This is a genomic window from Thermophilibacter sp. ZX-H3, from assembly GCF_052599055.1.
Map to the genome: position 1 here is coordinate 4,524 of NZ_JBQXES010000004.1, position 57,671 is coordinate 62,194.

At 68.1% G+C, this 57,671-nt stretch carries 47 protein-coding genes (1 of these 47 only partly in view); 19 read left to right on the forward strand and 28 right to left on the reverse strand.

Annotation, left to right across the window (positions count from 1 at the left end):
- Positions 1-135: 135 nt before the first annotated feature.
- The 13 genes from ACULPM_RS02575 to ACULPM_RS02635 all read right to left on the reverse strand — a co-directional run bounded on the left by ACULPM_RS02575 (position 136) and on the right by ACULPM_RS02635 (position 16,439).
- Positions 136-900 carry a mechanosensitive ion channel family protein gene (locus ACULPM_RS02575; RefSeq protein ID WP_445331786.1) on the reverse strand — a complete coding sequence of 255 codons (765 nt, stop codon included), beginning with the start codon at positions 898-900 and terminating at the stop codon, positions 136-138.
- Between the two features lie 20 nt (positions 901-920).
- Positions 921-2,216 (reverse strand): HipA domain-containing protein, encoded by a 1,296-nt coding sequence (locus ACULPM_RS02580; RefSeq protein WP_445331785.1) that lies wholly within the window; start codon positions 2,214-2,216, stop codon positions 921-923.
- Between the two features lies 1 nt (position 2,217).
- Positions 2,218-2,433: a helix-turn-helix domain-containing protein gene (locus ACULPM_RS02585; RefSeq protein ID WP_167929949.1), complete on the reverse strand. Its 216-nt coding sequence runs from the start codon at positions 2,431-2,433 to the stop codon at positions 2,218-2,220.
- Between the two features lie 133 nt (positions 2,434-2,566).
- The gene (locus ACULPM_RS02590) at positions 2,567-5,128 is read right to left on the reverse strand and encodes an ATP-dependent helicase (protein ID WP_167929950.1); all 2,562 of its coding nucleotides are present in this window, start codon (positions 5,126-5,128) and stop codon (positions 2,567-2,569) included.
- Between the two features lie 173 nt (positions 5,129-5,301).
- Positions 5,302-5,754, reverse strand: a complete 453-nt coding sequence (locus tag ACULPM_RS02595) for a MarR family winged helix-turn-helix transcriptional regulator (RefSeq protein WP_167929951.1) — start codon at positions 5,752-5,754, stop codon at positions 5,302-5,304.
- A 113-nt stretch (positions 5,755-5,867) separates the two neighbouring features.
- Positions 5,868-6,707, reverse strand: a complete 840-nt coding sequence (locus ACULPM_RS02600; RefSeq protein ID WP_445331784.1) for a Cof-type HAD-IIB family hydrolase — start codon at positions 6,705-6,707, stop codon at positions 5,868-5,870.
- Positions 6,691-8,466 carry a class I mannose-6-phosphate isomerase gene (locus ACULPM_RS02605; RefSeq protein ID WP_167929953.1) on the reverse strand — a complete coding sequence of 592 codons (1,776 nt, stop codon included), beginning with the start codon at positions 8,464-8,466 and terminating at the stop codon, positions 6,691-6,693. The genes ACULPM_RS02600 and ACULPM_RS02605 overlap by 17 nt, the downstream gene beginning before the upstream one ends.
- Positions 8,467-8,614: 148 nt before the next feature.
- Complete coding sequence (locus ACULPM_RS02610; protein ID WP_445331783.1) at positions 8,615-13,120, reverse strand: GH32 C-terminal domain-containing protein; 4,506 nt, start codon at positions 13,118-13,120, stop codon at positions 8,615-8,617.
- Between the two features lie 60 nt (positions 13,121-13,180).
- Positions 13,181-13,555, reverse strand: coding sequence for a hypothetical protein (locus tag ACULPM_RS02615; protein ID WP_167929955.1), 375 nt, complete (start codon positions 13,553-13,555; stop codon positions 13,181-13,183).
- Positions 13,556-13,655: 100 nt separating this feature from the next.
- A complete protein-coding gene (locus ACULPM_RS02620) occupies positions 13,656-14,504 on the reverse strand; it encodes a PTS system mannose/fructose/sorbose family transporter subunit IID (RefSeq protein ID WP_167929956.1) in 849 nt (282 codons plus the stop codon).
- On the reverse strand, positions 14,504-15,373 hold the full coding sequence (locus tag ACULPM_RS02625) for a PTS mannose/fructose/sorbose/N-acetylgalactosamine transporter subunit IIC (protein ID WP_167929957.1): 870 nt from the start codon (positions 15,371-15,373) through the stop codon (positions 14,504-14,506). The genes ACULPM_RS02620 and ACULPM_RS02625 overlap by 1 nt, the downstream gene beginning before the upstream one ends.
- A gap of 90 nt (positions 15,374-15,463) precedes the next feature.
- Positions 15,464-15,961 (reverse strand): PTS system mannose/fructose/N-acetylgalactosamine-transporter subunit IIB, encoded by a 498-nt coding sequence (locus ACULPM_RS02630; protein WP_167929958.1) that lies wholly within the window; start codon positions 15,959-15,961, stop codon positions 15,464-15,466.
- Between the two features lie 46 nt (positions 15,962-16,007).
- On the reverse strand, positions 16,008-16,439 hold the full coding sequence (locus ACULPM_RS02635; RefSeq protein ID WP_167929959.1) for a PTS sugar transporter subunit IIA: 432 nt from the start codon (positions 16,437-16,439) through the stop codon (positions 16,008-16,010).
- A 266-nt stretch (positions 16,440-16,705) separates the two neighbouring features.
- Between ACULPM_RS02635 and ACULPM_RS02640 the strand changes: the two genes are divergently transcribed.
- A complete protein-coding gene (locus tag ACULPM_RS02640; protein WP_167929960.1) occupies positions 16,706-17,848 on the forward strand; it encodes an SLC13 family permease in 1,143 nt (380 codons plus the stop codon).
- A gap of 207 nt (positions 17,849-18,055) precedes the next feature.
- On the opposite strand, the gene ACULPM_RS02645 is transcribed toward ACULPM_RS02640, so the two are convergent.
- The 4 genes from ACULPM_RS02645 to ACULPM_RS02660 form a co-directional block, all read right to left on the reverse strand.
- Positions 18,056-19,069 (reverse strand): alpha/beta hydrolase, encoded by a 1,014-nt coding sequence (locus tag ACULPM_RS02645; protein ID WP_445331782.1) that lies wholly within the window; start codon positions 19,067-19,069, stop codon positions 18,056-18,058.
- Positions 19,070-19,236: 167 nt separating this feature from the next.
- Positions 19,237-19,683, reverse strand: a complete 447-nt coding sequence (locus ACULPM_RS02650; RefSeq protein WP_445331781.1) for a low molecular weight protein-tyrosine-phosphatase — start codon at positions 19,681-19,683, stop codon at positions 19,237-19,239.
- 16 nt (positions 19,684-19,699) lie between these two features.
- On the reverse strand, positions 19,700-21,196 hold the full coding sequence (locus tag ACULPM_RS02655) for a D-alanyl-D-alanine carboxypeptidase family protein (RefSeq protein ID WP_445331780.1): 1,497 nt from the start codon (positions 21,194-21,196) through the stop codon (positions 19,700-19,702).
- An 8-nt stretch (positions 21,197-21,204) separates the two neighbouring features.
- On the reverse strand, positions 21,205-22,134 hold the full coding sequence (locus ACULPM_RS02660) for an undecaprenyl-diphosphate phosphatase (RefSeq protein WP_445331779.1): 930 nt from the start codon (positions 22,132-22,134) through the stop codon (positions 21,205-21,207).
- Between the two features lie 186 nt (positions 22,135-22,320).
- Here ACULPM_RS02660 and ACULPM_RS02665 point away from each other — a divergent pair, with 186 nt between their 5' ends.
- Entirely contained in the window at positions 22,321-22,785 is a 465-nt protein-coding gene (locus tag ACULPM_RS02665; RefSeq protein ID WP_075278767.1) for a universal stress protein, read from the forward strand.
- 226 nt (positions 22,786-23,011) lie between these two features.
- Positions 23,012-24,145 carry a coiled-coil domain-containing protein gene (locus tag ACULPM_RS02670; protein WP_445331778.1) on the forward strand — a complete coding sequence of 378 codons (1,134 nt, stop codon included), beginning with the start codon at positions 23,012-23,014 and terminating at the stop codon, positions 24,143-24,145.
- 128 nt (positions 24,146-24,273) lie between these two features.
- Here ACULPM_RS02670 and ACULPM_RS02675 read toward each other — a convergent pair whose 3' ends face one another.
- A complete protein-coding gene (locus tag ACULPM_RS02675) occupies positions 24,274-25,197 on the reverse strand; it encodes a DMT family transporter (RefSeq protein WP_445331777.1) in 924 nt (307 codons plus the stop codon).
- Between the two features lie 333 nt (positions 25,198-25,530).
- Here ACULPM_RS02675 and ACULPM_RS02680 point away from each other — a divergent pair, with 333 nt between their 5' ends.
- From ACULPM_RS02680 to ACULPM_RS02710, 7 genes are all read left to right on the forward strand, one after another.
- A complete protein-coding gene (locus ACULPM_RS02680) occupies positions 25,531-28,458 on the forward strand; it encodes an insulinase family protein (protein WP_445331776.1) in 2,928 nt (975 codons plus the stop codon).
- Between the two features lie 5 nt (positions 28,459-28,463).
- Positions 28,464-29,972: a sensor histidine kinase gene (locus tag ACULPM_RS02685; protein WP_445331775.1), complete on the forward strand. Its 1,509-nt coding sequence runs from the start codon at positions 28,464-28,466 to the stop codon at positions 29,970-29,972.
- Entirely contained in the window at positions 29,965-30,675 is a 711-nt protein-coding gene (locus tag ACULPM_RS02690; RefSeq protein WP_445331774.1) for a response regulator transcription factor, read from the forward strand. The genes ACULPM_RS02685 and ACULPM_RS02690 overlap by 8 nt, the downstream gene beginning before the upstream one ends.
- 192 nt (positions 30,676-30,867) lie before the next feature.
- Positions 30,868-33,702 (forward strand): cation-translocating P-type ATPase, encoded by a 2,835-nt coding sequence (locus tag ACULPM_RS02695; protein WP_445331773.1) that lies wholly within the window; start codon positions 30,868-30,870, stop codon positions 33,700-33,702.
- Between the two features lie 4 nt (positions 33,703-33,706).
- Positions 33,707-34,360: a potassium channel family protein gene (locus tag ACULPM_RS02700; RefSeq protein WP_445331772.1), complete on the forward strand. Its 654-nt coding sequence runs from the start codon at positions 33,707-33,709 to the stop codon at positions 34,358-34,360.
- 9 nt (positions 34,361-34,369) lie between these two features.
- Positions 34,370-35,029, forward strand: a complete 660-nt coding sequence (locus tag ACULPM_RS02705) for a potassium channel family protein (RefSeq protein ID WP_445331771.1) — start codon at positions 34,370-34,372, stop codon at positions 35,027-35,029.
- Positions 35,030-35,137: 108 nt separating this feature from the next.
- Complete coding sequence (locus ACULPM_RS02710) at positions 35,138-35,749, forward strand: helix-turn-helix domain-containing protein (RefSeq protein WP_445331770.1); 612 nt, start codon at positions 35,138-35,140, stop codon at positions 35,747-35,749.
- A 312-nt stretch (positions 35,750-36,061) separates the two neighbouring features.
- Here ACULPM_RS02710 and ACULPM_RS02715 read toward each other — a convergent pair whose 3' ends face one another.
- The 3 genes from ACULPM_RS02715 to ACULPM_RS02725 form a co-directional block, all read right to left on the reverse strand.
- Positions 36,062-36,664 carry a nitroreductase family protein gene (locus ACULPM_RS02715; RefSeq protein ID WP_167929973.1) on the reverse strand — a complete coding sequence of 201 codons (603 nt, stop codon included), beginning with the start codon at positions 36,662-36,664 and terminating at the stop codon, positions 36,062-36,064.
- A 99-nt stretch (positions 36,665-36,763) separates the two neighbouring features.
- Positions 36,764-37,591, reverse strand: coding sequence for a Cof-type HAD-IIB family hydrolase (locus ACULPM_RS02720; protein WP_445331769.1), 828 nt, complete (start codon positions 37,589-37,591; stop codon positions 36,764-36,766).
- Between the two features lie 5 nt (positions 37,592-37,596).
- Positions 37,597-38,757, reverse strand: a complete 1,161-nt coding sequence (locus ACULPM_RS02725) for a pyridoxal phosphate-dependent aminotransferase (RefSeq protein WP_445331768.1) — start codon at positions 38,755-38,757, stop codon at positions 37,597-37,599.
- Positions 38,758-39,088: 331 nt separating this feature from the next.
- Here ACULPM_RS02725 and nrdD point away from each other — a divergent pair, with 331 nt between their 5' ends.
- The 8 genes from nrdD to ACULPM_RS02765 all read left to right on the forward strand — a co-directional run bounded on the left by nrdD (position 39,089) and on the right by ACULPM_RS02765 (position 48,732).
- Entirely contained in the window at positions 39,089-41,311 is a 2,223-nt protein-coding gene (gene nrdD, locus ACULPM_RS02730) for an anaerobic ribonucleoside-triphosphate reductase (protein ID WP_445331767.1), read from the forward strand.
- A gap of 252 nt (positions 41,312-41,563) precedes the next feature.
- Positions 41,564-42,688 carry a nuclear transport factor 2 family protein gene (locus ACULPM_RS02735; RefSeq protein WP_445331766.1) on the forward strand — a complete coding sequence of 375 codons (1,125 nt, stop codon included), beginning with the start codon at positions 41,564-41,566 and terminating at the stop codon, positions 42,686-42,688.
- The gene (nrdG, locus tag ACULPM_RS02740) at positions 42,685-43,242 is read left to right on the forward strand and encodes an anaerobic ribonucleoside-triphosphate reductase activating protein (protein WP_445331765.1); all 558 of its coding nucleotides are present in this window, start codon (positions 42,685-42,687) and stop codon (positions 43,240-43,242) included. The genes ACULPM_RS02735 and nrdG overlap by 4 nt, the downstream gene beginning before the upstream one ends.
- A gap of 377 nt (positions 43,243-43,619) precedes the next feature.
- Complete coding sequence (gene mgtA, locus ACULPM_RS02745) at positions 43,620-46,352, forward strand: magnesium-translocating P-type ATPase (RefSeq protein ID WP_445331764.1); 2,733 nt, start codon at positions 43,620-43,622, stop codon at positions 46,350-46,352.
- A 209-nt stretch (positions 46,353-46,561) separates the two neighbouring features.
- Positions 46,562-47,185, forward strand: coding sequence for a GNAT family N-acetyltransferase (locus ACULPM_RS02750; RefSeq protein ID WP_445331763.1), 624 nt, complete (start codon positions 46,562-46,564; stop codon positions 47,183-47,185).
- 145 nt (positions 47,186-47,330) lie between these two features.
- Positions 47,331-48,029: a hypothetical protein gene (locus tag ACULPM_RS02755; protein WP_445331762.1), complete on the forward strand. Its 699-nt coding sequence runs from the start codon at positions 47,331-47,333 to the stop codon at positions 48,027-48,029.
- 10 nt (positions 48,030-48,039) lie between these two features.
- Positions 48,040-48,387, forward strand: coding sequence for a hypothetical protein (locus ACULPM_RS02760; protein ID WP_206109001.1), 348 nt, complete (start codon positions 48,040-48,042; stop codon positions 48,385-48,387).
- A 3-nt stretch (positions 48,388-48,390) separates the two neighbouring features.
- Positions 48,391-48,732: a hypothetical protein gene (locus ACULPM_RS02765; RefSeq protein WP_167929981.1), complete on the forward strand. Its 342-nt coding sequence runs from the start codon at positions 48,391-48,393 to the stop codon at positions 48,730-48,732.
- Positions 48,733-48,770: 38 nt separating this feature from the next.
- Here the strand turns inward: ACULPM_RS02765 and ACULPM_RS02770 are convergent, their stop codons facing one another.
- Complete coding sequence (locus tag ACULPM_RS02770; RefSeq protein WP_445331761.1) at positions 48,771-49,973, reverse strand: MalY/PatB family protein; 1,203 nt, start codon at positions 49,971-49,973, stop codon at positions 48,771-48,773.
- Between the two features lie 72 nt (positions 49,974-50,045).
- On the opposite strand from ACULPM_RS02770, the gene ACULPM_RS02775 reads away from it, so the two are divergent.
- Complete coding sequence (locus tag ACULPM_RS02775) at positions 50,046-50,429, forward strand: VOC family protein (protein WP_445331760.1); 384 nt, start codon at positions 50,046-50,048, stop codon at positions 50,427-50,429.
- Positions 50,430-50,613: 184 nt separating this feature from the next.
- On the opposite strand, the gene ACULPM_RS02780 is transcribed toward ACULPM_RS02775, so the two are convergent.
- The 6 genes from ACULPM_RS02780 to ACULPM_RS02805 all read right to left on the reverse strand — a co-directional run.
- Positions 50,614-51,867 (reverse strand): IS256 family transposase, encoded by a 1,254-nt coding sequence (locus ACULPM_RS02780; RefSeq protein WP_167931235.1) that lies wholly within the window; start codon positions 51,865-51,867, stop codon positions 50,614-50,616.
- A 595-nt stretch (positions 51,868-52,462) separates the two neighbouring features.
- Entirely contained in the window at positions 52,463-53,593 is a 1,131-nt protein-coding gene (gene leuB, locus ACULPM_RS02785; RefSeq protein ID WP_167929985.1) for a 3-isopropylmalate dehydrogenase, read from the reverse strand.
- A 1-nt stretch (position 53,594) separates the two neighbouring features.
- A complete protein-coding gene (locus tag ACULPM_RS02790; protein ID WP_167929986.1) occupies positions 53,595-54,101 on the reverse strand; it encodes a 3-isopropylmalate dehydratase small subunit in 507 nt (168 codons plus the stop codon).
- Positions 54,102-54,729: 628 nt separating this feature from the next.
- The gene (gene leuC / locus ACULPM_RS02795; protein ID WP_167929987.1) at positions 54,730-55,992 is read right to left on the reverse strand and encodes a 3-isopropylmalate dehydratase large subunit; all 1,263 of its coding nucleotides are present in this window, start codon (positions 55,990-55,992) and stop codon (positions 54,730-54,732) included.
- A complete protein-coding gene (locus tag ACULPM_RS02800) occupies positions 55,993-57,528 on the reverse strand; it encodes a 2-isopropylmalate synthase (RefSeq protein ID WP_445331759.1) in 1,536 nt (511 codons plus the stop codon).
- Between the two features lie 123 nt (positions 57,529-57,651).
- A protein-coding gene (locus tag ACULPM_RS02805) for a hypothetical protein (RefSeq protein WP_286163279.1) crosses the window boundary here: on the reverse strand, positions 57,652-57,671 show its final stretch. The gene runs 103 nt beyond the window's last position; the window shows 20 of its 123 coding nt (coding positions 104-123); its start codon lies beyond the right edge, outside the window; the stop codon is at positions 57,652-57,654.

Here is a 57,671-nt window from a genome sequence, read left to right on the forward strand (position 1 = left end):
CCTCCTTCACCGGGGGGATGGGCCGTGTGAGGAAAAGACAACGCTTGGGCGAGAAGAACCGTCGCCAATCCCCCGCACGACCGGTCCGCGGGGGTTTGGCGACGCTTTCCGGGGGCGGCGGTCCCGCCGCGCGCCCTACACCGCGCTCGCGAGCCAGGGCCGCCCGGAGAGCGCGCGGGCCAGGCGGTCCTGCGCCGTGGAGAAGACCACGTCGGTCTTGACGTGCAGCCTGACCTCGCCCTGCGTGCCGTAGGCGGTGAAGGCCGAGAAGATCACGTCGGTCTCGAAGGCGGGGTCGAGCAGGTCCGCGAGCTCGCTCGCCGCCACGCGGCAGCACTCGTCCGCCACGGCATTGAGGTCCGCTCCCGGCACCACGGCGATGGGCACCCCGCAGTAGCCCACGCTCCAGGGCGTGATGCGCGTGAGCGCGGTCTTGGAGAGCACCGAGTTGGGGATGACCTCCTGGGCGCCGCCGCGCATCATGACGGTGGTGCTGCGCCACGTGACGTCGGTGACCTCGCCGGTCACGTCCCCCACGGAGATGTAGTCGCCGGGCTGGACCGCCTTGCTCAGCATGAGGCTGATGCCGCCGATGATGTTGGAGATCGTGTCCTGCATGCCGAGCGAGACCGCGATGGACACGACGCCGAGCGCCGCGACGAAGCCCGCCGGATCCACGCCGAAGACCGGCCTCATGACGCTGAGGAGCGCGAGCACCCAGATGAGGGCGCGCCCGATGTTGATGAAGAGCGAGGCGCTCGGCAGGTCCGAGGCGTCGAGCAGCTTGTGCATGAGCCGCATGACCACCCGCTCGACCAGCCAGGCGATCATCACGGCGGCAACCAGGGTCACGCCCTTGTCGAGCCACCCGCCCGCGTCGAGGCCCAGTAGGTGCTCCATCGTGTCTCCCCCTCAGTCCGTCATGCCCTTCTTCCCGAACAATACTCGCTCAGCACCCCCACGCGGGGCATCATGTTTTCGATAAGGTCATCCGCAACGTAGGGGGTCGACTCGAGCACATCGCCAAACTCCCCCTCCCCGGCACGTCGGACGCCCTCGACAAGCCCTTCGACGAGAGGGCTCGCCAGACGTCTGAGCGCGGAGTCCCTGATGCCCAAATCGGCGGCGAGCGCGCGGAAGCTGTCGGCGGTCACCTCGTCAACCGTCCGCGCATCCCCGATTCGCATGGCAAGCCTTCTGGGGTGATGGGGAAAGAACGTGGTGCTCACGACATCATATGCGGGCGCGAGGCTAACGATCGCCCCTCCATCGCGCGCCGGCCCGTCATGCGTGATTGAGTAGTTCTTCAGATGCGCGTCGCAGTTGCCGACCAGAAACGTGAGGCAGACCATCTGGGCCAGGGACGCCACGTCGCGAGCGGGCCTGACGCTGCGCATCCGAAGCAGGTCCGCCATGGCATGAACGCTTCCCCCCTCAAGCTCGGCATACTTTGAGCCGCCCGTGACTCCGACCGCCTGTGCCACGTCCTCCTGATGAAGCCTGTCCACCACGAGCCCGCCTTCCACGACCAAGGTGCGCCGGTCAAACCTCTCGATGGCAAGCACCGGATTGCCAACGTCGAGCAGGGCAGTTTGGGAAACCGTCATCCCACAGAACGCCGCGGCGGACATACAGAGGTACTCAACCTCGGGGAGGCCGCGCAGATGGCTTGTCTTGAGGATGTGCGTGCTCGCCGAGAGGCCAACGGGACGCAGCCATCCGGTGCCGATGGGAGATCCGGGCATGTGCGCCAGGGCCGTCTTGGACTGGGTGCCGGCAAGGGAGAGGCGCGTCGTGACGTTCTCCCGCGCGGTCTCCGCGTCGCTCAGGAACATCTCCCTCAGCTCGCCCGCGTCAAGCGGGACGTATCCATCTCCGCTCTCCCCTGGCAGACGGGCGGAATCACAGATGAGGACGTCGCCGATGCACTCCCTCCCACAGGCAACAAGGAGGCCCAGCCAGTCCTCCTCGGCAAGCCCGAGCTGGGCGGCAAGGGCAACCCGCGTCTGCCCCTCAGCGAGAAGGCCCTCGAAATAGGGTCGGATCTCGACGAGGCCAAACTTCCCCTCCCCGAGGGGGAGTGAGAGCGAGAGCGGCCTGGCATCGGCCCGAGCGAGGTAGCCAGAATCATACGAGAAGGCGTCTCCCAGCTCTCCAAGGGTGCCCACAAGAACCGGAGACCTCTGCTCCAGCCTGTAGACGGAATAGCCCGACATGCTACCCCCTCGGCTCTGCCACAAGATCTATTCCCAGCATCGTCAACACGCTCAGGACCTTTCCCACCTCGGCGCTCTCCTTACCGTTCTCGAGCTGGGAGAGAAACGTGACACCGACGCCCGAAAGTCCCGCAAGTTCAGCCTGCGTAATCCCCTGCCTCCTCCGCTCAAAACGAATCAGGGAAGCGAGCTCCCCGACGTTTGCCAACCGAGTCATAGCCACCTCAACTTATGCGTACACGTAAATATCCGCCAATTGAAGGCTAATATATGCGTTCGCATAAATCAACAGCAGATGCCGCAGAATTTATGCGAACGCATGCGTGACGCGAAGGGGATGCCCCTACGCGTCACCCCTCGATCTTGACGAGCGGGGCGAAGCCCTTGAGGAGCTTCTTGGTCTTGCCGGTGCGCGTGAACTTGACCTCGATCGTGTCTCCGGAGACGGAGAGCACCGTACCGGGGCCGAAGGTCTTGTGGGAGACCTTGTCGCCTGCCGAGAAGGACGTGGAGGGCGCGGGGCGCGCCGGCGCGGCGGCGCGGGGGGCCGAGAAGGACGACGCCTTGGGGGCCACGCCCGTGGAGCGCGTGCGCGAGCCGAAGACGTTGCCGCCGTAGACCGAGGAGCCGCGCCCGCTGCCGAAGGTGCCATGACGGTCCCCGCGCTTCTCCCAGCCCACGCCGGTGAAGCCCGAGGAGCCCACGCCCGTCCGCTCGATGTCGGCGGCGGGGATCTCGTTCAGGAAGCGGCTCGGCGGGTTGGCCTGCACGGAGCCGTACGTGCGGCGCGTGGCGGCGTGCGTGAGGTAGAGCTTCTTGCGGGCGCGCGTGATGGCCACGTAGGCCAGGCGCCGCTCCTCCTCCACGGCCGCGGGGTCGCCCTCGTAGGAGGTGTGCGGGAAGATGCCCTCCTCCATGCCGGCGACGAAGACCACGGGGAACTCCAGGCCCTTGGCCGAGTGAATGGTCATCATGGTGATGGCATGCGTCTGGCCGGCGAGGGAGTCGAGGTCGGAGCGCAGGGCCAGCCACTCTATCAGGGCCGGGAGCTTCTCGGAGGCGACGGGGGGCCTCGCTGCGGCCGCCCCGCCCGCCTCCGGCTCACGCTGCGCGAAGTCGCCCACGGCGGGCGGGGCGGCCGCAGCGAGGCCTTCGGATCCGGAGGACTCCCTGCCCGCGGGCTGGCCCTGCGCGCCGACCTCGACCGCGCCGGCAGCCGCCGCGCTGGCAGGAAGGTCTTGGTCGAGGGCGCCCGCGGCCCGCAGCTGGGCCAGGGACTCGAGCGTTTCCACCGTGTCGTGCGTCTCGTCGAACTCGGCGGCGACGCCCATGAACTCGCGGATGTTCTCTATGCGGCCGTCCGCCTCCACGGAGTGCTCCGCCTCGAGGGCGCGGATGAGGCCGGAGCGGTCCACGATCGCGTCAACCACGTCGGCGAGCTCGCCCGTGAAGTGGCGACCCGCCTCGATGACGCCCGTGAACTCCGCAAGCGCCGAGCGCACCTTCGCGCCCAGAAGGCCCGTCTCGGCGATCGCCAGCTCGCAGGCCGAGAAGAACGAGATGCCCTCGTCGGCGGCGAGCTCGCGAATCTTGTTGATGGAAGTGGTGCCGATGCCGCGCCGCGGCGTGTTGACCACGCGAAGCGCCGCCACGTCGTCGTCCGGGTTCACGACGAGCTTGAGGTAGGCCATGACGTCGCGGACCTCGGCGCGGTCGAAGAAGCGCGTGCCGCCCACGATCTTGTACGGTACGCCCGCGCGCAGGAACATGTCCTCGAGGATGCGCGACTGGGCATTGGTTCGGTAGAAGACGGCCATGTCGTCGTAGCTCGTGCCGCCGTCGTGGAGCTTCTCGATCTCGGAGCCGATCCAGCGGCCCTCGTCGCGCTCGTCGGAGGCCTGGAACACGCGGATCTTCTCGCCGTCCCCCGCGTCGGTGAAGAGGCGCTTGGGCTTGCGGCGGGAGTTGTTGGCCACCACGGCGTTGGCCGCCGCCAGGATGTGGCCCGTGGAGCGGTAGTTCTGCTCGAGGCGCACCACGTGGGCGTCCGGGTAGTCCTTCTCGAAGTCCAGGATGTTCTGGATGTCCGCGCCACGCCAGGAGTAGATGGACTGGTCGTCGTCGCCCACGACCATGAGGTTGCGATAGCGCGCGGCCAAAAGGTTGGTGATCGCGTACTGGACGTGGTTGGTGTCCTGGTACTCGTCCACGCTGATCTGGCGGAAGCGGTCCTGGTAGCGCTCCAGGACCTCCGGGCGCTTGGAGAGCAGCTCGAAGGTCTTGACCAGCAGGTCGTCGAAGTCCATCGCGTTGGCCTTGGCGAGGCGGTGGTCCAGCTCGCGGTACACGCGCGCGGCGGCGCGGTCCGCCGGGTTGGAGGAGCTCGCCATCTCGTCCGGCCCCACCATCGCGTTCTTGGCGGAGGAGATCTTGGCGCGGATTGAGTTCATCGGGAACTGCTTCTGGTCGATGTCCAGGTCCGCCATGATGGTCTTGACCAGGCGGCGCGAGTCGTCGTCATCGTAGATGGTGAAGTTGGGGCGATACCCGATGAGCTCCGGGTCCTCGCGCAGCATCCGCACGCACATGGCGTGGAAGGTGCAGACCCACATGCCGCGCGTGCCGTACGGGAGCAGGGCCTCCAGGCGCTCGCGCATCTCGGCGGCGGCCTTGTTGGTGAACGTGATGGCCAGGACCTGCCAGGGCCTCACGCCCTCGTCCGCGATCATGTGCGCGATGCGCACCGTGAGCACGCGCGTCTTGCCCGAGCCCGCGCCCGCGAGCACGAGCAGCGGGCCGCGCGTGCACTCAACCGCCTCGCGCTGGGCCGGGTTGAGGCCGTTGAGGTCGATGACGGGTGCCGAGGCCGGGGCGGGCATCGGCGAAAAGAGGGTCTGCTGGTTCTGGGTCATGAAGCCCCCACGTTCTTCTCGGTGACTGCGTGCCCTACGAGTGTAGCGGCATGACCGGACGGCAATTGCCGGGATCTGGCTACCCGACAAATGCCGACAAAGGCGTCAGGGCAGTTTGTCATGAAAAACATGACAAACTGCCCTGACGCCTTTGTCAGCATCCGCCAGGTCGGCTACTTGTGCTTCTTGACGCCGCCGAGGATGTCGTCCTTGTCGTAGGTGAGGCTGTAGGCGATCTCGAGGCCGCGCAGCAGCTCGCGGGCATCGTGCTCCCCCATCTTGCTCAGCGTGGCGGCAAGGCTCGATACACCATCGGAGCTGTGGTCGTGGGCGTGGCGGCGGCCCTCGTCGGTGCAGTAGACGAGCACGCGGCGCCGGTCCTCCTTGTCCTGCTCGCGGACCACGTAGCCCTTCTCCTCGAGCGAGTCGATGATGCGGGTCATGCGCGGCCGCGTGTACCCGAGCGTCTTGGCAAGCTCGGAGGGCGTCATCGCCTCGTCCTGGCGCGAGACGTACTCGAGCACCGGGTCCTCACCCATCGACATGCCGTATGCCGTCCCGATGGAGCCCTTGGCGACCCCCCGGGAGTACATGATGAGCTTCTTTGCAGCGTCCTCGTAGTCCATCTGCCTGCAGCGGGCCCCTTCATCGAAGCGCGGCGCTACGGCCACGCCAAACACATCCTCTGACTGATTAATAGTAGCAACTTTCCCCGCGCCCCGCATTCTATTCACCTCTTTCAAATAAGTGAGAAGATTGTCTCGGCGAGGCCGTCGTGGTCGTTGTCGAGCGCCGTCACCCGCGACGCTGCGTCGCGCACCTCGGCGGGCGCGTTTGCCATGGCCCAGCTCTCCCCCACCGCGCGCAGCATGTCGATGTCATTGCGGCCGTCGCCAAAGGCGTCCGCGTCCGCGGCGCTCACCCCCAGATGCCGGCAGACGGCCTCGACCCCCTCGGCCTTGCTCACGCGGCCGTCCATTACCTCGCAGAGGATGGGTGACGAGCGCACCACGGCGAGGTTGGGGAACGCCGCGCCCAGCTCGCGCTCCGCCCGCTCCACCGAGGCCGGCTCCCCCACGAGGAGGAACTTGTGGAGGCCCCGCTCCGAGAAGTGCTCCTCGAGCGTCCCCTCGACGGACTCCACGCCCACGATGCGCTCCTCGCGCGCCACGCGCGGGTCCGAGCGGTCCGACGTCACCCACGTGTGATAGCCATACGCCATACAGCAGACGTCCGGCAGGGCGCAGACCACGTAGTCACGCACCTCGAGCGCGCACCCGAGCGCGATGGGCCTGCTCAGGAGCTCCGCCCCGGCGGCATCGAGCACGTAGGCGCCCCCATAGCACACGACGGGCCCCACGTTGCCGAGCTCGCGGCGAATCTGGTCGAGCGCCTCGGGCATGCGCGCGGAGACGAGCACGAGCGGGATTCCGCGCGCCTCAAGCTCCCTCGCCGCCGCGGCCGTCCGAGGGCTCACGCGATGCGACGCGTCGAGCAGCGTCCCGTCAACGTCGCTGAACACGGCGGCGGGCAGGCTGCGCCCTCGCTCTTCTCGCCCGTCATCAGGCCTCTTCGTCATTGTGACCACCTTCCGTCCCCCGCACGCTCGCGCGCACGAACATGATTGGACCCTCGCAGCCGTCTGCGGGCCGAACCTCATAGGCGCCCACCGAGGCCGGAACGATGAAGGTCTCTGCATGGTGCACCCTCAGGGGCTCGAAGGCGCCCTCGGGACTCCTGACCAGCGCCTCCGCGCCCGCCACCAGGTTGAGCACGTTGAGCGTCTCCCGCGTGTCCAGAAGTGCCGAGCCGCCGGGCGCCACCGTGTAGCGCCGGCACAGGATGGGCTCTAGCTCATGCAGGCCCGTCACCTCCACGCGGTCGGCGCCGCTGGGCTCGTCGACGTCATGTGCGCGGTTGACGAGGTTCTTCTCCACCCACCCGGTCGTGCGGTCCCAGCGGATGACCTTGCCCCCATGAGCCAGGTGCACCGGGCGGGGACGCCCGTCAAGGCCGAGCCGGCCCCAGTCCCAGAGCTTGAAGGTGAAGAGGTACGGCGTGGCGCTGATCTCCAGCACCATCGTCCTCGCACCCGAGCAGTGGACCGTGCCCGCCGGGATGAGGAAGTGGTCGTGCGGCCGTGCCGGGATGCGGTTGACGTAGCGCTCAGCATCGAAGGGGGCTCCTCCGGCGTTGGCGTCCTCGAGCGCGGCCATCATCTCCCCCGGGTCCACCCCCTCGTGAAGGCCCAGGTAGACACACGCCCCCTCCTCCGCGTCCAGGATGTAGTAGCTCTCGTCCTGCGTGTAGGCCATGCCGAACTCCCGGCGGATGTAGTCCGTCGTGGGGTGGACCTGCAGGCTCAGGTTCTGCCCGCCCATGGTGTCGAGCAGGTCAAAGCGAATGGGGAACTCCGCCCCATAGCGCGCGTAGACGCCCTCGCCAAGAAGGGCGCGCGGGCGCAGGAGCGTGAGGTCCATGGCGGGCAGGCGCACGACGCCGCCGTCCAGCTCGAAGGCGAGCGCGTTCTCCTCCGGCACGCCGTCGAAGGACCAGGCGTAGTTGGGCGCGTCCGCGGGCAGCCCAAAGTGCTCGCGCATCCACTGGCCGCCCCAGACGCCCGGGTCGAAGTAGGGCTCGGTCCTGAAGGGGCGGCTGGACGCCACGTCGAGGGCGGCTCGGAAGGCCTCCCCGTCCATGGCGCGCGGCAGGTCACGCTCATCGGTCCCCACCACATAGTCCGCCCGCTCGAGCAGGCGCGCCTTGTGCCGGTCCGCGAGGCGCCACTCCACGAAGTAGCCGCGCTTGACCTTGCGCAGCACGTCCTCATCCCCGTTGTCGCAGCCGTAGTTGGGCATGCCGGCTCGATAGCGCAGCTGAATCTCCCAGCGTGTCACGTCCAGGTAGACGAGCACGTCACCGGGGTGCACGAGCGCCGCCCCGAAGCCGCAGACGAGCACGAGGCCGCTCACGCCCTCGACGCACCAGCGCGCGGCGAGAAGGGCGCGGGCGTCCATGAACTCCTCGAGCTCGCCGAAGCACATGCGACCGAAGACCCGGTCGTCCGTCAGGAAGGGCACCATGCGGCGCGTGAGTTCGGCGGGCTCGGGAAAGAGCGTCCGCGTGTCCACCATCACGTCCGGGTGCAGGCGCGACATCTGCGAGATGACCTCGTCGTCCCGAACGCCGGGATAGGAGTCGCACACCAGGACGCAACGCCCGCCGTTCCGAGAGCGGACCCTCTCCACGCGCGCGGAGAGCTCGACGAGAAGGTCGTCGTAGCCCACGATCGCCCGGTGCCCGGGCACGCGGATGGTCGGATGCCTGTCGTATGCCATGATCTCCTCCTTGCCGTGGTGCCCTTCGGCCATGCTCGCGTCCGGGCGCCGCATGGGCCCCCAGGCGCGGGCCGGCCGCGGCGCGCGGGCATCAGTCCCGCGCGCCAGCCGGCAAGCCGGGGCGCCCCAGAAGGACGCCCCGACCTCGCTACTTCCTCTTGGACCTGCCGAGAAGGACGCCCGCGCCCGCGGTCACGGCACCGAGCGCCGCGATGCCGCCCACGGCGACCGTGGCGTCACCGGTGTCGGGGACCCTGCCGGAGCCGCCAGACGCCTGATGGGTGCCGCCCTTGTCCTCGGAGCCCGTGCCGCCAGGCCGCTGGCCCTCATCGCCGCCGGGCCGCTGGTCGCCGCCGGGCAGCTGGTCGTCGCCGGGCTGCTGGTCGTCGTCGCCGGGCTTCTGGTCGTCGCCGGGCTCCTCACCCGTGTCGGCCCGCTCCAGCGCCGCGAAGGCATCCCTGACGGACTGTGCCGCCGCTGCCATGTCCGCGGAGGTCGCGTTCTTGTCCGCCAGCAGAGCCCGGGCCTCCTCCAGCGCATTCTGGAGCGCCGCCCACGATTCTGCGGTGTAGTCGGAGGCGTCGAGCCCCTCGACCTTCTCGCTCACCTCGTCGATGGCGCCCTGAAGGTCCTGAGTGGGTCCCTCGGTTGCCGAGCCGCCCACGTAGAAGTTCTCGAAGGTGGTCTGGTCGGAGTCCCACATGCCGATGGCAACGTAGCCCTCGGTATCGGTGTAGTCGGGATCGCCTTCCTGGAGGGTGTAATCAAGGTACTGCTTACCGTTGATCTCGACCTTGATGGTCTTGCCCTCCACCGAGATCTTCACGTGGTAGTTGCCCTCGGGGTCAACCTCAACCGCGTGGTCGTCCTGGTAGAGCGTCTTGTCGCCCTTGAAATCGAACAGGCGAATCTTGCCCGCGCCGTCGAGCTGGATGGCATAGCAGCCCTGGTAGGCATCCTGCACCTGGCTGCCGAAGATGAGGTTCTCCAGGCCGGTCTTGTGGTGGACGTCAATCTCGTACGTCAGGCCGTCCACCGGGTACTTCTCGCTCGAGAACAGGAAGCTGTTAGCGCCCATGCCGTTCACGTGGAGCACCGAGCCGTCGACGTAGAATGCGCCCGTCGGTCGAGAAACGCCTGCGACGTTGGTCCGGAGCTCGCCCTCGTACACGCTCACCGTGATATCGCGGCTCACGTTCGGGTCGCTCTTGCTCGCCACGGTGATCGTGGCGGTACCGCGGGCGTTGCACGTCACGCGCAGCCCGCCCTCGGTCTGCTCGGCAGATGCGACGGAAGGATCGCTCGAGGTGATCGTCAGGTCCTGCGGAGCAGCGGCGGGAGACACCCACGCGCTGATGTCCGCCGTGGTGCCCGCGTAGCCCGTCACCGTGTCGCGAGAAAGACCGATGCTCTGGGCAGAGGAGCTCGGGTTGCCCGTCTGCTCGTCGCCCCAGATGGTCTCGAGCGGATACACCGTCGCATCGAGCGTGGCGGTGCCGTTCTCGCTGAACGCCTGCAGCCCGTCAGCAAGCGGCGACGGGAAGATCTGGTTGGCTCCGGCGGCAACGTAGTCGCCGGTGAACACCTCGATGCTCATGCGGTCCACATACACGTGCAGGGTCACGGATCCGTCCTCGTTGTGGTCGACGTTTGCCTGCGAACGCGGCTGGGCGAACGCATCGTTCAGGATGGAGCCGGACTCGCTGCGGTCGAGCGTGATGGTGTCCGTGGCAAAGTCGTAGGAAACGCGCGTCTTCTGACCTGCGCCCACACGCACGTCAAAGCCCACGGTAGGCTGCTCGCCCTTCCCGGGCGTGAACGTAGCCTCGATCTCGTAGGAGGTTCCGTTGAAATCGATCGGGGTCACCGCATCGTCTTCGCCGAGCTTCAGCCCGTCAACGGTCACCTTGCCGCTCTCGTCGCGCAGGTCATCGAGGCTGTCGACCGGATCCTGCGTGAGCCGGTACGCGTCGTCTGAGTCCTGGGTGAGGCCCAGCTTGACGGGAAGGTTGTAGGTACCGTTGAAGCGCCAGTTGCCGGTATTCTGAACGAGCTTGTTGTAGTCCCAGGTGTTCATCCAGTTCATGGCAACAAGCTCCGGACATTTAACGCTGCCCGACGTGCCGAAGTCGCTGCCCGCGTTGAAGTAGGTCATGGCGGCGTAGGCGTCGCGCCCGAAGTTCATCGTGTAGTCGGGCGTACCCTCGTCCTGCACGAAGGCGTACTGGCCGCCCTCGACGTTGGTGGAGACCACATTCTTGAACTCGCCGACCTTGTAGCTCGTACCGCCGCGGGAGAGAATCCACTTGACGGTGCCGTCCTCGGCCTTAACAGGGTAGAGATCGGGGCACTCGGTGTACACGTGGTTCTCGGTCCCCGGCTCGTTGAGATAGCTCTCGCCCTTCCAGTGAACGAGGTCGTCGGAGGAGTAGAAGCGCACGGGGCCGCCGGCCACGATAAGGAACCACTTGTTGTCGAAGCGGAAGACCTTGGGGTCGCGGAAGGCGCCGTCGGCGGGCGTGATGATGTCGTCGGTGCTGTAGTCGAGAAGAACGTCGTCGTACTTCTGGTAAGCGCCCATGGTCTGGGTACTCCGGTCGTAGGTGGCATAGGCGAGCGTCAGGCGCTGCTTGCCGTCCTGCCCCGCCCGTCCGTTGGCCGTGACGATGAAGACCATGCCCTCCTCGCCCTCGGCAAAGATCTCAGGCGCCGTGGAGTGGTCGGCGTACACGCCGCAGCCGGAGAACTGCGCGCCGTACTCGTCCGGGTAGAGGGCGATCGGCTGCTCCTCCCAGTGCACGAGGTCGGTGCTCGTAGCGTAACCCCAGTGCATGGGACCCCAGTCGGTGTCGGTATAGGCCTGGTAGTAGAAGTGGTACACGCCGTCGGAGGTCCTCACAAGGCCGCACGGGTCATTGCCCCAGCCGTTCTTGACGCTGTAGTGGAACTGGTCGCGCTGGTCCTCGTAGTAATACGTGTCGTCCGGCCCCTCGCAGAAGACGCGCAGCTGGTAGACGGCAACGGCGCCCGTCTCGGAATCCTCGACGGTGAGGGTGTACTGGTTGAGGCCCTCGTTGCGCGCATCGGTCCCGCGGTCGGTCACGGGAACACTCACGATCCCGCCCTCAGGCTCGTAAACGTTTCCCGCCTCGTCGGCCACGCTCACGCGCGCATCCGCGTTGGTCGTCTCATACGCGATGTTCACGCTATCGGCCGAGTTCCGCACGTATCCCACGTACACGTAAGCCGTGTCCTGGAACGCAAAGGGCATGTCAACCGCATCGCCCGTGATGTTGAGGCTCGTGAGCTGCGGGGTGTTGCCCTCGGTGAGCGGCGTGGCCGTCACGTTCTGATAGGTTACGGCAGCGTTGAACGAGAGCAGGCCGCAGTACCCCTCGCGCAGGGCGGTGTTCTGCCCATAATGCGCGTAGACCTCTTCGTTGTTGGCCTCGGTGCCCAGGGTGTAGTCCGCCGTGCTCGCCGTCTTGGTAACGGCGTTGCCCTCGGCGTCCTCGTAGGACACCGAGAAGACCATGTGCTTGCCGATGGTCGTGACGCTCAGGTGGAAGGCGTCAGAGACGCTCGCGCCAAGCTGGATGGGGGACAGCATGTCGTATGCGATGCGCCCCTCGTTGGCGGTCTGCTCGAACTTGAACAGGCGGCACTCGCCCGTCTTGGGGTTGATGTTGGCCACGTAGGACTGCATGGCACCGAGGTCGCCCTCGTCGCTGTGAAGCACGAGCGACGCGGCGCCGTCCACGTCGGCGCTCTCGAAGGACACGTCCGCTGAGTAGACCATGTCACCAAGGGATGCCGCCTCGTCCTGCCAGCGAACCATGTAGTCGCCACCCGAGGATGCGACCCACAGCCCATCCGCCGTCTCGACCGTCTGGCCGTTGCCGAACATCGTGTAGTCACCCGAGAGACTGGTCTCAAAGCCGTCTCCCTCCTCGGGGACATCCGGGTCGGGCAGCTCGAGCCCGGCGTCCTCGCTGATGGTCACGTTGGAGAACGTCGCCGCGGAATTGAAGGTGAGAAGCCCCACGCAGCCTCCCTGCCAGCCCTGGATGGTGGCCGATCCGCTGACCTCGTGGCCCGCGGCATCGGATGCCGTCACCCTGCAGAGGCCCGTCTCGTCAATCTGGACCCTCAGGTGGACCGTGCCCGTCGTGTCAAGACCCGCGGAATCAACCTGATTCTGTGGGAACGTTATCAGGTCCATGCTATCATTCACGCGGAAGAGGCGTACGCGCTGGTCGGCGCTCTCGTTGTTGAAGTTGAAGCCGTACCACGTGCCGCTTCCCGGCTCCGCCGCGTTTGTCGCCCCCACGACGAGCGCGGCGGATATGCCGTCGGTCACCTGCACGTCGGCCTGGTAGTCCAGGCTTTGGTAGGCCTTTCCGCCCTCGAGCATGGCAAAGTGGTCGCCGTCGCGACGCGAGACGTCCACCGTCCCGTCCTCGCAGGTGACCGTGCCCCCGCTTGCGCTCACGAACTGCGTGAGCGTCGTCAAGTCGGACGCCCCGGCATCCTGCCGCGCAACGACGGGAGCCGGCGACTCCGCCGCAAGGGCGATCGCCGGTGCGCCGGCGCCTAGGGCACAGACCGTCCCCAGAATCACCGCCAACCGTGCGGGCCGCATTGCTGAATCCATGTCAAGCATCTCCTTTCCAGTGTTTCGCCAAATTAGTGGGCCAGGCAGCAACCGCCGTGGTTACCTGGCCTTTCCGCCGTTCTTCTCGCCTTTCGCGTTCTTCTCGCCGCCCTTGCTCCTCCCGTGCTCGCGCGCCCACTCGTCGAGGTCCACGCCGGCAGCCGCAAGGATGTTCCTCACGTTCTTCTTGGCGTTGGTCGTCCCCACCTTGAGGACCACCGAGACGAGCGCCCCCACGACGAGAAGGGCAACGCCCAGCACGCCGAAGCCCGTCCCTCCTCCGCCATAGAAGCCCCAGTAGCCGACGATGAAGCCGGCGGCGACGAGCGAGTAGCCGATGCGCAGCCACACGTTCAGGCGCTGGATGGCGTCGGTCTGGAGCCTGGCCTCGCGGATGAGGTCGTCGCGGGTCCAGTTGGAGGTGTCGAGTGCCATGAGGGTTCCTCATCTCTAGAGACGCGCCCGGGCCGCAGGGGAGATTCCGCGGCCCGGGCTTTGAAGGAGGGTATCGAGCTTGCGTGCGGTCGCGCGGGCCTTACGCGGCCGTGGCAATCGTGGCGGCGCCGAAGAAGCCGACGCAGGCGCCGACGAAGGCGATGGCAAGCAGGATCAGCATCGTGATGATGGGGCTGACCTTCTTCTTGGCCATGAGCCACCAGCAGAACACGGTGAAGATCAGGGGCAGCAGCTTGGGATAGATGCCGTCGAACGTGCCCTGGAGCGTGCCGCCGCCGGGGAGCTGGAGCGCCGTGGAGATGGAGACCCACGTGGCCGCAACGGCGCCGATGACCATGGTGCCCACGAGGACGATGGCCTCGCGCAGGGCCGTCGCGTCGGGGCCGACGAGGGCCTCGACCGCGTCGCCGCCGAGCTTGTAGCCGCGGAAGTACGCGAAGCGCATGCCGAAGTAGGCGAGCAGGTTCCAGACCACGATGTAGAAGATCGGGCCGAGCGGGTTGCCGCCCTCGGCGAGGCCCATGGCGATGCCGAGCAGGATCGGGATGAGCGTGCCGACGATGAGGGAGTCGCCGATGCCGGCGAGCGGGCCCATGAGGCCGGCGCGGATGCCGTTGATGGTGTCGTCGTCGATGGGCTGGCCGTTGGCGCGGGCCTCCTCGAGGCCGACGGTCACGCCGACGATCATGGAGCCGATCTGGGGCTCGGTGTTGAAGAACGCGGAGTAGGTCTGGAGGGCCTGGGTCTGGTCGTCCTTGTTGTCGTAGAGATCCTCCACGATCGGCAGCATGGAGACCAGGTAGCCGAAGGTCTGCATGTGCTCCTGCGAGAAGCAGGTGAGGTTGCCGTAGTACCAGTTGTGGAAGGACTTGGTGAGGGCCTTCTTGGAGACCTTGCGGCCCTGGGCCGCGGTGGTGTTGTCAGCCATTAGATATCCTCCTCATCCTCGTCGTCGACGGAAGCGGTGATGGCGCCCGCGGTGCCCACCTTGTCGAGCCTGGACTCGATCTTGGAGAGCTCGAACTTGATGAGCGCGAAGAAGCAGGCGATGGCGGAGCAGGCGATGAGGTTGGCGCCCATGACCGCCGCGAGCGTGAAGCCGAAGAAGAACGGCAGGAAGTCAGTGGCCTTGGTGATGACCTGCTTGAGCAGGATGGCGATACCGACGCAGGGAAGCAGCGAGCCCACGGCGAAGAGGGTCTTCATGGGGATGCCGTCCATGGGGAGGCTGTTGAGCAGCGTGGTCACCATGTCGCCGCCGAAGTAGACGATCACGAAGGTGGGGATGAACGAGCAGATGATGTGGGAGATCCAGGGCAGGACCATGTCCACGAGATAGAGCTTGTGGGTGTCGCCCTTCTCGAGCCACTTCCAGCCCATGGCCTGCCAGGCGAGGTTGACCGTCGCGGTGCCGTAGAAGAGGATGGCGCCGAGGGTGCCGCAGGTGGCGCCGAGGGTCGTGGCGAGGGCCGCCGCGTCGGCACCGGAGGGGTCGGCGGCGAGCGCCGGGTTGCCCTTGATGGCGATCATGGCCAGCGGGATGCCGATGTAGCAGGCCGCGCGGACGTCAGCGGAGACGGTGCCGCCCGGGGTGACGAGGGCGATGTAGACGACCTGAATGGCCATGCCCACGATGATGCCGAGCGTGATGTCGCCCAGGATGATGCCGACCACCAGGCCGGCCACGAGCGGACGTCCGAGCGTGTAGTTGCCGATGGACGTGCCGCCGAGGCCGGGCATCGATGCCAGGCAGGCGAACAGTCCCAGCAGAGCCGCCTGGAACACGTTGATTTCCATATGAACCACCTTTCCCGTGCTATGCCCCTCTCGGGGCGATTGCTATTCTCGCGGCGGACCCCCGGACGGCCCGCCACGCAGTGCAACGAGCTAGAAGCCGAACTGCCCGCGGAACTTGTCCCAGGTGCCGATGCCCTTGTCGGGGATCAGGCGGAAGTCGACGGTGTAGCCTGCCTTGGAGATGCTCTCGAAGGCCTGCGCCTCCTCCTGCGTGATGGACTGGTTGTTGCCCAGCTTGGTGGTGCCGGGGCGATCGTTGCAGGGTCCCACGATGACGGTCTTGACGTCTCCCGGCACAAATCCGAAGTTCACGAGGATCTCGGCCATGTCGAGCGGGTTCTTGGTGATGAGGAAGTAGCGCGTCTTGCTGTCGAGGACGGTCTGGGCCTTCTCCTTGAAGTGCTCCATCGTCCAGACGAAGGTCTTCTTGTCGGGCGCGGCGCTCTTGTAGGCGCTCTTGAGCACCGGGTTGGACGCCGCGGCGTCGTTGACGGCGATGATGCCGTCGCAGGGGTACTCAACCGCCCAGCGCGTGACGGTCTGACCGTGGATCATGCGGTCGTCGATGCGAACGAACGAAACTGCCATGTTCTTCTCCTTCTCTCAGGCGACGGATGGCCCGCCGCGCTTCTCGCTAGAGTTCCTCGTCCTCGTCATCCCCGCCGAGGTCGAGCTCGACCTCGCGCATGGCCGCCAGGCCCTCGGAGAGCGCGGAGGCGCAAAGGTCGGTCGGGTCATCGGACTGGAGGTCAAAGGCCGCGGTGAGCGCCATCGGCAGGCTCACGCCGCCGAAGGCGCGCGTGTGGGCGAGAAGCCCGCGGCCGGCGAGCACGTTGAGGGCATTGGTGAGGGGGGACCCGCCGATGATGTCGCCCATGACGATGACCTCGTCGCCCTCGCCGATCGGCGCAACGACCTTCTCCAGCTCGGCGACGTACTCGTCTGCGCCCTCGCCGTCGCGCAGGCTGCAGCTCAGGATGTCCTCGCGCTTGCCCACCAGCATGTCGAGCACGCTGTGCAGCCCCGGCGCGAACGTCCCGTGGCTTACCAGAAGCAGATACCTCATAGCAGCTCCCTCTCTCCTCGATTTGACGTCCTAGGCGTCCTGCCTACGCCCTTTCGACGATTTTGATTGTCGTTATTAACTATTAAGGGGGCAATCAGATAGTTGTCAGCGGTAACTATCCGTCGGTTAACGGTAGCAACTATTCCTGAACGCAACTATTCCAGGGCGAAACTTCTTTGTCTCAGGGTGCGACGGGCGCCGCCGCCCCCGTCAGGCCACATCGCTTACACTATCTCGGGCATTTTCGAAAGAAGGAGCGTCACCCCATGTCACAGGTCTTGGAACTCGTACGCCGCGACCCGGTGCTCGCGGCGGCGGCCGTGCTCGCCGTCGCGTCCTGCGCGCTCGTGCCGCCCGATGCCGGCTACCTCGAGTACGTGGACTTCCGGACCCTCGGCCTGCTCTTCTGCCTCATGACCACGATGGCCGGCCTCTCCCGGGCCGGGGTCTTCCAGGCGGCGGGGCGGGCGCTCGTGGCGCGGCTGAGCTCGGGCACCGGCGTCGTGATGGGGCTCGTCCTTCTCCCCTTCCTCGCGAGCATGCTCGTCACCAACGACGTCTCCCTCATCGCCTTCGTGCCGTTTGGCCTGCTCGTCCTGCGCATGCTCGGGATTGCCGACGCCTCAGTCTTCACCGTGGTCATGATGACCATCGCGGCGAACCTCGGCAGCATGCTCACGCCGATCGGCAACCCGCAGAACCTCTACCTCTACTCCGCCTCCGGGATGGGCGTCGGCGAGTTCGTGGGCCTCATGCTCCCCTACGCGCTGCTCTCCGCCGTGCTGCTCGTCGCCTGCGTCCTCGCCTACGGCGCATATCGCCACGGCCTGCCCGTCAGGGGCGGCGACCACGCCCTCCCTGCGGCGCGGGAGCTCGCGGCGGGTCGCGTGCGCAGGCGCTCCGTCGCCCCGTGGGCGGCGCTCTTCGCGCTGAGCCTGCTCGCCGTCGCGCGCGTGCTCCCCGTGCCGGCGCTTCTCGCCATCGTGGTGGCCGTGACGCTGGTCGCCGACCGGGATGCCCTGCGCGAGGTCGACTACGGGCTGCTTCTCACCTTTGTTGCGTTCTTCGTCTTCGTGGGCAACGTCGGGCGCGTGGGCGCGGTGGACAGCCTGCTCTCGTCGCTCGTCTCCGGAAACGAGCTGATCGCCTCCGTCGCGGCGAGCCAGGTGGTCTCCAACGTCCCGGCGGCGCTCCTGCTCTCCGGCTTCAGCTCCGCCTGGCCCGCCCTCATCGTGGGCACCAACATCGGCGGCCTGGGCACGCTCATCGCGTCGATGGCGAGCCTCATCTCCTACAAGCAGGTCATCGCCGAGGGGGCGGGCACCGCGGGCGCGTACCTGCTGCGGTTCACGATCATGAACGTGGCGTTCCTCGCAGCGCTCGTGGGGCTGGCGCTCCTTCTCGGCTAAGCGCCCCGGCAATGGGGCCGGATATCCCATCGGCAGGACGCCCTATTGGAGTTTGCACGAGCAAACGTGGCGAGAAAACCGGACTCTGAGGCAGCCAGTTCTGAGTTTCAGCAGGTCAGAGGGTACTCGAGTCCCACGACCCCCACGACTCAACCCGAGTTTGCACGAGCAAACGCGGCAGAGTCGCCCGCGGGGCCGCCGACGCAGCTACATCCAGCGCCCGAGGAACCCGAGTACGCAGCCCCAGTAGCGCTCCGGGTCGGCAAAGACCGCACAGCAGTGACCCGCTCCGGGGAAGAGCTCCAGCTGGTGGCCGTCGCCCGACGCGGCGAGCTCGCGGGCCATGTACGCGGGCACCACGCGGTCGGCCTCGCCGTGGATTATCAGGACCGGCACCCTCGTGCGGGCCAGGGCGTCCATCGGTCGCGCGAGCTGAAGATCATAGCCGCCACGCGCCCTCATGAGCCGACGCCGCGCCACGTCAACGAGCGGGTGAGCCGCGGCAGGCGGCGTGCCGAGCGAGCCCGTCTCCACGACGTTTTCCGCCGTGCGCCAGAAGTCCGTGTAGCCGGAGTCCGCCACGCAGGCGCGGACCTGGGGCGGCAGGTCCTTCTCGCCGCAGGCCATGAGGCACGAGGCGGCACCCATCGAGATGCCGGCGAGCGCCACGCGCGCGCCCTCCCCCGCCCGGGCCACCACCCAGCGGCACCACGCCATGAGGTCGCGGCGGTCGAGCCAGCCGGCGCCCACCCAGTCGCCGCCGGACTCCCCATGCGCGCGCAGGTCCACGAAGAGCAGGTTGAAGCCCGCCTCCGCATAGCGGCGCGCATAGGTGAGCCCGGTGCGCCAGTTGTCGTGGTAGCCGTGGACGAAGAGCAGCCACCGCGCGGAGCCAGGGTGGCACGCGAGCGCATGTCCCACGAGGCGCGTGCCGTCGTCCGAGGCGGCCTCCACGCGCTCGAAGCCCTGCGGCTGCGCCTGGAGCCAGCGCCACGTGCGGTTGGCCTCCTCGGCGCGGTCCCATTCGAGCACCTCGCCCTCGTGGGCGCTCACGCCGGGGGACATCTCACGCACGCGCGCGTCTCCCCCGCCGCCCAGGTATGGGCCCAGCTCCTCGTGGCCCGCATCGGGCTGATGGCCCAGGACGGCCGGCAGCAGCCTCGACACGAGCACCGAGGCGGCAAGGCCGCGCACCACGGACAGGCCCCGACATCCCGCCATTGCGTCACCCTCCCGTCGCTTTTCACGAGTCGCCGCACGGCCCCTGCAGGCGACTGCATCCCAACTCATAGAATCGCAAGGTCGCATAACCTGACAAATTTGCGAGAAAACCGGCAAAAATGTCGGGTTATGCGGCATCAGGATTCCGCCTACGCGCCCCTCATCCCCTACAACGCGGCCAGCAGGGCCTCGCAGCCCTCCAGGACGTCCCGATACGTGGCGTCAAAGTCCCCAGTGTACCAGGGGTCGGCCACGTCGCCGGGCCGTGAGGTCCAGTCGAGCAGGCGGCTCACCTTGCCGTCCGGGTCCCCGCCGAGAATGCGCGAGAGCCCCCGGGCGTTCTCCGCATCCATATAGACGATGTGGTCCCAGTCGGGGTACTCGTCGCGGGTCACGCGCCGGGCGCGGTGGCGACCTACGGGCACGCCCTCCGCGCGCAGCTTGGCCACCGTGCCGTGGTGCGGCGGGTTCCCCAGCTCCTCCGAGCTCGTCGCGGCGGAGTCAACGAGAAACTCGTCCCCTCGCCCGGCGAGCCTGACGAGCTCCTCCATCACGAACTGCGCCATCGTCGAGCGGCAGATGTTGCCGTGGCAGACGAAGAGTATGCGGGTCATGGCTCCTCCTGCCCCGTCACTTGAAGTGCTTGCCGCTCTTTGCCGAGGGCGGCTTCAGGCGCTGGCCGCCCGGGCCGGGAGCGATGGTGCGCCGCTCGCCCACCGCGATGGTGAACTGGTCGCGCCGGCGGCGCCTCCTGCCCGCCGCGGCCGAGACAAGCCCGATCACCACGAAGACCGCCACGACGACGCCCGCCACGATGCCCATGTGGACGGGGTCGGAGCTGACCCACCAGATGGCGTAGTCCACGAGCGAGAGCTCCATCGCGCTCTCCGCGGAGACGCGAACCGTCCCGAGCGTGCGACCGTCGAGCGAGATGGCGGCCTCCCCGAGCGAGTCCCCCTTCTCGATGGGGGCCTGGAACGCCCCCTCCCACGAGGGCTCGACGGTGAGGTCGGCGATCGTCGTCCCGCGCGGGAACGTGGTGACGATCGCGTCGTCAGAGCGCGCGCCCACCTCGTCGCCGTCGGAGGAGAGCGTCACCTCCGCGGAGGCGACCACGTCCCCCGCGGACACGACCTCGCCCGTCTCCCACGCGCCGAAGCCCCACTCGAGCAGGGAGCGCATGTCGTAGTAGTTGGGGGTCACGCCGTCGGCGTCCTCCTCGTCCGACCCGCCGAGGACGACGGCGGCCAGACGCATGCCGTCCTTCTCGGCGGCCACGATGAGGCACTTGCCGGCGTCATACGTGAAGCCCGTCTTGCCCGCCACGACGACGTCGCCCATGTAGACGGGGCTCTCGGGGTCGAGCAGCAGGTCCGTGGTCGTGATCGTGCGCGTCGGGTTCTCCCCCGTCGCGGGCATCTCCCAGGTGGTGCTCCCCGCGATCTCCTGGAACGCGGGGTAGGCCATCACGGCCTCGAAGATGGTCACGAGGTCGCGCGCGGTGGTGTAGTGGTTGTCCTCGGCCAGGCCGCACGGGTCCGAGAAGTGCGTCGAGGTGCAGCCGAGCGACGTCGCCTTCTCGTTCATCATCCCCACGAAGGTCTGCCAGTCGCCGCCCACCGCGCGGGCGAGCACGTACGCGGCGTCGTTGCCGGACGGCAGGAGGAGCCCCGCGAGAAGGTCTCGCACCGTGAGGACGTCCCCCGCCTTGAGCCCCGCCGTCGTGCTCTCGGCGGTCACGTGCTCGAAGTCGCCCTCCTCGACGGTCACCACGTCGTCGAGGCTCGCGTTCTCGAGCACCACGAGGGCCGTGAGGATCTTGGTGATCGACGCCGGGGTGCGCTGCTCGTCGGCCCCCTGCTCAAAGAGCACGTAGCCGGTGTCGCGGTCCACGAGCAGCGCCACCGGGGACGAGAGCGCGGGCGGCTCGTCGGCCGAGTAGGCCGGGGCCTCGGCGGCGGGCGTGTCGGTGGCCGGGGCCTCGGCGGCCGGGGCCTCCTCGACCACGGCGACGGGCTCGGCGTCGTCCTGCGCCCGCGCGACGCGGGGCACGCCGGCGGCGGCCAGCGCGAGCGCCAGCGCCAGCGCCGAGGCGAGCGTCCTTCTCGCCATGCGACTCCCCCTCACGCCGCCTCCTATCCCACGAGCGCGAACCATGCGATCACGGCCGCGCCGAGCACGATGCGATACCAGCCGAAGGGCTTGAAGTCGTGCCGGCGCACGAAGCCCATGAGGAAGCGGATGACCGCGATGGAGACCACGAAGGCCACGGCGCAGCCCACGCCGAGGACCGCCGCCTCGGTGCCGGAGAACATGTTGCCGGCGAGGAAGTACTTCACGAGGCGCAGCGCGCTCGCGCCGAACATCACGGGGATGGCGAGGAAGAACGTGAACTCCGCCACCGCGGTGCGCGAGCAGCCGAGCAGGAGGCCTCCGATGATCGTGGAGCCGGAGCGCGAGGTGCCGGGCACGATCGAGAGCACCTGGAAGAGGCCGATGCCGATGGCGGTCTTCCAGTCGATGTCGTCGACGGTCTGGATGCGCGCCTCGGCGTCCGCGAGGGCCGGCGCGCCGGCGCCCTCGGGCAGCTCGGGCGCGGCGAAGTGCCTTCCTCCGCGCGGGCCCTGCGCGGCGAGCTCGGAGGCGCGGCGCTCGCGCACGGTCTCGATCACGATGAACGTGATGCCGTACACGATGAGCGCGGCCGCGATCACGAACGGGCTCCCCAGGTTGGCCTCCATCCAGTCGTCGATGGGGATGCCGATGACGGCGGCCGGCACGCACGCCACGACCGTCTTGGCCCAGAGCGTCCAGGTGGCGCGACGCTCGAAGACGTCCTTCTTCCGGGAGAACGGGTTCAGCTTCCCGAAGAAGACCACGCAGACGGCAAGGATGGCGCCGAGCTGGATGACCACGAGGAACATGTTCCAGAAGTCCTCGGAGACGTCCAGCGTGAGGAACTGGTTGAGCAGCAGCATGTGACCGGTCGAGGAGATGGGCAGCCACTCGGTCACGCCCTCCACGAAGCCGAAGACCGCCGCCTTGACGAGCTCGATAAGATCCACGGTTTAACCTTCCCACTCGATTTGGACCGGACCTATTTTCGCCCGAGGGCGCCCGGAGGGGCGGGGCAACGCGGCCGCCACCGAAAAACTACGCCGTTTGGCGAGAAGAACCTCACGCCTGCGGAACAACGGGCATAAGAGAGGCAACCCGCAGCACAGAGCCCGCGGAAGAGGAAAGGAGCCACCATGGCCGACACCGCAGCCCAAACCTATGAAGACCTCGGCTACGACAGGATCTTCGTCTCCCTGGACGGCTCCGACCAGCAGGACAAGGTGCTCGACCGCGCCATCCTGCTCGCGGCGAACGACAACGCGGAGCTCTACATCGGCCACGTCATCGACTCGACGGCGCTCGAGGCCGCTGGCACCTTCCCGGTGGACGTCGTGCCCTCGCTCGAGAAGGCGTTCCGCGAGTCCATCGACGCCAAGGTGCGCGCCGCCGAGGCCAACCCGAGCATCAAGAAGGTCGAGGTCATCGTCCGCGCCGGCAGGATCCGCGAGACCATCAAGGACGAGATGCTCGACGTCATCAACCCCGACCTCGTGATCTGCGGGGCGCGCGGCCTCTCCTCGATCAAGTACGCGATCCTCGGCTCCATCTCCACCTTCCTCACGCGCAACACCGAGTGCGACACCCTCGTCATCAAGTAGTCACGCCGCCGCGTCCGCACCCCCCCGGGCGCGGCGCGCCCACGAGCCTCCCTCGCCCCGCAGGCCCCCGACCTGCGGGGCGAGCCATGTCACGGGGTGCCGCGCGCCGGCCCAAACCCTCAACCAAGTGATGAAGGTTCGGTGATACGCGGCGCCAGACCGTAAAATAAGAACGTTGTGATCGTGAAGCCCGCCGCGCGGGACCCTACTGAGGGGGTTTCTGCCCTTGTCGTCCGAGACACGCACCCGACAGCACGTCCGCACCGCCCTCGTCGCCGGCGCGCTGAGCGCCGCCCTCGCCATCCCGCTCGCCGCCTGGCCCGCCGTGGCCCGCGCCGACGCGACCAGCGAGCTCCAGAGCGTCCAGCAGCAGATCCAGGAGGGCAACCAGGCCTACGACGAGGCCACGGCGCGCGTCGAGGAGCTCCGGGCCCAGATCGGCGAGAACGAGGCCCGCGTCGCGGAGCTCGAGGCCGAGCTGCCCGCGCAGCAGGAGCGCGCGGAGGACTCCCTGCGCGCCCTCTACAAGATGCAGCAGGGCTCCGGCAGCCTGATCGACCTGCTGCTCTCCGCGGACGACTTCTACCAGCTGCTCTCCACCATCCAGTACCTCGACGTCATCCAGTCCAACAACAACGACGCCATAGAGGAGCTCCAGGCCTCCATGAAGGAGCTCGACCAGGCGCGCTTCTCGCTCAACTCCCAGATGGAGGAGGCCGAGCAGGAGCAGCAGCGCGCCGAGGAGGCGCTCGAGCAGGCCAACGCCGCCCGCGCCGAGCTCGAGGCTGAGATCGCCGCACAGGCCGCCGCCGAGGAGGCCCAGCGCCGCGCCGCGATCGAGGCCGCGCAGCGCGCCGCCGCGGAGGCCGCCGCGCAGGCCGCGGCAGCCGCCGATGCCGAGGGCGAGCAGGACGTGACCTTCACCACCGAGTCCGGCACCCAGGCGCCCGTCGAGGTGCCCTCCTCCCCCGACGCGGGCAACGTCGACTGGAGCAGCGACAAGGCCGCCTTCGTCGCCGAGTGGTCCGCCCGCATCGACGCCTACCTCGCGGGCTCCCCGCTCGCCGGGCAGGGCACGACCTTCGCCGAGGCCGCCTGGGAGTACGGCGTCGACCCGCGCTTCTCGCCCGCCATCTCGATGATCGAGAGCACCCAGGGCCGCTACTGCTTCCTCCCCCACAACGCCTGGGGCTGGGGCAGCTCGAGCTGGAACAGCTGGGAGGAGGCCATCTGGGACCACGTGGCCGGCCTCGCCGCGGGCTACGGCGGCCAGCTCACCTATGCCGGAGCGCAGAAGTACTGCCCGCCCAACGCCGACTACTGGTACGCGGGCGTCCTCGCCAACATGGAGCGGATCTAGCGACCCGCCCGTTCTTCTCGCCATACGCGGAACGGCTCAGCATGCCCCCGCGCACGGAACCCGCCCCTCGGGCCTCGAATCCGTGCGCGGGGGCATGCTCGTCAACATGAACGAGGCGCGGGTGCCCGCTAGGCCGTGAGGTACACCATCGCGATGATAAGGCCGAAGCCCACGATCTCCGCGGGCGAGAAGGACGTGCCCAGCCACGCGACCGTGGCCACCGTCGCCGTGACCGGCTCGATGGTCCCGAGCAGGCTCGCGCGCATGGAGCCGGCGTCGTGCACCCCCTGCAGGTAGAGGGCATACGCCCCGAAGGTTCCCACCACGACGCAGCCCACGAGCACCGCCACCGCAAGCGCGTCGAGCTCTGGCATGTGCTCCCAGGGCCGATAGGCCGCGGAGAGGATGAGCCCCGAGGCGAGAAACGCGAGCCCGTTGACCGTGAAGTTCCCCCACCGCGCCATCGGGCGCGCCGGCAGGATGGAGAGGCACGCCGCCGCCCCCGCGCAGGCGAGCCCCCAGAAGAGCCCCTCGGGCGGCAGGCTCAGCGACCCGGGGTTGCCGCCCGTCGCCACGAGGTAGGTCCCCACCAGGGCAAGGACCACCCCGAGCGCCTCGCGGCGGCGGGGCCGGCGGCGCGTGCTCACGCACACGAACGCGAGCACGAGCACCATGCCCAGGCTCTGCATGATCGTGGCGGTGGCGGAGTTGGTCCAGTCGATGGCCTCGAGGTAGGCCACCTGCGAGAAGAGGATGGCCCCCAGGCTCACGCCCAGGATGGCGGCGAGGTCGCGCGGGTGGCGCCACACGCCCGCGAGCTGCTCCCGCCCGCGGGAAGTGGCGGCCGCGGCCGCGAGGAAGAGCCAGCATGCGGAGAGCTCGCGCACGCAGACGAGCCAGAGCGGGTCGATGGCGTAGGCGTCCATGAGCCACTTGGAGACGGTGCCGTTGAGGCCCCAGAAGGTCCCTCCCACGAGCGTCGCCACGATGCCGCGGCGCACGCGACGGCGGCGCTCGAGGTCTCTCTCAGACAGCTGGTTCTTCTCGGCCACGTGCCCTCCCCTGCTCGTTACGGCCCGCGATAGCCTACCATCTTCCGGGCCTTTCCCGCCCATCAAATCTCTCCGCGGATTTCTGGCACTTTCAAGGGTCTCAGAGGGCCCCAAAGTGCCAGAAATCCGCGGAGAGATTTGATGCGTTCCGCTGGCGTCAGGTTTGTTTGGCGCGCCGCCATGCCACTGGCGTCAGGTTTGTTTGGCGCGCCGATAGCGGCGTGCCAAACAAACCTGACGCCAGTGGCATGGCGGCGCGCCAAACAAACCTGACGCAAGCGGAACGGCCTCCTGCGCTATGCTCAGCTGAGAGAAAACGACAAGGGAGGAACCATGAGCGAGAAGGACTTTCTCGCGGCGGACCCCGCGCTCGCCGTCGGCACGCGTCACGCGGGGTTCACCGTCACCGGCGTCGAGCGCCTGCCCGAGATCTCCGGCCACGCCTACCTCATGCGCCACGACGCCACCGGCGCGCGGGTGCTCTGGCTTGCCTGCGCGGACGTGAACCGCGCCTTTGCCATCGGCTTCAGGACGCCCCCGGCCGACGACACGGGCGTCTTCCACATCATCGAGCACTCGGTGCTCTGCGGGTCGGACCGCTACCCGGTCAAGGAGCCCTTCGTCAACCTGCTCAAGACGAGCATGCAGACCTTCCTCAACGCCATGACCTTCCCCGACAAGACGGTCTACCCCGTGGCCTCCACCAACGTGGCCGACCTCGAGAACCTCATGGGCGTCTACCTGGACGCGGTGCTGCACCCGGCCATCTACCGGCGCCCGCGGATCTTCGAGCAGGAGGGCTGGCACCTCGAGGTGGCTGACGACGGCTCGCTCAGCTACAACGGCGTGGTGTTCAACGAGATGAAGGGCGCGCTCTCCGACCCTGACGATACCCTCTACCAGGCCGTCGGCCGCGCGCTCTTCCCCGACACCTGCTACGGGCACGAGTCCGGCGGCAACCCGCGCGCCATCCCGTCGCTCACCTACGAGGCCTTCCTCGACGCTCACGCGCGCCACTACTCCCTGCCCAACAGCTACACGGTGCTCTACGGCGACCTCGACATCGACCGCGAGCTCGCCTTCATCGACGAGCGCTTCCGCGGGGCCGCGCGGCGCGGGGCCGGCGCGCCCAACCCGCTCGAGCTCCAGGCGCCGGTGCGCGCCGAGCGCACGACCCTCGAGATGGCGACCGCCCCCTCCAACTCCTCGGTCGGGCTCGCCTACGTCGTGGGCACCGCGGCGGAGCGCACGCGCGTCCTCGGAGCGGACATCCTGCTCGACGCGCTCTGCGGCTCCAACGAGGCGCCGCTCAAGCGCCGGGTGCTCGACGCCGGGCTCGCCGACGACTTCTCCGCCATCCTCGTGGACGGCGTGCTCCAGCCGCACGCGCTCCTCATCCTGCGGGGCCTGCGCGAGGGCGCGGGCGAGAGGTTCCGCGCGCTCGTGGAGGAGACGTGCGCCGAGCTCGTCGAGGGCGGCATCCCGCGCGACAAGCTCGAGGCCTCGCTCGCCCAGGCGGAGTTCAACCTGCGCGAGGGCGACTTCGGGGGCTACCCCGACGGCGTGGCGCTCTCCATAGCCGCGCTCTCCGGCTGGCTCTACGACGACGATCGCGCCCTCGACTACCTGCGCTACGAGGACGCGCTCGCCGAGCTCAAGCGCGGGCTCGACGAGGGCTACTTCGAGCGGCTCCTGCGCGAGCTCGTCTGCGAGAGCGGGCACGCCGCCGAGGTCGAGCTCGTCCCGGTTGAGGAGGGCGACGACGCGGAGGAGGCCGCGGAGCTCGCGCGCCTGCGCGCGGGGATGGGCGAGAAGGACCTGGAGGCCGTGCGCGCGGAGGTCGCGGCGCTGCGCGCCGAGCAGGAGGCGCCGGACGCGCCCGAGGCGCTCGCCACGCTCCCGCAGCTCACGCCCGCCGACATCGAGCCGCCCGCGCCCGAGCCCGCCCCGCTCGAGGTGGAGGCGCCCCTGCCCTGCGTGGCCCACGAGCTGGACACCCACGGCATCGACTACGTCTACCACTACTTTGACCTGCGCCGCCTCCCCCTGGAGGAGCTCTCCTGGGCGGGCGTGCTCACCGACCTCCTGGGCCGGCTCGACACGGCACGCCACACGGCCTCCGACCTCGACACCCTCGTTGAGACGAACCTCGGGAGCCTCGACTTCTTCTGCGAGACCGCCACGCGCGACGACGACCTCTCCTTCGCCGCCCCGCGCCTCGTGGTGGGCGCCTCGGCGCTCTCCGAGAAGGTGGGGTCGCTCGCCACGCTCCCCTCGGAGGTCTGGGGCGAGACGAGCTTCGAGGACCTCGGGCGCATCCGAGACATCCTCACGCAGCGCAAGGTGGCCCTCGAGCAGTACTTCGTGGGCTCGGGGCACGCGGCGGCGAGCCAGCGCGCCAACACGTACTTCTCGGCGGCCGCCGTGGCGTCGAGCCGGATGGGCGGCCTGGACTACTACCTCTTCCTGCGCGACCTCCTCGCACGCTGGGACGAGCTCTCGCCCGAGCTCCCGGGGCGCCTCTCGGCGCTGGCGGCGCGCGTCTTCACCGCCGACGAGGTGACCGTGAGCTTCACGGGCTCCGCCGACGACCGCGCGCGCTTCTGGGAGGCGGGCGGGACGCTCGGCCTCGCCCGCGCGGGCGAGGTGGCGCACGCCCTTGCGATCCCGACTCCCGAGCCGAGGAACGAGGGCTTCGTCATCCCGTCGCCCGTATGCTACGTGACGCGGGCGTCCGGGCGCTCCGCCGCGGACGCCGGAGCCCCGGGCCAGTGGGCCGTCGCCGCGCGCGCCCTCTCCTACGACTACCTCTGGAACGAGGTCCGCGTGAAGGGCGGGGCCTACGGCTGCGGGTTCAAGCGCTCGACGGAGGGCCTCACGCTCTTCTGGTCGTTCCGCGACCCGTCCGTGGACGCCACGCTCGCCCGCTACGACGCCGCCGCCGCATGGCTCGCCGGCTGGGAGCCGACCCCCGAGGAGCTGGACGGCTACGTGGTGGCCACCGTCGCGGCGCACGACGCCCCCCTGAAGCCGCGCCAGCTCGCGCGGCGCCAGGACGCGGCGCGCTTCGACGGGCGCCCGGCCGGCTGGCGCGACGCCGTGCGCGAGCAGGAGCTCTCGGCCACGGCCGAGGGCCTGCGCGGGCTCGCCGCCGCCCTCGCGGACGAGGGCGCGCCGCGCGGCGTCTGCGTCTTCGGCGGGCGCGAGGCCCTCGAGGCGAGCGGGCTCGACCTCCAGATCACCGAGCTCGTGAGCGAGTGATCCCGGTGCTGCGGAGGGACGGCCCCCTCGCGTCGCTCCTCGTGACCGCGGGCCTGCTCGCGGGCGCCACGCTGCTCGGGGCGGCGTGGCGCGCGGCGGGCCTCCAGGAGGCCACGGTCGTGGTGACCTACGTGCTCGCCGTCATCGGCGTGGCGCTCGCCACGCCGGGCGGGCCGTGGTGCCTCGCCGCCTCCGCGCTGTCCGTCCTCGCCTTCAACTTCTTCTTCGCCGCGCCGACGCTCTCCCTCGCGGCGCTCGACCCCGCCATGCCCGGGACCTTCGCGGTGATGTTCGTCGTGGCGCTCGTGGCGGGGCACCTCGCCGCCCGCCTGCGCCTCCAGGCCCGCGCGGCGGAGGCGGCCCGCGAGCGCACCCAGGCCCTGCTCGACCTCTCCCAGCGCCTCCAGGACTGCACCGCGGGGGCGGACGTCATCGCCGCCATGGCCACGGCCGCCACGGGGACGCTGGGCCGCTCGCTCGCCTGGTACCCGACCGCCGGCGACGGGCGCGGGCTCGGCGAGCCCACGTTCTTCTCGGCAGACGGCTCGTCGGTCGTGGAGGAGGGCGCGGTCGCGCTGCGCGCGCTCGCAAACGGCGCCCCCGCCGGGGCCGGGACGCCGGCCTTTGGCTCGGCATCCGGGCTCTACCGGCCCGTCGGCCCCGCGACGTGCCCGCACGGCGTGGCGGGGGTCGTCCCCGCAGCCGGCCTCTCGGCGGAGGAGCGCGACCTCTGGGGCTCCGTCTGCGGGCTCGTGGCCCTTGCGCTCGACCGCGTGGACGCCCTCGAGCAGCGCGAGGAGGAGGCGGTGCGCGCCCGCGACCAGAGGACCCGAGCCGACCTCCTGCGCTCCATCTCGCACGACCTGCGCACGCCGCTCACCTCGATCGCGGGCACCGCGGACGTCCTTCTCGAGGCGGGGCCGTCGCTCGACGACGCGGCGCGCGGCCGCCTGCTCGCCGGGATCCGGGACGACGCCCGCTGGCTGCGCGACACCGTGGAGAACCTCCTCACGGTCACGCGCCTCGAGGAGGGAGGGGTGCGCCCGCTCGCGGACGTGGAGCTCGTGGACGACCTCGTCGAGGAGGCCCTGCGACACGCCGCGGCCGACCCCGCGCACCCCGTGCGCTTCGAGCCGCCCGAGGGGCCCCTGCTCGTGCGCGCCGACCCGTCGCTCGTGGTGCAGGCGCTCGTGAACCTGGTCAACAACGCCGTGGCCCACACGCCGGCCGGCTGCGCCGTCACGGTCTTCGCCGCGCGCTCGGGCGCGAGCGTCGAGCTCTGCGTGGCCGACGACGGCCCGGGCATCCCGGATTCCGAGAAGGACCGCATCTTCGAGGCCTTCCACAGCGGCTCGGGCACGCTGCCCGACGGCACCCGCAGCGCGGGCCTCGGCCTCTCCGTCTGCCGGGCCGTCGCGCGGGCCCACGGGGGCGGCATCCGCGTCCGCGACCGGAGGCCCCACGGCTCCGTCTTCGTCCTCTCCCTTCCCGCCGAGGAGGTTCCCGATGTCTGACGCCCCACGCGAATCCGCGCTCGTGCTCGTCGTGGAGGACGACCCCGCGATCGCAAACCTCGTCCGCACCGCGCTCGAGTCGCACGGGGCCCAGGTGGCCGTGGCCGGGACGGCGCAGGAGGCCATCTCATGCGCGGCCGAGCTCTCGCCCCGGGTCATCCTGCTCGACCTGGGCCTCCCGGACGCGGACGGCATCGAGGTCGTCAGGCGGGTGCGCACCTGGTCCCAGGGCCTCCCGATCATCGTGGTCTCCGCGCGCGCGGAGGACGCGGACAAGATCGGCGCCCTCGACGCCGGTGCGGACGACTACCTCGTGAAGCCCTTCTCGGTGGGCGAGCTTCTCGCCCGCGTGAGGGTGGCGCTTCGCCGCGCGAGCCACGAGCCCGGCCCGCCCGAGTCGCCCACCTTCGAGAACGGCGGGCTCACGATCGACTACGCGGCCGGGATCGCCCGCGTGAGCGGGGAGGAGCTCCGCCTCACGGCCATGGAGTACCGGCTGCTCGTCCTTCTCTCCAGAAACGCCGACAAGGTCCTCACCCACCAGTACCTGCTCGAGCACGCCTGGGGCGAGGGGCAGGTGGGGGACCTCGCGTCGCTTCGCGTGCTCATGGCGTCCCTGCGCAAGAAGCTCGCCCGCGCCGGGGCGGACGGCCTCATCCAGACCCACGTGGGCGTGGGCTATCGCCTGCTCCGCTCCTCCTGACGGCCCGTCATCTCCGTCAGGCCGCCCCACCTGCGGCGTTAATGCGGTCTTTATGCCGTTGCACCCTCTCTTAACAGGGTCTTTATGCTTGAGGCGTGACATTTTGACCGTATGCACGGCCGTCGCGGGCAGCCCCCGCGCGCTGACCTACCCTAGCCGCGTACGACAGCAGCGAGTAGGGAGGGCGCGATGATGGCCAACGGTCAGACGCAGCCCGTCGCCGTGCAGAGGCTCACGGCGGACAGGGTCTTCTCGGCGCTGGGGACCTCCGCGGCGGGGCTCACGCAGGCCGACGCCGAGGCCCGTCAGGCAAGGCAGGGCAAGAACCTCATCCAGACCGAGAGGAGGAAGTCCCCGGTCCTGGCGTTTCTCTCCAACTTCACCCACCTCATGGCATGCCTCCTGTGGGCGGCGGGAATCATCGCCTTCGTGGCGGGGCTGCCGGAGCTGGGCGTGGCCGTGTGGATGGTGAACCTCATCAACGGGTGCTTCAGCTTCTGGCAGGAGTACCGCGCCGGAAAGGCGACGGACGCCCTCAAGAAGATGCTCCCCTCCTACGCCACCGTCATCCGCGACGGCCGGGAGCAGAAGATCCTCGCCGAGGACCTCGTGCCCGGCGACGTGATGGTGCTCGCGGAGGGCGACAAGATCTCCGCCGACGCCCGCGTGGTGCGCGCGAGCGACCTGCAGGTCAACCAGTCCACGCTCACCGGCGAGTCCAACCCCGTGCGCAAGACGGCGGACGCCGTGCTCGAGGAGGACCTCACGCAGGCGGAGACGCCCAACCTCGTCTTTGCGGGGACCTCGGTCTCGGAGGGCAACGGGCGCGTCGTGGTCACGCGCATCGGCATGGACACGGAGTTCGGCAAGATAGCGCACCTCACGCAGAACATGGAGGAGGCCGAGAGCCCGCTGCAGCTGCAGCTCAACCGCACGACCAAGCAGATCACGGTCTTCGCGGCCTGCATGGGCGTGGGCTTTTTCGCCCTCGACCAGCTCTTCGTGGGAAGCGAGTTCGCGGCGGCCTTCATCTTCTCCCTCGGCATGGTCGTGGCCTTCATCCCCGAGGGGCTCCTTCCCACGGTGACGCTCTCGCTCGCCATGGCCGTCCAGCGCATGAGCAAGAGAAACGCCCTCGTGAAGAAGCTCAACTCCGTGGAGACGCTCGGGTCGTGCTCGGTCATCTGCACGGACAAGACGGGCACGCTCACGCAGAACGAGATGACAGTGAGGCGCCTTTGGGCCGTGACGGCCGAGTACGAGGTCACGGGCGTGGGCTACGGGCCCGAGGGGGAGGTGCGCGTGGCGGGCCACCGCATGCAGGCCGCCTACGACGACGACCTGCGCCTGCTCGTGACCGGCGGGGCGCTCTGCTCCAACGCGCGCCTGCTCCCGCCCGAGGAGGAGGGCGGGCGCTACACCGTGCTCGGTGACCCCACCGAGGCGTGCCTGCTCGTGGCCGCCCAGAAGGCGGGCGTGGACCCCGCCGAGCAGGAGCGGGCGTGGCCGCGCGTGCGCGAGCTTCCCTTCGAGAGCCGCCGCAAGCGCATGACGACGATCCACCAGCTGCCCGAGCCGCTCGACGGCGCGCGACGCGTGGCCTTCGTCAAGGGCGCCCCGAACGAGATCTTGCGCCTCTCGACCCGCTGCCGCGCCTACGAGCAGACCGTCCCCATGACCGACGAGCTGCGCGAGAAGATCGCGGCGGCCAACGACTCCTACGCCGCCGAGGGCCTGCGCGTCCTTGCCGTGGCCTATCGCCCGCTGCGCGCCGACGACGAGACGCTGCCGCGCTCGGTGAGCGCCTACGAGCCGGACAACATCGAGCGCGACCTCGTCTTCGTGGGCCTCGAGGTCATGCAGGACCCGCCGCGCCCCGAGGTCGCCGACGCCGTGGAGCAGTGCCGGCGCGCCGGCATCCGCGTCATCATGATCACCGGCGACTACGGCCTCACCGCCGTCTCCATCGCGCGCAAGATCGGCATCGTGCGCGGCGAGCGGCCGCGGGTCCTCTCGGGCGTGGAGCTCGAGCGCATCAGCGACGACGAGCTCAAGGAGGCCCTCTCCGGCGAGGTGGTCTTCGCCCGCATGGCGCCCGAGCAGAAGCTCCGCGTGGTCGAGAACCTCCAGCAGATGGGCGAGATCGTGGCCGTCACGGGCGACGGCGTAAACGACTCCCCCGCCCTCAAGAAGGCCGACATCGGCGTGGCCATGGGCGTCACGGGCACCGACGTGGCCAAGGAGGCCGCCGACATGGTCCTCACCGACGACAACTTCGCCTCGATCGTCCACGCCATCGAGGAGGGCCGCGCGGTCTACGCCAACATCCGCAAGTTCATGCTCTACATCCTGAACTCCAACATGCCCGAGGCCGTGCCCTCGGCCGTCTACCTGCTCTCCGGCGGCGCGGTGCCGCTGCCGCTCACCACGATGCAGATCCTCACCATCGACCTCGGCACGGACATGCTGCCGGCTCTGGGCCTGGGGTGCGAGGCTCCGGAGGCCGACGTCATGGACCGCCCGCCGCGCGACCCCAAGGAGCCCCTGCTCACGGGCAAGCTCATGCGCAAGGCCTTCCTCTGGTACGGGCTCATGGGCGGCGTGGTCTCCATGGCGGCCTACCTCTTCGCGCAGCTGGAGGCCGGGTGGGCGCCGGGAGCCGAGATGTTCGGCGTGGGCGCCGACCTCGACCCCGTCTACGTGCGCGCGACGACCATGTGCCTCGCGGCGATCGTGTTCGCCCAGATCGGCCAGGTCCTGAACTGCCGCACCGAGACCGCCTCGGTCTTCTCGCGAGGGCTCTTCTCCAACCGTCACATCAACGTCGGCATCGTCTTCGAGATCTGCCTTATCGTGTTCATAACGCTCTTCCCGCCCTTCCAGGCGGTGTTCCACACGAGCCCGCTCGGGGCCTGGGACTACGCGTTCCTCTGCTGCCTGCCGCCGCTCGTGCTCGCGATCGAGGAGGCCAGGAAGGCCCTGTTCCGTCACGTCAAGCGGCGCCGCGAGGGCGCCGAGGGGAGGTAGTGCCATGAACGTCATCGTAGTGGGCGCGGGCCACATGGGACGCGGGCTCGCGGAGCGCCTGAGCCGCCAGGGGCACGACGTCACCGTCATAGACCGCGACGCCGAGGAGCTCGACGAGCTCGACGAGGGCTTTGCCGGCAGGCGCGTGGTCGGCGTGGGGTTTGACCGGGAGGTCCTCGCTGAGGCGGGGGTGGAGCGCGCGAGCGCCGTCATCGCCTGCACCTCATCCGACGAGGCCAACGTCGTCATCGCGCGCATCGCCCGCGGGACGTACCGCGTGCCGCGCGTGATCGCCCGGCTCTATGACATCAGCAAGGCCGAGACGTACCGCCGCCTGGGCATCCAGACCATCTCCACCACCGACTGGGGCATCCGCCACGCCTGCGAGCTCATCACCTACCAGGAGATGGACACGGTGCTGGAGATTGGGTCGGGGGACGTCCAGCTCGTGCGCAGCGACGTCCCGGCCCTTCTCGAGGGGCGCCCCGTGCGCGAGGTCACGGCCATCGGCGAGGTTGAGGTCGTGGCGGTGTCGCGCAACAACGAAACCTTCATCCCCACCCTGGGGACCGTCCTTGAGCACGGGGACGTCGTCTACGCGGCCGTGGCGTCGAGCGCCTCGGCGAAGTTCCGCTACATGCTCGGCACGAGCGCGTAAGGAGGGGCCATGGACATCATCATCGTTGGCGGCGGGAAGACCGGAACCCATCTCGCGGCGCTGCTCGCCGAGGACGGCTACCGCATCCGCATCATCGAGTCCCGCAAGGGGCTCGTGCCCCGCCTGCGCGACCAGTTCGGCGAGCGCGACATCATCCTCGGCAACGGCGCCGACCCGCTCACCCTCGAGCGCGCCGGCATCCTCCACGCGGACGTCGTGGTGGCGGCGACGGGCTCTGACGAGGTCAACCTCGTGGTCTCCACCCTCGCCAAGATGGAGTACAACGTGAGCCGCGTGGTGGCGCGCGTGAACGATCCGGCCAACGCCTGGATGTTCAACGAGTCCATGGGCGTCGACGTGGGCATCAACCAGGCGGACATCCTCGCGCGCTCCGTGCAGGAGGGGCTCGACCTGAAAGACGTCTTCACGATCCTGCGCCTTGGCAAGGACGGCCACGCCGTCGTGCGCGTGGAGGTGCGGCCCGGCTCGCGCGTCGTGGGCGAGGCGCTGCGCGACGTCGAGCTGCCCGGCCAGACCATCCTCGTTGCCATCGACCGCGAGGGCGACATCATCGTCCCCAAGGGGGGCACCCGCTTCGCCGCGGGCGACAAGATCATCGCCTTCACCGACGCCGAGGGACGCTCGCGCCTCCATCGCGCCTTCGCCTAGGGAACATCCCAGAGGCGCGTTTTCGCCGGCAGGCGGCCTGCACAAGACTTTTGGCAGCGGAAGACGGCCCCCTCTCCTACGCTTGAGGCCGAGGAGAGGGGGCTTGCCGTGGACATCTCCAACCAGATTAGACGCCATCGAACGGAGCGCGGCCTCTCGCAGGAGGAGCTTGCGCGGAGGCTTTACGTCTCGCGCAACACGATCTCAAACTGGGAGTGCGGGAGAACCTACCCCGACGCCCAGAGCCTCATGCTCATGAGCGCCCTCTTCGACGTCTCGATAGACTCCCTCGTGAAGGGCGACCTCCCCGAGATGCGCGAGAGGGTCGAGTCCTGGGAGGCCCGCGCGATGCTGGCCCTCGAGTGGGTGGTGTGGGTCGGCGTCGGGCTTCTCATCCTGGTGATGGTCGTTGGCTCGAGGCTCTGGGGGCCCATCGTCCTTCTCGCCACGCTGCCCTTTGCCCTGCTTCTCACCATGGTCGACGCCGCGCTCGAGTCCTGGCAGGAGGAGCATGACATCTATGCGTACCGCGAGGCCCTCGACCTCGCGCGCGGAAAGGGCCCCGAGCGCGGGCGGCGCGGAGCTTGGACGAGGTTCGTCACGGCCTTTCGCGCGCTTGGCCCCTGGGTCAGGATGCTTCTCCTCTGGGGCTTCTTCCGGGGCGCTTGCGAGCTGGCCATGCCCCTCGTCACGGACATCCTGGACGCGCTGGGAATCTAGCCTCGGAGCGGCCCTTCGCCGAAACCTTGCGAAAGCATAAGGCGCACGCAACCTTGCGCGATGGCACCCCGTCGACCGGCGCCGGACAATGGTCCCAGCAAACCGGAGAAAGGGGCCCTCGATGATCCAGCAGCTCTACGTCCTTCTCGCCACGCTCGCCACCCTGGTCGTACTGGGGCCCATCGCGCTCTGGCCCGTTCTCGAGGAGCGCCTGGACGGAGCCAGGTAGCGGAGCCCAGGTCGCATAACCCGACATTTTTGGCTAAATCTCGCCGATTTTGTCAGGTTATGCGACCCTGTCGGCACGGCCCTCTAGACGAGCAGGTCCTCCAGCCGCAGCTTGGGCACGCAGTGGGTACCGTCGGGCTCGCGCCAGTAGGCGAGGCCGTGCTCGGTGTCCGGGCCCTCGAGCAGGACCTTCTCGCCGCGTCCGCCCACGGCCAGCACGAGGGCGGGCACGAGCTCCTCCGGCAGCGCGAGCTCCTCGGCGAGGCCCGCGTCGAAGCTGCGGATCATGCAGCAGCCGAGGCCCCGCGCACAGGCGGCGAGCGCCATCGTCTGCGCCGCGATGCCCACGTCGATGAGGCGGACGGGATTGTCCGCAAGCTGGGCGGGAAGGCAGATGATCACGTAGCCGTGCGGGCGCTCCCCCGGGGCGGGCCCGTCCCAGTCCCGATAGAGCGCCGCCCAGCGCAGGTGGCCGAACACGGCGTCGCACGCGTCGCGCTCCCCGACCACGCGGAAGCGCAGCGCCTGCATGTTGTTGCCGCACGGGGCGAGGCGCGCCGCGTCGACGAGCCCCTCGAGCACCGTCTTGCCCACCTGGCGGTCGCTGAAGCGTCGATAGGTCCGCGACGCCGCCACGAGGTCCCTGAACTCCATCCCGTTCATCCAGCTCCCCTCTCTGTCCGTCATTTTGGGACGTGTTTTTTCTTGCAGCAAATTTGGGACAGGTTTCCGCGCTCCCGCCAAGACCTGTCCCGTTTTCTCTGAGAGAGAAAACACGTCCCCTTTTTACAGAAGGCCGAGGCGGGCGCAGGCGTTCCAGATGCCGTCGTCGTCGACGTGGTCGGTCACGTACGTCGCGGCGGCGAGCGCCTCGTCGTTGCCGTTGCCCATGGCCACGGACGTCCCCACGGCGCGGAACATGTCCACGTCGTTGCCGCCGTCGCCGAAGGCCACGCACTCCTCGGGCGCAAGCCCCAGCTCCTCCATCACGATCCGCACGCCCACGTCCTTGCCGCCGGAGTCCGGCATGACGTCGGCAAAGACGTCCGACCAGCGCGTGGCCTTGCAGTGGCGCGTCTGGTCGAGAAGGACGCGCTCCTCGCCGGGGTCGACGAAGAGGTTCAGCTGGTAGACGTCGTTCCTGAGGGCCTGCTCGACGTCGCCCGCCTCGTAGTGGTTGTGCGTGAGCTCGGTCATCTCCCGCAGGCGGTCGTCCTCGGCGTGCGCGTACATGCGGCCGCGCTCCATGAAGAGGCAGTTGTAGAGGCCGGCCTGCGTCTGGCGCACCGCCGTCTCCACGTCGCGCGGGTCGAGCGGGTTGGAGTGCACCGTGCGCCCGCCCACCTCGACGAGCTGGCCGTTGAAGGTCACGAACACCTTGAAGTCGGCGAGGTCGACCTTGTCGAGCAGGTAGTGCGTGCGCCCCGTGGCCAGGATCGGCATGACGCCCGCCTCGGCGAGCCGGCGGATGGCCTCGCGCGTGGAGGCGGGCTCGGCGTCCTGCGAGAGGCTGAGCATCGTGCCGTCCACGTCGAAGAAGGCGGCACGGATCGGGGCCGGCGTAGCCCAAGAACCGCGTGCGGCGGGCGTGGGGCCGAGGCTCTTCTCGCCCACGCGCGTCACATCCCCGCCGCGGCGATGGCGGCCACGGCCTCGCGGAGCTCGTCGGGCGGCATCACGAGCGCCATGCGGACATAGCCCTCGCCCGAGGGGCCAAAGCTCGCGCCCGGGGTCACGATCACGCCGGAGCGCTCCATGAGCTCGAGCGCGAAGGCCATCGAGTCGGTCCCGCCGCCCGGGATGCGCGCCCACACGAACATCGAGCCGTGGGCGTTGGGGCGCTCCCAGCCGATTGCCTCGAGGCCGTCGCAGAGGGCGTCGCGGCGCTCCTGGTAGAGCAGGCGCTGGTGCTCAACGGAGTCGCGCGGGCCCGTGAGCGCCGCGATAGCAGCGTCCTGCTCGGGGTAGAACATGCCAAAGTCCACCTGGCCGCGGAGCTTGCGCGCGGCCGCCACCACGTCGGGGCGACCCACGAGGAAGGACAGGCGCGTCCCCGTCACGTTGAAGGACTTGGAGAGCGAGAGGAACTCGACGCCCACCTCGGCCGCGCCGGGATACGCCAGGAAGGATCCGCCCGGCTCGCCGTCGAAGACGATGTCGGAGTACGCGTTGTCGTGAATCACGACAAGGTCGTGCGCGCGGGCGAAGGCGATCGCCTCCTCGTAGACCTCCGGCGTGCCCACCGAGCCCACGGGGTTGGCGGGAAGCGAGAGGATCAGGTACTTGGCGGCGTCGGCGACCTCCGCCGGAACCTCCGAGAGGCGCGGCAGGAAGTCGTGCTCGGCGGTGAGCGGATAGTAGGCGGGACGGGCCCCGGCGAGCAGCGTGGCGTTCTGGAAGACGGGATAGCACGGGTCGGGCACGAGGCCGACCTCGCCCGGGTCGGCGAGCGCGGCGCAGACGTAGCCCAGGCCCTCCTGCGTGCCGCGGCAGCTCATGACCATGTCGGGCGTCACGCCCGCCACGCCGAAGCGGTCCTCGTAGTAGGAGCAGACGGCGGCGAGAAGCTCGTCCTTGTCGTGCAGCGAGTACTTCCAGTTGGCGGGGTCCGCCGCGCTCTCGCGCAGCGCCTCGACCACATGCGCCGGCGGCTCGAAGTCGGGCGTGCCCACGGAGAGGTCGTACACGCGCCGCCCCTCCGCCTCGAGCGCGCGCCGCCGCGCGTTGAGCGCCGCGAACACCTCGTCGCCGAACAGGTCAAGTCGCCTGGAGAAATTCATGTGGCCCCTCCCGTGCTCTCGTGACGGGGCGCCGGGACGCCCGTCACCCGTCTCCTCTGTCAGAGAACTCTACTCCTTGGCCGGTGCCTGCCGCTCGCCGTCCCGCTCACAGAAACATCAATGTCAATTTGAGCCAATGCTTTTTCCTGACGCGTTTTGCCTACCTGCACGGATATGGCTTATCGACAGCATTTCGACTGGTTGTCAACAATATCTTGTGTTTTTGTTAATGCCACACCACCACCAGTTGTGCCATAGTAGTCCGTGCACAACTACGAGGACATACGCGCCGAGCTGGGCGGCGCCCACGAGGAAAGCGAGAGGGACGGCCATGAAGATCATCAAGCGCAACGGCTCGGAGGTCACCTTCGACATCTCCAAGATCGAGAACGCCATCCGCGCCGCCAACAGCGAGGTCCCCGCGGAGGAGCGCCTCACCGAGCGCGAGATCAAGTTCGCCTCCTTGAACGTCACCGACGAGTGCATGGAGGCCGGCCACACCGTCACCGTCGAGGAGGTCCAGGACCTCGTCGAGGACCAGCTCATGGGCCTGCACCACTTCGAGGTGGCCCGCAAGTACATCATCTACCGCTACGTGCAGAACCAGAAGCGCCACAAGAACACGACCGACGACAAGATCCTCGCCCTCATCGAGTGCAACAACGAGGAGGTCAAGCAGGAGAACTCCAACAAGAACCCCACGGTCGTCTCCGTGCAGCGCGACTACATGGCCGGCGAGGTCTCCAAGGACCTCACCATGCGCGAGCTGCTCCCCGCGGACATCGTCGAGGCCCACAACGAGGGCATCATCCACTTCCACGACTCGGACTACTTCGCCCAGCACATGCACAACTGCGACCTCGTGAACCTCGAGGACATGCTGCAGAACGGCACCGTGATCTCCGGCACGCTCATCGAGCGCCCGCACAGCTTCTCCACCGCCTGCAACATCGCCACGCAGATCATCGCCCAAGTGGCCTCCTGCCAGTACGGCGGCCAGTCCATCTCGCTCACGCACCTCGCACCCTTCGTCGACGTCTCGCGCCAGAAGATCCGCCGCCAGGTGGAGGCCGAGATGGCGGCCATCGGCGTTGATCCGGGCGAGGAGAAGATCTCCGAGATCGTCGAGGGTCGCGTCCGCGAGGAGATCTCGCGCGGCGTGCAGACCATCCAGTACCAGGTGGTCACCCTCATGACCACCAACGGCCAGGCGCCGTTCATCACGGTCTTCATGTACCTCAACGAGGCCAAGAACGAGCGCGAGAAGGCCGACCTCGCCATGTGCATCGAGGAGATGCTGCGCCAGCGCTACCAGGGCGTCAAGAACGAGGAGGGCGTCTGGATCACCCCGGCCTTCCCGAAGCTCATCTACGTGCTCGAGGAGGACAACGTCCGCGAGGGCACCCCGTACTTCTACCTCACCAAGCTCGCGGCCAAGTGCACGGCCAAGCGCATGGTGCCGGACTACATCTCCGAGAAGAAGATGAAGGAGTTCAAGCTCTCCAAGGGCGAGACCGAGGGCAACGGCGACTGCTACACCTGCATGGGCTGCCGCTCCTTCCTCACGCCCGACCGCTCGGGCAACGGCTATGACAACGTGTCCAACGCGGGCAACTGGGAGCCGGGCAAGCCGAAGTACTACGGCCGCTTCAACCAGGGCGTCGTGACGATCAACCTCGTTGACGTGGCGCTCTCCGCCAAGGGCGACATGGACGAGTTCTGGAGGATCTTCGACGAGCGCCTGGAGCTCTGCCACCGCGGCCTGCGCTGCCGCCACGAGCGCCTGCTCGGCACCACCTCCGACGCCGCGCCGATCCTCTGGCAGTACGGCGCCCTCGCGCGCCTCAAGAAGGGCGAGACGATCGACAAGCTCCTCTACGGCGGCTACTCCACGATCAGCCTCGGCTACGCGGGCCTCTACGAGTGCGTCAAGGCCATGACCGGCCACAGCCACACCGACAAGGAGGCCACGCCGTTCGCGCTTGCCGTCATGCAGCGCATGAACGACAAGTGCGCCGAGTGGAAGGCCGCCGAGAACATCGACTACTCGCTCTACGGCACCCCGATCGAGTCCACGACCTACAAGTTCGCCAAGTGCCTGCAGCGCCGCTTTGGCATCATCCCGGGCATCACGGACAAGGGCTACATCACCAACAGCTACCACGTCCACGTGACCGAGCCGATCGACGCCTTCACCAAGCTGCGCTTTGAGTCCGAGTTCCAGCGCCTCTCCCCCGGCGGCGCCATCTCCTACGTGGAGGTGCCGGACATGCAGGACAACCTCGAGGCCGTCATCTCCGTCATGCAGTACATCTACGACCACATCATGTACGCCGAGCTCAACACCAAGAGCGACTACTGCCAGGTGTGCGGCTACGACGGAGAGATCCAGATCGTGGAGGACGACGGCAAGCTCGTCTGGGAGTGCCCGCACTGCCACAACCGCGACCAGTCCAAGATGAACGTGGCGAGAAGGACGTGCGGCTACATCGGCACCCAGTTCTGGAACCAGGGCCGCACCGAGGAGATCAAGGACCGCGTGCTGCACCTGTAGGCCTGTCCGGCGGGACCCGAGGATACGGCCCCGTGCTCAAACAGCTTGCTGCGCAAGAACTGCGCGCGGGACCGTATCCTCGGGTCCTGCGCGCAGCGTTATCTAGGTGTGGCACGTGGACCTTGGCCCGGCCGCGTCCCTTCGGTTCTTCTCGGTGGGCAAGGTGCTATACTGAGCTCGCAAGCCCCGTGATGACCGCTGGTTTCCATGTCACCGGGGCATTTTCGTATCTATTGACCAGGAGGGAGGGCCATGAATCAATCGACGGTCGGCAACCCTGACAGCAGCGCATGGATCGAAAAGTGGCTCTCCGAACCTCGGCTGGCAACATATCTTAGCCGGCGCCACGGCAACAGAGACGAGGCGATGCGCCTCTATGAATGGAACAGCGACCTTTGCCTCGTCCTCCTGAAAGACATCGGCCACTTCGAGATCGCTCTTCGCAACGCCTATGACCGTGTCATAGGAGAGCGCTGGAACGGCGAGGACCACTGGATTTTTGATTCATCCTCCCCCGTCAACGTCAGCATACCTCGACGCACGCGAGCGGGCGTTCCGTTTGATGCAAACGCTCTTAACCGAAGTCTGATTGCGGAGGCAGGCCGCGGGTCAAGAGGCAGGCTCGGCCCTGACTCAACGATTGCGAACCTATCCTTTGGGTTTTGGGCGCACCTGACTGACAAGGCCCATGAGCGAGCGCTCTGGATTCCCTATCTGCACCATGCTTGGCCAGCTGGCACAAACCGTGCCACGCTCGACTCCGCGATTCGTTCCATAGGCATCTGTCGAAATCGAATTGCCCATCACGAGCATCTCTTCGATCCCAAAGATGACGGCCTTCTTCCAGCTCGCGTAGACCGCAGCATCGTTGAGCTCTTCTGTCAGCTCGTTCCCGAGAACACGCTCTTCTCGCCTGGCGCCCCCACTCCGGTAGACCGGTTCCTGAAAGAACATCCCATGCCAGGCGACCTGAAGTCTTTGAATGCCAATGCGTTCGAGCAGGCCATCGCCGAGTACTTCGCCATGTGGGTGCGGCGTGACTTCTCGCGCTTTGACAAACTCTTCTCGTTGGGTTGTGTGTACGAGGAGTGCTACGGTCCGGTATACGTGGGTACCAACGAGCTGCACCGCTGGATTGACCATATGCTTGCTCGCCAGACGGTCACAGCGTGGAACATCCACTCAGTCGAGTCCGACTCGGATGGAGAGACTTTCTTTGTGTCGTGGACGTTTTCCGCCACAGAGGAAGAGAGCTACATCTTTGACGGAATCTCTCGAATCCACTTTGATTCGGACGGGCGCATCGATCACGTGAAAGAGTATCGGGCGGACCACGACCAGCGCCGCCCCTTTGAATCGGAAGGCGAGCACCCATGAACTACGCGAACATCAAGTACTGCGACATCGCAAACGGACCGGGCGTGCGCACCACGCTCTTCGTCTCCGGGTGCCGCCTACACTGCCCCAACTGCTTCAACGAGGAGGCGTGGGACTTCGACGCCGGAGAGCCCTTCACCCAGGAGGTTGCCGAGAAGATCATGGACTCGCTCGACGTGCCCTACGTGGGCGGCCTCACCATCTTGGGCGGCGAGCCGATGGAGCCGGAAAACCAGCAGGGGCTCGTGGGCTTTCTCGAGGCGGTGCGCGAGCGCTTTGGGGGCGACAAGTCCATCTGGCTCTTCTCGGGCCACACCTGGGACCAGCTGCGCCCCGGCGGCGCCTGGAACCTCGGAGACGTGACGGACCGCCTGCTCGACACGCTGGACGTCCTCGTGGACGGGCCTTTCGTGCAGGACCTCCACGACATCACGCTGCGCTTCCGCGGCTCGTCCAACCAGCGGCTCATCGACGTCCCCGCCACGCTCGAGGCGCCCGGCGACGACGTCGTCTGGTGGGAGGACGAGCCGATCTTCTCCACGCACACGATGTAGCCGTGCGGGGGGACCGGCGTCAGGCTCGTGCCACCGGCGTCAGGCTGACCGTGCAGAGGGGACAGGCACTTTCGCACGGGCATGCCCGTGCGAAAGTGCCTGTCCCCTCTGCACGGCCCTGTCTCACCGCCCCTCCTTGTGAGGCGCGGAGAAATCGGGCATACTGACCAGAGCTAGGAGAGACGGGCACGCGCCCAGACCCAAGGGAGGTGGTTTTCCCATGAGCGATAGTCACAGTCACGATGCACCAAGGTCCATGGGAGAGGCGCCTGCCGGTCGGGACGGCTGGCGCCGACGCGCGTAGCGCACGCTCAAGAAGCACTCCCACGGGCCGCGTGAGCGGCCCTTCTCGTATCCCGGGATTGTGAGGTGGCACCATGCTGCTGGCCACCCTCTTCTCGCGTGCCCTCGCACGCGCCCGTACCGTCAACAGCCCCACCCCAAACGCCGCCGGATCGGACTGGCTGCGCCACGTGGCGAAAGCGTCGCCCGCCCGCCTGCTCGACGAGCTCGGCACCCGCGATGGCGGCCTCTCCCCTGACGAGGTGGAGACCATGCGCGCCTTCTGGGGCGAGAACCGCCTCGGCCACGCCGAGCGGCCGTCGCTCCCCCGGCGCGCAGCCGCCGCGTTCCTTGACCCCTTCACGGGCATCCTCGTCCTTATCGCCATCGTCTCCGTGCTCACGGACTGGGTCTTTGCCACGTCCGGGGCGCGCGACCTCACCACGCCCGCCATCATCGCCGTCATGGTGCTGGTCTCAGGCATGCTGAGACTCGTCCAGGGCGAGCGCAGCGACAACGCCGCCGCGGCGCTCGCCGAGATGATCGAGACCACCTGCACCGTCGAGCGCGCGGACGTCGGCCGCGTGGAGGTGTCGCTTGACGAGGTGGTGGTGGGCGACGTCGTCCATCTCTCCTCCGGGAGCCTCGTTCCCGCCGACCTGCGCCTCATTGCCTCGCGGGATCTCTTCGTAAGCCAGTCCGCCCTCACGGGCGAGTCCCTGGATGTCGAGAAGCACCACGAGCTCGACGGCCCGATTCCCTCCGACGCCGCGGTGACCGATCTCGACGACCTCCTCTTCCTGGGGAGTAGCGTGATCTCTGGCAGCGGGGTCGGCGTCGTGGTGGCCACGGGCACGTCCACCCTCATCGGGCAGGCCGCGACGGAGCTCTCATCGAGCGTCGCGCGCGACCGCGCAACGGCGTCCGGCGAGGGCGTCGCAACAACGAGCCGCCTGCTCGTGGGCCTCATGCTCGTCATGGTTCCCGTCGTCGCACTCATCTCGGGGGTTACCACGGGGGACTGGGTGGACGCCCTGCTCTTCTCCCTCTCCGTAGCCGTGGGGCTCACGCCGGAGATGCTTCCCGTGCTCGTCACCTGCTGCCTGGGCAAAGGGGCGGTCGACCTCTCGCGCGACAAGGTCATCGTCAAGCGGCTCGACGCGATAAGCGACCTCGGAGCCGTTGACGTTCTCTGCTGCGATAAGACCGGCACGCTCACCGAGGACCGCGTCGTCCTCGAGCGCCACCTCAACGTCCTTGGCGAGGATGACGTGGAGGTGCTGCGCGCCGCGTTCATGAACAGCTTCTTCGGCACGGGCATGAAGAACCTCGTCGACTCCGCGATCATTCGTCGGACCCTCGAGGTCGATCCCTCGGCCGAGGGGCTGTGCGACCGATACGCACTTGTCGACGAGCTGCCCTTCGACTTCGAGCGGCGGCGCGTAAGCGTCGTGGTCGATGACGAAACTGGACCGGGGCTCCTCATCTGCAAGGGCGCGATCGAGGAGGTCGTCGAGGCCTGTGCCGAGGCGCAGGTGAGGGGGGAGGCCGTCCCTCTCGCCCCCGAGCTCGCAAACGCGATTATGCAACGGGCGGCGTCCCTCGCCGACCAAGGCATGAGGGTCCTCGGCGTGGCCGTGCGCGAGGGCTCGCCCGAGGCGGGCGGGCTCGCCCAGGAGGGCGAGAAGGACATGGTCCTCGTTGGCTACCTCGCCTTTCTTGACCCTCCCAAGAGAAGTGCCGCCGCGGCCGTCGCTGCGCTAGCCGAGCACGGCATCTCGACGAAGGTCCTCACGGGCGACTCCGCGCGCGTCGCCGCACACGTGTGCGGCACGCTCGGCATCCCGACGGACGACGTGCTCACGGGAGCTGACGTCGCAGCCCTGGGAGACGAGGAGCTCTCCGAGCGCGCCGAACGCGCGACGATCTTCGCGAAGCTCTCACCGGCACAGAAGGCACGGGTTGTCAGCGCCCTCAGGGCAAGGGGGCATGCCGTGGGGTTCATGGGCGACGGAGTGAACGACGCCGCCGCGATGGCGTCCTCGGACTGCGGCATCTCGGTTGACTCCGCGGTGGACGTGGCCCGCGAGGCGGCCGACCTGATTCTCCTCGAGAAGGATCTTCTCGTCCTCGAGCGCGGGATCGTCTGCGGGCGCCGGACGCTCGCCAACATGGCAAAGTACGTGAAGATGACCGTAAGCTCCAACTTCGGGAACATCCTCTCCGTGCTCGTCGCCGCCACGCTGCTGCCGTTTCTCCCCATGACCGCCGTCCAGCTGCTGCTCCTCAATCTGATCTACGACGTCACCTGCACCGCCCTGCCATGGGACCGCGTCGACGACGAGCTCGTGGCGGTGCCGCGGAGGTGGGACGGTCGCTCCATCCGCCGGTTCATGATCTTCGTGGGGCCCATCAGCTCCGCCTTCGACGTCATCACCTTCGCGGCGCTGTTCTTCGTCGTGTGTCCCGGAGTCGCGGGCGGCCCCTGGACGGCGCTCGACGGGGCGGGCAAGACGATCTTCGTAGCCACGTTCCAGGCTGGGTGGTTCGTCGAGAGCATGTGGACGCAGACGCTCGCCGTGCATCTCATTCGCACGCAGCGCAGGTCATTCATCGAGAGCCGGGCCTCAGGGAGACTCACGGCCCTCGGGCTCGCTGGAGTCGGCCTGTCCACCGCGCTCCCCTTCACGCCCCTCGGCGCCGCACTCGACCTCGCCCCGCTCCCGCTGGGATACTTTGCCCTGCTTGCGGCCATCGTCGTTCTCTACGCGGCCTCGCTCTCGCTCGCCAAGCGCCACCTGCTCCGACGCGACCGCTCGTTTCTTTAGGGCGACATGGGGAAAGCCTGACAGGGGTGACAGGATATTCTGTCAGAAAATGGTTTCCGTGCAAGGGAGGCAGGCGTGCCAACGGCGTCATGTGCCAACGGCGTCAGGTTTATTTGGCACGCCGCAAGAGGCGTGCCAAATAAACCTGACGCCGTTGGCACATGACGCCGTTGGCGCAAGCCCGACGCCGGTGACATTGAGGAGGCCCCATGACCGTACTCGACACGAGCGTGCCCCACATCCCCGTGATGATGACGCTCGGCCCCCACGAGCCCGTAGCCGACGTCACGCTGCCGACGGGCTACCGCTTCGCCGCCTGGGAGCCACGCTTTCGCAAGCCATGGGTGCGGCTGCACGTCCTTCTCGGCCAGCTGCCGTCATATGAGGAGGGGCTCGCGTACTTCGAGCGCACCTACGAGTCGGACCCCGTCGCCCTCAGGCGCCAGATGATCCTCGCGGTCGATGGGGCCGGCGCCCTTGCGGGGACGAGCTCGCTCTGGCGAGGCGACCACTTCGGCGAGCCGCGCCTGCGCGTGCACTGGGTCGGGGTGGACCCCGCCCATCAGCGCCGCGGCCTCGCCCGCGCGCTGATGCTCCGGACGATCGCCCTCTACGACGAGCTCGTCCCCTCGGGCGAGCCATCCCTCTACCTCACCACGCAGACGGAGAGCTGGGTTGCCTGTGGCATGTATCGCAAGCTGGGCTTTGTTCCCTATCGAGGCCCCATGCCCCCAAACTTCGGCTCCGATCCCGAGGCGTTTCGTGACAAAAACGACGAGGCCTGGCGCCTCATCGACGACAGGCTGCGAGACAGCGCCCGCTCGCCGCGCTAGCGCGACCGCCCACGAACTTCTCCCCTCGCCCTGACAGCCGGGCGAGGCCCCCGACCTCGTCCAGCAGCAACGCGTCAGCAAGTGGGAAGACAACTCGCGCGCCAAAGTTGGTAGGCTCCTTCGCACCCGATCGAAGGAGGTTCCCATGCGCAGGCAGCAGACCGTAGGAGACGTCCTCCTCGAGGCACGTGCCCCCTACTCCCACATGGACGAGGACGACTCGAGGCTCTTCTACTCCACGATGAACGCACTTCTCGTCTATGCCAACAACCGGCTGCACGTCATCAGCCCCAAGAGGCTGAGGGCCCGCCCCGGAGACCCGTGCATGCTCTACGAGAACGGCGGGAGGGTCTCCGAGGAGCTCTGGAAGCACCGGGCGCTCGTGGACGACTTCGTGCGGGAGAACCCGCTCGGACTCAGCGAACGACAGCTCGAGGTGGCACGCCCCTGGCGCCATGCGCTGCGCGACATGTTCACCGTCGTGGACGCGGACGCAGACCGCGCCATCTACATGAACCAGGACCGCCTCTTCGTGGTGGGGGCGTCACAGGACCCGGCCGACTCCCACGTCCACCACATCCCCTCGCTCATGCTCCTCACGCTCGTTCCCTTCAAGGGGGGCATCGTGACGAGCGGCATCACGCTGCACCTCTCGCCCAAGCCGCATCCCTGGGCGGTTCCGCTCATCGCCCGCCAGGCCGCCGAGCTCGCCGTGCGCCCGCTCGTCTCCACGGCCAACGACCTGCTCCTCTACGCATCCGGCGTCTCCGATGACGAGAACCGCGTCACGCTGCGCTTCCAGAGGGAGGTCGACGAGTCGTTTGCGACGGGGGCCATCGCGTAGGGAGACAACAATGCGCAAAGGGGGAAAGCGGCGCACGGCAACCCATCTCAGATTGATACAATCAGAAATGAGCGTATGGCCAGTAGAGCACGTCGAGGTACACGACCGCGTCCACAAGCGTCATCCCGAGATTCTGGCCGAGGATGTTTGCAGTGCCTGGAAGAACGCCTTTCTCTCCAGACCCCGAATTGACGACGGGACGGTTCGCCAAGTCGCAATAGGGCAAGACGGAAGGGGGCGTCTCCTCGAGATGGTCGCCCAGCGCATCGGTCCCTCAACCTGGCTCGTCTATCATGCCATGACGCCGCCGAGCGATAAGATGCTCAAAGAGCTGCGAGCGCTTTGGAGGGAGAAGTAGGACATGTCGCTGACGGACGAGGAGATCTACGAGCTGACCGGACTGACGAGCGAGGACTTTGACCGCATGGCCCGCCCCTTCGAGGACGGGTCGTGGATCGATGACGACGGCAACCCCATCCACTTTGACGGGCCCATCGAGTACGGGCCGCCGCGCCTCTACCTGGAGGACCGGGCCATGTGGACCTTTGACATCCCCGGCCCTCACATCGCTGCGGTGGACCGCGCGATCAAGCGACTTGGCATCACCAAGTCCGAGTTCATGCAGAGCGCCGTCCGCCATGAGCTCGAGCGCGTGGGCGAGAAGGTCGAGGACCCCGAGGGGTCGGGCCGCGTAAAGGCCTAGGCTCCCCGGGCGGAGCGCCGCCGGGGGAGCCCGGACGCTCAGAAGACGTGCTCGGCCAGGCGCCCGAAGGCCTCCTGCACGCGGGAGAGCGGCAGCGCCAGGTTCATGCGAATGTGGCAGGGCCCGTTGAAGGCGCGCCCGTCCTGCCAGTAGACGCCCACGTGCCAGCCGGCGCGCAGGAGGTCCTCGATGTCCCGCCCGTTCTTCTCGCACCACTGCGTGCAGTCAAGGAAGAGCATGTAGGTGCCCTGCGGCCGGAAGACGTCCACGCCGGGGAGGTTGTGCTCGATGAAGTCGCACGCCCAGTCCACGTTTCCGGCGATCACCTGGTTGAGCTCGTCGGCCCATGCGCGGCCCTCGGAACTATAGGCGCCGATGAGCGCATGTTGCGAGAGCACGTTCATCGAGTTGTAGTGGGGCTTGGCGCCCTTGGACTCAACGCGGTCGCGCAGGTAGTCGCTGTAGATGACGTGATAGCTGCCGATGAGCCCCGCGAGGTTGAAGGTCTTGCTCGGCGCGTAGAGCGCGATCGTGCGCTCGCGCGCGTCATCGGAGACGGACTGCGTGGGGACGTGCGCGTGCCCCGGGCGCACGATGTCGGACCAGATCTCGTCGGAGATGACCACGCAGTCGTGGGCACGGAAGAGCTCCATCGCACGCTCGACCTCCCAGCGCTCCCACACGCGCCCGCAGGGGTTGTGCGGCGAGCAGAAGATCGCCACGTGAATGCGCCCCTCGGAGAGGCGGCGCTCCATGTCCTCGAAGTCCATGCGCCAGACGCCGTCCGCGTCGCGCACGAGCGGAGAGTGCACGATCTTGAAGCCGTTGTCCTCAAGGCTGTGGGTGAACCCCACGTACGTGGGGCTGTGCACGAGCACCGGGTCCCCCGGCGCCGCAAAGGCCGTGAGCGCGGAGACCACGCCGCCGAGCACGCCGTTCTCATAGCCGATGTGGCGCGGCTCGAGGTCGCACACGCCCTTGCGGTCGCGGTGCCAATCGATGATGGCCTGGTAGTAGGCATCGCTCGGGCGGAAGTAGCCAAAGGTGGGGTACGCGAGGCGCTCCTCGATGGCGCGCGTGATGGAGGGCACCACGGGGAAGTTCATGTCCGCAACCCACATGGGGATGGGGTCGAAGCCCTCGTCAGGCGCGGGATACCCGGAGCCCGGCGCGCCGATGGCGTCGAGTGCGAGCGCGTCATGCCCGGCACGGTCGAGGATGGTCGTGAAGTCATAGGTCATGGGAGTCCCTTCGCCGCGGTTTTCCTCTGCTAGGATACTCGCAACGGAGCACGCCCGGCATCGGAGGGGCCCATGAGAATCGAGCATGTCGCGCTCTACGTCAACGACCTCGAGGGGGCGCGGGACTTCTTCGTCCGCTTCTTCGGCGCCGTCGCCGGAGACGGGTATCACAACCCGAGGACGGGCTTTCGCTCCTACTTCCTCACCTTCGATGGTGGGGCGTGCCTCGAGGTCATGACCAAGCCGGGCATGACGGATGCCGAGAAGGACCTCGCGCGAACCGGTTGGGCGCACGCCGCCCTCTCGGTCGGCTCCAAGACCGAGGTCGACCGCCTCACCGCCGAGCTCGCCGCGGCGGGTTACGAGGTCGTAAGCGGACCGCGCACCACGGGCGACGGCTACTACGAGTCCTGCGTCCTCGGTCCCGAGGGCAGCCAGGTGGAAATCACGGTCTAGCGCCGCCGTCTTGCAAGCTCTGGCGCAGAACTTTGTGCAATCACCGGGATAGTGTGAAAGAATCCCGCCGCACCGTGCAATCACCGGGATAGTGCGAAGCATTTTCGACACCTAGGGCCGCTCTGGGGGGTTGTGTGCCGAATGTTGGTGTCGGGCCACGCCCGTTTCGGCCCGATTGTAGCGCCTAGGCCGCCGCGCGCATCGCCTCTAGCACTATCACCTCCGCCCTGCGCAGCGTCTCCTCGGTGGGCGCGGGGGACTCCGCGTCGCGCCCCAGGTCGCGCATCCCGGCGGCGTCCATGAAGTGACCGGCCGCCCACTCGTCGTTCTGGTCGGCCAGCGCGGCCCCCACCAGGCGCACCAGCGAGCGCGACGAGGGGAAGACCTGCACCGCGTCGGTCCTGCGCTTTATCTCGCGGTTGGCGCGCTCCTGCACGTTGTTGGTGCGGATCCTGAGCCTGTGCTCGGCGGGGAAGGCGAGGTAGGCCAGCGCGTCCTCGCGGGCGTCCTCGAGCAGCTCCGCCGCCCTGGGCTCGAGCCGGCCGATCTCCTCGACGGCCCGGTCGTAGGCGGCCCTCACCAGCGCCGGGTCGCGCTCGCGGAAGACGGCCGAGAGCGCCGCGAGGGCGCGCCCGCGGTCGTCGCGCCTGCGGAAGCGCCCGGCGACGTCGCGCATCAGGTGCGCCACGCAGCGCTGCCAGCAGGACCCGGGGAAGACCTCCCGCACCGCCCGCCTGAGGCCGGCGTGGGCGTCCGAGACCACGAGGGCGACGCCCGAGACGCCCCGGCGCCTGAGGCCCCGCAGGAACTCCCTCCACGACTCGTGGGACTCCACGTCGACGTAGTCCAGCCCGACGTAGCGCCTGGAGCCGTCCTCGCCGGCGGCGATCGCCGTGACCACGGCCCTGCCCTCGACCCGCCCGCCCTCGCGGCAGCTCACGTAGGTCGCGTCGAGCCACAGGTACGGGAAGCGCTGCGAGAACTCGGCCTCGCGCACGGACGCCACGTCGTCGTCGAGCGTCGCGCACATCCTCGAGACCGCCGAGGGGCTGAGCCGCCCGAACTCGAGGTCGGCGGCGGCCCGCTCGATCTTGCGGGTGGAGAGCCCCAGCCTGTAGATCTCGGCTATCGCGCCCACCATCGCCCGGTCGGTGCGCGAGTAGGGCCGCAGGACCTCCTCGGGGAAGTAGCTGCCCTCGCGCAGCCTCGGGATCCTGAGGGTGATCTCGCCGATCACCGTCATCAGGCGGCGCTCGCGGTAGCCGTTGCGGCGCACGCCCTGCTCGCCGGCGACCTCCTCGACCGCCATCTCCATCGCGGCGTTGACGCAGCCCTCCACGAGCCCGACGGCGAGCCGCCTGAAGTCGATCGTGCCGTCGGCGGTCATCGGCATGTCGGCCAGCGCCATCGGCGCCGCACCCTGCTGTAAAGTGTCCATGTGGTCATCTCCCAAGTCTCTGTCAGCGTGGTAACTGAAGATTCTAGGCGGTGGCCACACCCCTTTTCAGGGGTGCTCTGACACCAACGTTTGGCACGCGATCCTCTGGGGTCACGCAGGCAAATCGCCATCTGGGCTTTTGTTGACTCACTACCAGAGGAACCCGCAAAAAAGCTTCACACTATCCCGGCGATTGCACAAAGCCCTCGAACGTTTTCACACTATCCCGGTGATTGCACGCTCAACCGCCGCCGACACGACGGGATGCGCCTATGCGCATCCCAACGGAACGGGGATGGGCATCAAGCTAGACGTCCTATTGAGTAAAAATACTCAATACAGCGAGTATTTTTACTCAATAGGGCGGGAGAAGCGGGACCGTCACCATCAGCCCTGCCGGATAGCCGCTACGACGGGAGGCCGAGAAGGTCCGCCGCGAGTTCTTGTCACAGCGCCCAATCCTGCAGGTAGCCCTGCCGGATGGACAAGACGGCGGGAGGCCCCTGTTCCCGCGCGCAGTTCTGCAGCCGCGCGCCCTTTGCGCGGCGAAGCTGTCTGAGCACGGGGACAGGGGCCTCCCGCCAACCCGGAGCGTCTAGCCCAGGGCCTCCACGATCTTGTCGCCCATCGCGGCGGTGCCGAGGACCTTCTCGGCCGGCGTGCTCTCGTCTGCGATGTCCACGGTGCGCCAGCCCTCGTCGAGCACGCGCGTGACCGCGGCGGCCAGCTCGTCGGCGGCGTCGTCCATGCCAAAGCTGTAGCGCAGCATGAGCTCCACCGAGAGAATCTGCGCAATCGGGTTGGCGATGCCCTGACCAGCGATGTCCGGAGCGGAGCCGTGGCTCGGCTCATAGAGGGCCGTGCCGTCGCCCAGGCTCGCGGAGGCGAGCATGCCGAGCGAGCCCGTGAGCATGGAGGCCTCGTCGGAGAGGATGTCGCCGAAGGTGTTCTCGGTCACGAGCACGTCGAACTGCGCCGGGTTGGTGATGAGCTGCATCGCGGCGTTGTCCACGTACATGTCCTCGAGGCGCACGTCGGGGTACTCGGCGGCGATGTTGTGCGCCACCTCGCGCCACATGCGGGAGGTGTCGAGCACGTTGGCCTTGTCCACGGAGTGCACCACGCCCCTGCGGCGGCGCGCCGCGTCAAAGGCCCAGCGCACCACGCGGTCGACCTCGTACTCGGAGTACTCGAGGATGTCGCGCGCGTACTCGCCGCGCGCGCCGCCCACGCCGGCGCCCTCGACGCCCATCGTGCGCTCGTGGCCGCCAAAGTAGAGGCCGCCCGTGAGCTCACGAACGATGATGAGGTCAACGCCCGTGAGCACCTCGCGCTTGAGCGTGGATGCGTCGATCAGCGCGTCGAACATGCGCACCGGGCGCAGGTTGAGGTAGAGGCCCAGCTCCTTGCGGATGGCGAGAAGCCCCTGCTCGGGACGGACGGCGCCCACGCGCGTGTCGGTCCACTTGGGGCCGCCCACCGCGGCGAGAAGGACGGCGTCGGCCGCCTTTGCCGCCTCGAGCGTCTCGGCCGGCAGCGCCGAGACGGGGCCGCCCGCGGCCTCGGTCGCGTCGATCGCCGCGCCGCCGATCAGGTGGTCCTCGCAGACGAACTCAACGTCGTACTTCTCGCCCAGCGCCGCGAGGACCTTCTTGCCCTCGGCGATGATCTCGGGGCCGATGCCGTCGCCCGGCAGCGTGCAGACGCGATAGGTCGTAGAGGCCATGCTAGTTGCCACCCTTCTGAGCCATGACGCGCTTGGTGCGCGCGACGAGGCCGCCGTCGTTGATGATCTCCTGGATGAACGGAGGGAACGGCTGCGCATGGAAGACGGCGCCCGTCGTCTCGTCAGTGATGGTGCCGGTGTCCGCGTCCACGGAGACCACGTCGCCGTCAGAGATGGCGTCGACGGCCTCGGGGCACTCGAGGATGGGCAGGCCCATGTTGATGGAGTTGCGGTAGAAGATGCGCGCGAAGCTCTTGGCGATGACGCAGGAGACGCCCGCCGCCTTGATGGCCACGGGCGCGTGCTCGCGACTGGAGCCGCAGCCGAAGTTCTCCTCGGCCACGACGATGTCGCCGGGGCCCACGCGGCTCACGAAAGTGGGATCGAGATCCTCGAGGCAGTGCGCGGCAAGCTCTGCCGGGTCGGAGGTGTTGAGGTAGCGTGCCGGGATGATGACGTCGGTGTCGATGTCGCGTCCGTAGCGGAAGACGGTTCCCTTGAACTGCATCGTTGTCCTTTCTGCCAGGTGCCCGGGTCGTGGGACATGCCCCGTGCTCAAACAGTTGCTTCGCAAAACTGCGCGCGGGACATGTCCCACGACCCTGCGCAGCCGAGAAGAACGTGAGGCCGGGAAGGGACCGTCTTGCCGCGGTTCGCGCCATCGCGGGACCTCCACCGGGAGTCTTTGCCGTGGGGCGATTGTAGCGCGCGTCTCAGCCTAACCAAACGTAAAGGGGGACGGGTTCTTCGAGCTGAAACGGAATTCTGCCTCGCTCGGGTCGATATCTCCCCCGGGGCGCCGCGCGCGGAGTCGAACCCGCCGTCCTTCTCGCCAGTCCCTTCATCTAGCGAGACTCCATATGATTCATATATTTATTACATGGAAAAGCATGTAGGAACTGGGTCGCATCGACCGAATTCCGGCTGGAGACATGAGTTGCTACATGTTTTTTCATGTAATAAATATCTTAATTAAGAAGAGTGCCGGGCGAGGCGGCCCAGGGCACGGGGCGGGACGCCGGGCGAGGCAACCGTCTCAGCGCACGAGAAGAACGTGGACGCAGAGAAGCCCCGTCTCCGCTACGGACGAGCCGCGAGGGCGGCTCTGGAGCGGGGCCGGGGCTCCCGGAGGTGACTTACAGGTCCGACGGCAGGGCGATGTGGCCCGCCACAGCGGACGCGGCCGCGACAGCCGGGCTCGCGAGGTAGACCTCGGACGTCGGGTCACCCATGCGGCCGACGAAGTTGCGGTTGGTGGTGGAGACGCAGCGCTCCCCCGCCGCGAGGATGCCCATGTAGCCGCCGAGGCACGGGCCGCACGTGGGCGTGGACACCACGCAGTGCGCGTTGATAAAGATGTCCATCAGGCCCTCGTGGACGCACTCGAGCCAGACCCCCTGCGTCGCGGGGATCACGATGCAGCGCACGCCATCGGCGACGGTGCGTCCGCAGAGGACGTCGGCCGCGGCGCGCATGTCCTCGATCCGTCCGTTGGTGCATGAGCCAATGACCACCTGGTCGATCTTGATGTCACGGCTCTCGGCCACGGGGTGCGTGTTGGAGGGCAGGTGCGGCCAGGCGACGGTGGGCACCACGTCGGCGGCGTCGATGTGGATGACCTGCTTGTAGGCCGCGTTGGGATCGGGGTGGTACTCGACGATGGGACGCTGCGAGCGACGGCTCACGTACTCGCGGCACTTGTCGTCGACCTCGAAGAGGCCCGCCTTGCCGCCGGCCTCGATGGCCATGTTGGCGATGGTGAGGCGGCCCTCCACGGAGAGCGCCTCGATCGTGGAGCCCGCGAACTCCATCGCGCAGTAGAGGGCGCCATCCACGCCGATCTTGCCGATGACGTGGAGGATGATGTCCTTGGCCGAGGCCCCCTCGGGCAGCTCGCCCTCGACCTCGATGCGGATGGTCTCGGGAACCTTGAACCACGCGCGTCCGGTGGCCATGCCCACGCCGGCGTCCGTGGAGCCCACGCCGGTGGAGAAGGCGCCGATGCCGCCGTAGGTGCAGGTGTGGGAGTCGGCGCCAATCACGAGGTCGCCGGGCACCACGATGCCACGCTCGGGAAGAAGCGCGTGCTCGATGCCCATGCAGCCCTGCTCGTAGTAGTGCGTGATCTGGTACTCGTGGGCAAAGTCGCGGGTGACCTTGGTCTGCTCGGCGCTCTTGATGTCCTTGTTGGGGGCATAGTGGTCGGGCACGAGGCAGATCTTGTCCTTGTCGAAGACGCCGGCGCCAATCTCGCGCACGGTCTTGATGGCGATAGGGGCGGTGATGTCGTTGGCGAGAACGAGGTCGAGGTCGCACTCGACGAGCTGCCCGGGGACGACCTCCTCAAGCCCCGCGTGGGCGGCGAGGATCTTCTCGGCCATGGTCTGGGGACGTGCCATTTACTTGCCCTCCTTCGAGCGAGCGGTCTGGATCATGCGGTTGATGGCGTTCACGTAGGCCTTGGCGCTGGAGACGATGATGTCGTTGTCGGCGCCGCGGCCGGTGTAGACCTTGCCGTCCTCGGCCGTGATGCGCACCGTGACCTCGCCGATGGCGTCGATGCCGCGGGTGATGGCCTTGACGGAGAACTCCGCGAGGTCGCCGTGGACCGCCACGACCTTGTCAATGGCCTGGTAGGCGGCGTCGACGGGGCCGGTGCCGGTGGCGGCGACCACGTGGCGCACGCCCAGCTCGTCAGTGATCGTGGCCGTGGCCGTGGGGATCAGCGGGTCGCCGCAGGAGACCTGCAGCGCCTCGAGCGTGTAGACGGCCGCGACGTCGCGCTGGCGCTCCTGGACCATGGACTCGAGGTCCTCGTCGTAGACCTCCTTCTTCTGGTCCGCGATCTCCAGGAAGCGCTGGTAGACCTCGTCGAACTCGGCGTCCTCGAAGGTGTAGCCCAGCTCCGCCAGGCGGTGGCGCAGCGCGGCGTGGCCGGAGCGGGCGGAGAGAATGATCTCGGAGCCGGCCGCGCCCACGTCGGCGGGGTCGATGATCTCGTAGGTGTTGCGGGCCTTGAGGACGCCGTCCTGGTGGATGCCCGAGGAGTGCGCGAAGGCGTTGGCGCCCACGATGGCCTTGTTGGCCTGGACGCTCATGCCCGTGATGCGGGAGACGAGGTGGCTCGCGCGCGTGAGCTCGGTGGTCACGATGTCGGTGTGGGCGTCCAGCTCCTCGCCGTGCATCTTGATGGCCATCACGACCTCCTCGAGCGCGGTGTTGCCGGCGCGCTCGCCCAGGCCGTTGATCGTGCACTCGATCTGGCGGGCGCCGTTCTTGACGCCCTGGAGGGCGAGCGCCGTGGCCATGCCGAGGTCGTTGTGGGTGTGCACGGAGATGATGACGTCCTCGATGCCAATAACGTTGTCCGCGAGGCCCTTGATGCGGCGACCGAAGTCCTCGGGCAGCTGGTAGCCCGTGGTGTCCGGGATGTTCACCACGGTGGCGCCGGCCTTCACGACAGCCTGGATCACGCGCTCGAGGAAGGCCTGGTCGGCGCGGCCGGCGTCCTCGGCGTAGAACTCGACGTCCTCGACGTACTTCTTGGCGTACTCCACGCAGTGGATGGCCCGCTCGACGCACTCGTCCTCGGTGATGCGCAGCTTGTCGCGCAGGTGGGAGGGCGAGACGCCGATGCCGGTGTGGATGCGCGGGCGCTTGGCGGTCTTGAGCGCCTCGGCCGCGCGGTCGATGTCCTTCTCGACGGCGCGCGTGAGGCCGCAGACCACGCAGTCGTCACCGGCGATGCGGCCGATCTCCTGCACGGAGCGGAAGTCGCCCGGCGAGGAGATGGGGAAGCCCGCCTCGATGACGTCCACGCCCATGCGGATGAGCTGCTGGGCGATGACGAGCTTCTCCTCGGTGTTCATGGACGCGCCGGGGCTCTGCTCGCCGTCGCGCAGGGTGGTGTCAAAGATGTGGATCTTCCTGGTCATGTGAGTGCCTTTCTCCGATGCCTTCGTGGGGAGGGCCGCAGGGCGGCGGGGCTGATCACAAAAAGTGCCCCGTCCCCTCGGGGAGACGGCGGCACAGCTGGCGCGCGCAGGGGCGTGCTAACCCTAGCGCGCGCTGGTTAGGT

Excerpts from the sequence above, each read along its gene's own strand:
- ACULPM_RS02575 (WP_445331786.1), bottom strand. The coding sequence starts at position 900 with ATGGAGCACCTACTGGGCCTCGACGCGGGCGGGTGGCTCGACAAGGGC.
- ACULPM_RS02580 (WP_445331785.1), bottom strand. The coding sequence starts at position 2,216 with ATGTCGGGCTATTCCGTCTACAGGCTGGAGCAGAGGTCTCCGGTTCTT.
- ACULPM_RS02585 (WP_167929949.1), bottom strand. The coding sequence starts at position 2,433 with ATGACTCGGTTGGCAAACGTCGGGGAGCTCGCTTCCCTGATTCGTTTT.
- ACULPM_RS02590 (WP_167929950.1), bottom strand. The coding sequence starts at position 5,128 with ATGACCCAGAACCAGCAGACCCTCTTTTCGCCGATGCCCGCCCCGGCC.
- ACULPM_RS02595 (WP_167929951.1), bottom strand. The coding sequence starts at position 5,754 with ATGGACTACGAGGACGCTGCAAAGAAGCTCATCATGTACTCCCGGGGG.
- ACULPM_RS02600 (WP_445331784.1), bottom strand. The coding sequence starts at position 6,707 with ATGACGAAGAGGCCTGATGACGGGCGAGAAGAGCGAGGGCGCAGCCTG.
- ACULPM_RS02605 (WP_167929953.1), bottom strand. The coding sequence starts at position 8,466 with ATGGCATACGACAGGCATCCGACCATCCGCGTGCCCGGGCACCGGGCG.
- ACULPM_RS02610 (WP_445331783.1), bottom strand. The coding sequence starts at position 13,120 with ATGGATTCAGCAATGCGGCCCGCACGGTTGGCGGTGATTCTGGGGACG.
- ACULPM_RS02615 (WP_167929955.1), bottom strand. The coding sequence starts at position 13,555 with ATGGCACTCGACACCTCCAACTGGACCCGCGACGACCTCATCCGCGAG.
- ACULPM_RS02620 (WP_167929956.1), bottom strand. The coding sequence starts at position 14,504 with ATGGCTGACAACACCACCGCGGCCCAGGGCCGCAAGGTCTCCAAGAAG.
- ACULPM_RS02625 (WP_167929957.1), bottom strand. The coding sequence starts at position 15,373 with ATGGAAATCAACGTGTTCCAGGCGGCTCTGCTGGGACTGTTCGCCTGC.
- ACULPM_RS02630 (WP_167929958.1), bottom strand. The coding sequence starts at position 15,961 with ATGGCAGTTTCGTTCGTTCGCATCGACGACCGCATGATCCACGGTCAG.
- ACULPM_RS02635 (WP_167929959.1), bottom strand. The coding sequence starts at position 16,439 with ATGAGGTATCTGCTTCTGGTAAGCCACGGGACGTTCGCGCCGGGGCTG.
- ACULPM_RS02640 (WP_167929960.1), top strand. The coding sequence starts at position 16,706 with ATGTCACAGGTCTTGGAACTCGTACGCCGCGACCCGGTGCTCGCGGCG.
- ACULPM_RS02645 (WP_445331782.1), bottom strand. The coding sequence starts at position 19,069 with ATGGCGGGATGTCGGGGCCTGTCCGTGGTGCGCGGCCTTGCCGCCTCG.
- ACULPM_RS02650 (WP_445331781.1), bottom strand. The coding sequence starts at position 19,683 with ATGACCCGCATACTCTTCGTCTGCCACGGCAACATCTGCCGCTCGACG.
- ACULPM_RS02665 (WP_075278767.1), top strand. The coding sequence starts at position 22,321 with ATGGCCGACACCGCAGCCCAAACCTATGAAGACCTCGGCTACGACAGG.
- ACULPM_RS02680 (WP_445331776.1), top strand. The coding sequence starts at position 25,531 with ATGAGCGAGAAGGACTTTCTCGCGGCGGACCCCGCGCTCGCCGTCGGC.
- ACULPM_RS02690 (WP_445331774.1), top strand. The coding sequence starts at position 29,965 with ATGTCTGACGCCCCACGCGAATCCGCGCTCGTGCTCGTCGTGGAGGAC.
- ACULPM_RS02695 (WP_445331773.1), top strand. The coding sequence starts at position 30,868 with ATGGCCAACGGTCAGACGCAGCCCGTCGCCGTGCAGAGGCTCACGGCG.
- ACULPM_RS02700 (WP_445331772.1), top strand. The coding sequence starts at position 33,707 with ATGAACGTCATCGTAGTGGGCGCGGGCCACATGGGACGCGGGCTCGCG.
- ACULPM_RS02705 (WP_445331771.1), top strand. The coding sequence starts at position 34,370 with ATGGACATCATCATCGTTGGCGGCGGGAAGACCGGAACCCATCTCGCG.
- ACULPM_RS02715 (WP_167929973.1), bottom strand. The coding sequence starts at position 36,664 with ATGACGGACAGAGAGGGGAGCTGGATGAACGGGATGGAGTTCAGGGAC.
- ACULPM_RS02725 (WP_445331768.1), bottom strand. The coding sequence starts at position 38,757 with ATGAATTTCTCCAGGCGACTTGACCTGTTCGGCGACGAGGTGTTCGCG.
- nrdD (WP_445331767.1), top strand. The coding sequence starts at position 39,089 with ATGAAGATCATCAAGCGCAACGGCTCGGAGGTCACCTTCGACATCTCC.
- ACULPM_RS02735 (WP_445331766.1), top strand. The coding sequence starts at position 41,564 with ATGAATCAATCGACGGTCGGCAACCCTGACAGCAGCGCATGGATCGAA.
- nrdG (WP_445331765.1), top strand. The coding sequence starts at position 42,685 with ATGAACTACGCGAACATCAAGTACTGCGACATCGCAAACGGACCGGGC.
- mgtA (WP_445331764.1), top strand. The coding sequence starts at position 43,620 with ATGCTGCTGGCCACCCTCTTCTCGCGTGCCCTCGCACGCGCCCGTACC.
- ACULPM_RS02750 (WP_445331763.1), top strand. The coding sequence starts at position 46,562 with ATGACCGTACTCGACACGAGCGTGCCCCACATCCCCGTGATGATGACG.
- ACULPM_RS02755 (WP_445331762.1), top strand. The coding sequence starts at position 47,331 with ATGCGCAGGCAGCAGACCGTAGGAGACGTCCTCCTCGAGGCACGTGCC.
- ACULPM_RS02760 (WP_206109001.1), top strand. The coding sequence starts at position 48,040 with ATGCGCAAAGGGGGAAAGCGGCGCACGGCAACCCATCTCAGATTGATA.
- ACULPM_RS02765 (WP_167929981.1), top strand. The coding sequence starts at position 48,391 with ATGTCGCTGACGGACGAGGAGATCTACGAGCTGACCGGACTGACGAGC.
- ACULPM_RS02770 (WP_445331761.1), bottom strand. The coding sequence starts at position 49,973 with ATGACCTATGACTTCACGACCATCCTCGACCGTGCCGGGCATGACGCG.
- ACULPM_RS02775 (WP_445331760.1), top strand. The coding sequence starts at position 50,046 with ATGAGAATCGAGCATGTCGCGCTCTACGTCAACGACCTCGAGGGGGCG.
- ACULPM_RS02780 (WP_167931235.1), bottom strand. The coding sequence starts at position 51,867 with ATGGACACTTTACAGCAGGGTGCGGCGCCGATGGCGCTGGCCGACATG.
- leuB (WP_167929985.1), bottom strand. The coding sequence starts at position 53,593 with ATGGCCTCTACGACCTATCGCGTCTGCACGCTGCCGGGCGACGGCATC.
- ACULPM_RS02790 (WP_167929986.1), bottom strand. The coding sequence starts at position 54,101 with ATGCAGTTCAAGGGAACCGTCTTCCGCTACGGACGCGACATCGACACC.
- leuC (WP_167929987.1), bottom strand. The coding sequence starts at position 55,992 with ATGGCACGTCCCCAGACCATGGCCGAGAAGATCCTCGCCGCCCACGCG.
- ACULPM_RS02800 (WP_445331759.1), bottom strand. The coding sequence starts at position 57,528 with ATGACCAGGAAGATCCACATCTTTGACACCACCCTGCGCGACGGCGAG.